The sequence below is a fragment of the Curtobacterium sp. VKM Ac-2922 genome, assembly GCF_022815645.1.
GTDB lineage: Bacteria > Actinomycetota > Actinomycetes > Actinomycetales > Microbacteriaceae > Curtobacterium.
On sequence record NZ_JALGRO010000006.1, the window covers coordinates 57,062 to 113,446 of the forward strand.

General features: G+C 71.6%; 54 protein-coding genes and 1 tRNA gene (2 of these 55 only partly in view). 23 read left to right on the forward strand and 32 right to left on the reverse strand.

The genetic code is table 11. From position 1 onward, the window contains the following. Nucleotides 1–407, forward strand: partial view of an NADP-dependent oxidoreductase gene (locus tag MT346_RS08600; protein ID WP_243562527.1) — the 3' portion only. Its footprint begins 523 nt before the window's first position; the window shows 407 of its 930 coding nt (coding positions 524–930); its start codon lies beyond the left edge, outside the window; it ends in the stop codon at nt 405–407. A 14-nt stretch (nt 408–421) separates the two neighbouring features. Here MT346_RS08600 and MT346_RS08605 read toward each other — a convergent pair. The 3 genes from MT346_RS08605 to serS all read right to left on the reverse strand — a co-directional run bounded on the left by MT346_RS08605 (nt 422) and on the right by serS (nt 2,806). After that, nucleotides 422–506 (reverse strand) — tRNA-Ser (locus tag MT346_RS08605). A gap of 183 nt (nt 507–689) precedes the next feature. Further along, a complete protein-coding gene (locus MT346_RS08610; protein ID WP_243562528.1) occupies nt 690–1,532 on the reverse strand; it encodes an HAD family hydrolase in 843 nt (280 codons plus the stop codon). Continuing rightward, nucleotides 1,529–2,806: a serine--tRNA ligase gene (gene serS, locus MT346_RS08615; protein WP_243562531.1), complete on the reverse strand. Its 1,278-nt coding sequence runs from the start codon at nt 2,804–2,806 to the stop codon at nt 1,529–1,531. The genes MT346_RS08610 and serS overlap by 4 nt, the downstream gene beginning before the upstream one ends. Nucleotides 2,807–2,944: 138 nt before the next feature. Here serS and MT346_RS08620 point away from each other — a divergent pair, with 138 nt between their 5' ends. Further along, nucleotides 2,945–4,030 (forward strand): diacylglycerol kinase family protein, encoded by a 1,086-nt coding sequence (locus MT346_RS08620; protein WP_243562534.1) that lies wholly within the window; start codon nt 2,945–2,947, stop codon nt 4,028–4,030. A gap of 192 nt (nt 4,031–4,222) precedes the next feature. On the opposite strand, the gene pheA is transcribed toward MT346_RS08620, so the two are convergent. The 4 genes from pheA to MT346_RS08640 are packed head-to-tail and all read right to left on the reverse strand — an operon-like array spanning nt 4,223 to nt 7,804. Further along, on the reverse strand, nt 4,223–5,176 hold the full coding sequence (pheA, locus tag MT346_RS08625) for a prephenate dehydratase (protein WP_243562536.1): 954 nt from the start codon (nt 5,174–5,176) through the stop codon (nt 4,223–4,225). Between the two features lie 10 nt (nt 5,177–5,186). Beyond that, the gene (locus MT346_RS08630; RefSeq protein ID WP_243562538.1) at nt 5,187–5,768 is read right to left on the reverse strand and encodes a MarR family winged helix-turn-helix transcriptional regulator; all 582 of its coding nucleotides are present in this window, start codon (nt 5,766–5,768) and stop codon (nt 5,187–5,189) included. A 9-nt stretch (nt 5,769–5,777) separates the two neighbouring features. Next, nucleotides 5,778–6,236, reverse strand: coding sequence for a hypothetical protein (locus MT346_RS08635; RefSeq protein ID WP_243562539.1), 459 nt, complete (start codon nt 6,234–6,236; stop codon nt 5,778–5,780). Continuing rightward, on the reverse strand, nt 6,233–7,804 hold the full coding sequence (locus tag MT346_RS08640; RefSeq protein ID WP_243562540.1) for a molybdopterin-dependent oxidoreductase: 1,572 nt from the start codon (nt 7,802–7,804) through the stop codon (nt 6,233–6,235). The genes MT346_RS08635 and MT346_RS08640 overlap by 4 nt, the downstream gene beginning before the upstream one ends. Between MT346_RS08640 and MT346_RS08645 the strand changes: the two genes are divergently transcribed. The 3 genes from MT346_RS08645 to MT346_RS08655 are packed head-to-tail and all read left to right on the forward strand — an operon-like array spanning nt 7,745 to nt 10,472. After that, on the forward strand, nt 7,745–9,154 hold the full coding sequence (locus tag MT346_RS08645) for a glycosyltransferase family 87 protein (protein ID WP_243562541.1): 1,410 nt from the start codon (nt 7,745–7,747) through the stop codon (nt 9,152–9,154). The genes MT346_RS08640 and MT346_RS08645 overlap by 60 nt on opposite strands. After that, complete coding sequence (gene moaA, locus MT346_RS08650) at nt 9,151–10,230, forward strand: GTP 3',8-cyclase MoaA (RefSeq protein WP_243562542.1); 1,080 nt, start codon at nt 9,151–9,153, stop codon at nt 10,228–10,230. The genes MT346_RS08645 and moaA overlap by 4 nt, the downstream gene beginning before the upstream one ends. After that, entirely contained in the window at nt 10,227–10,472 is a 246-nt protein-coding gene (locus MT346_RS08655) for a MoaD/ThiS family protein (protein WP_374202519.1), read from the forward strand. Before moaA ends, MT346_RS08655 begins: the two co-directional genes overlap by 4 nt. 114 nt (nt 10,473–10,586) lie before the next feature. On the opposite strand, the gene MT346_RS08660 is transcribed toward MT346_RS08655, so the two are convergent. From MT346_RS08660 to MT346_RS08680, 5 genes are all read right to left on the reverse strand, one after another. Then, nucleotides 10,587–11,606, reverse strand: a complete 1,020-nt coding sequence (locus MT346_RS08660; protein ID WP_243562544.1) for a sulfate/molybdate ABC transporter ATP-binding protein — start codon at nt 11,604–11,606, stop codon at nt 10,587–10,589. Continuing rightward, complete coding sequence (locus tag MT346_RS08665) at nt 11,603–12,394, reverse strand: ABC transporter permease (RefSeq protein ID WP_243562796.1); 792 nt, start codon at nt 12,392–12,394, stop codon at nt 11,603–11,605. Before MT346_RS08665 ends, MT346_RS08660 begins: the two co-directional genes overlap by 4 nt. Nucleotides 12,395–12,453: 59 nt before the next feature. After that, nucleotides 12,454–13,245, reverse strand: coding sequence for a molybdate ABC transporter substrate-binding protein (modA, locus tag MT346_RS08670; protein ID WP_243562546.1), 792 nt, complete (start codon nt 13,243–13,245; stop codon nt 12,454–12,456). Nucleotides 13,246–13,345: 100 nt separating this feature from the next. Further along, nucleotides 13,346–14,461, reverse strand: a complete 1,116-nt coding sequence (locus MT346_RS08675; RefSeq protein ID WP_243562548.1) for a HesA/MoeB/ThiF family protein — start codon at nt 14,459–14,461, stop codon at nt 13,346–13,348. After that, nucleotides 14,448–14,852: a molybdopterin-binding protein gene (locus MT346_RS08680; RefSeq protein ID WP_243562551.1), complete on the reverse strand. Its 405-nt coding sequence runs from the start codon at nt 14,850–14,852 to the stop codon at nt 14,448–14,450. Before MT346_RS08680 ends, MT346_RS08675 begins: the two co-directional genes overlap by 14 nt. A gap of 149 nt (nt 14,853–15,001) precedes the next feature. Between MT346_RS08680 and MT346_RS08685 the strand changes: the two genes are divergently transcribed. Together MT346_RS08685 and MT346_RS08690 are read left to right on the forward strand one after the other, a co-directional pair. Further along, a complete protein-coding gene (locus MT346_RS08685) occupies nt 15,002–16,660 on the forward strand; it encodes a glycosyltransferase family 39 protein (RefSeq protein WP_243562554.1) in 1,659 nt (552 codons plus the stop codon). A gap of 80 nt (nt 16,661–16,740) precedes the next feature. Further along, nucleotides 16,741–17,256, forward strand: a complete 516-nt coding sequence (locus MT346_RS08690; RefSeq protein ID WP_243562557.1) for a GNAT family N-acetyltransferase — start codon at nt 16,741–16,743, stop codon at nt 17,254–17,256. 4 nt (nt 17,257–17,260) lie between these two features. Here MT346_RS08690 and MT346_RS08695 read toward each other — a convergent pair whose 3' ends face one another. From MT346_RS08695 to MT346_RS08715, 5 genes are all read right to left on the reverse strand, one after another. Further along, nucleotides 17,261–18,193, reverse strand: coding sequence for a 4-(cytidine 5'-diphospho)-2-C-methyl-D-erythritol kinase (locus tag MT346_RS08695; protein WP_243562559.1), 933 nt, complete (start codon nt 18,191–18,193; stop codon nt 17,261–17,263). Between the two features lie 9 nt (nt 18,194–18,202). Then, nucleotides 18,203–19,510 carry an O-acetylhomoserine aminocarboxypropyltransferase/cysteine synthase family protein gene (locus MT346_RS08700; RefSeq protein WP_243562562.1) on the reverse strand — a complete coding sequence of 436 codons (1,308 nt, stop codon included), beginning with the start codon at nt 19,508–19,510 and terminating at the stop codon, nt 18,203–18,205. Continuing rightward, a complete protein-coding gene (locus MT346_RS08705; protein ID WP_243562564.1) occupies nt 19,510–20,547 on the reverse strand; it encodes an LLM class flavin-dependent oxidoreductase in 1,038 nt (345 codons plus the stop codon). Before MT346_RS08705 ends, MT346_RS08700 begins: the two co-directional genes overlap by 1 nt. An 82-nt stretch (nt 20,548–20,629) precedes the next feature. Next, the gene (locus tag MT346_RS08710; RefSeq protein ID WP_243562567.1) at nt 20,630–21,658 is read right to left on the reverse strand and encodes a RimK family alpha-L-glutamate ligase; all 1,029 of its coding nucleotides are present in this window, start codon (nt 21,656–21,658) and stop codon (nt 20,630–20,632) included. Nucleotides 21,659–21,710: 52 nt separating this feature from the next. Further along, nucleotides 21,711–22,553 carry a helix-turn-helix transcriptional regulator gene (locus tag MT346_RS08715; protein ID WP_243562570.1) on the reverse strand — a complete coding sequence of 281 codons (843 nt, stop codon included), beginning with the start codon at nt 22,551–22,553 and terminating at the stop codon, nt 21,711–21,713. Between the two features lie 101 nt (nt 22,554–22,654). Here MT346_RS08715 and MT346_RS08720 point away from each other — a divergent pair, with 101 nt between their 5' ends. Further along, nucleotides 22,655–23,392, forward strand: a complete 738-nt coding sequence (locus tag MT346_RS08720) for an SDR family oxidoreductase (protein WP_243562572.1) — start codon at nt 22,655–22,657, stop codon at nt 23,390–23,392. A 12-nt stretch (nt 23,393–23,404) separates the two neighbouring features. On the opposite strand, the gene MT346_RS08725 is transcribed toward MT346_RS08720, so the two are convergent. The 6 genes from MT346_RS08725 to rsmI all read right to left on the reverse strand — a co-directional run bounded on the left by MT346_RS08725 (nt 23,405) and on the right by rsmI (nt 28,787). Further along, nucleotides 23,405–23,905, reverse strand: a complete 501-nt coding sequence (locus MT346_RS08725) for a hypothetical protein (protein ID WP_243562575.1) — start codon at nt 23,903–23,905, stop codon at nt 23,405–23,407. Nucleotides 23,906–24,005: 100 nt separating this feature from the next. Then, nucleotides 24,006–24,215, reverse strand: coding sequence for a hypothetical protein (locus MT346_RS08730; RefSeq protein WP_243562577.1), 210 nt, complete (start codon nt 24,213–24,215; stop codon nt 24,006–24,008). 293 nt (nt 24,216–24,508) lie between these two features. Beyond that, on the reverse strand, nt 24,509–25,360 hold the full coding sequence (gene rsmA / locus MT346_RS08735; protein WP_243562579.1) for a 16S rRNA (adenine(1518)-N(6)/adenine(1519)-N(6))-dimethyltransferase RsmA: 852 nt from the start codon (nt 25,358–25,360) through the stop codon (nt 24,509–24,511). Continuing rightward, entirely contained in the window at nt 25,357–26,271 is a 915-nt protein-coding gene (locus MT346_RS08740; RefSeq protein WP_243562580.1) for a TatD family hydrolase, read from the reverse strand. Before MT346_RS08740 ends, rsmA begins: the two co-directional genes overlap by 4 nt. Then, nucleotides 26,268–27,845 carry a methionine--tRNA ligase gene (metG, locus tag MT346_RS08745; RefSeq protein WP_243562582.1) on the reverse strand — a complete coding sequence of 526 codons (1,578 nt, stop codon included), beginning with the start codon at nt 27,843–27,845 and terminating at the stop codon, nt 26,268–26,270. The genes MT346_RS08740 and metG overlap by 4 nt, the downstream gene beginning before the upstream one ends. Nucleotides 27,846–27,965: 120 nt before the next feature. Continuing rightward, nucleotides 27,966–28,787 (reverse strand): 16S rRNA (cytidine(1402)-2'-O)-methyltransferase, encoded by an 822-nt coding sequence (gene rsmI / locus MT346_RS08750; RefSeq protein ID WP_243562583.1) that lies wholly within the window; start codon nt 28,785–28,787, stop codon nt 27,966–27,968. A 53-nt stretch (nt 28,788–28,840) separates the two neighbouring features. On the opposite strand from rsmI, the gene MT346_RS08755 reads away from it, so the two are divergent. Beyond that, nucleotides 28,841–30,472 (forward strand): dolichyl-phosphate-mannose--protein mannosyltransferase, encoded by a 1,632-nt coding sequence (locus tag MT346_RS08755; RefSeq protein WP_243562585.1) that lies wholly within the window; start codon nt 28,841–28,843, stop codon nt 30,470–30,472. A 359-nt stretch (nt 30,473–30,831) separates the two neighbouring features. On the opposite strand, the gene MT346_RS08760 is transcribed toward MT346_RS08755, so the two are convergent. Further along, nucleotides 30,832–31,500 (reverse strand): TetR/AcrR family transcriptional regulator, encoded by a 669-nt coding sequence (locus tag MT346_RS08760; RefSeq protein ID WP_243562586.1) that lies wholly within the window; start codon nt 31,498–31,500, stop codon nt 30,832–30,834. 163 nt (nt 31,501–31,663) lie between these two features. Between MT346_RS08760 and MT346_RS08765 the strand changes: the two genes are divergently transcribed. The 6 genes from MT346_RS08765 to hrpA all read left to right on the forward strand — a co-directional run bounded on the left by MT346_RS08765 (nt 31,664) and on the right by hrpA (nt 41,887). Beyond that, nucleotides 31,664–33,208 carry an MFS transporter gene (locus MT346_RS08765; protein ID WP_243562588.1) on the forward strand — a complete coding sequence of 515 codons (1,545 nt, stop codon included), beginning with the start codon at nt 31,664–31,666 and terminating at the stop codon, nt 33,206–33,208. Between the two features lie 217 nt (nt 33,209–33,425). Beyond that, nucleotides 33,426–34,289 (forward strand): sulfurtransferase, encoded by an 864-nt coding sequence (locus tag MT346_RS08770; protein ID WP_243562590.1) that lies wholly within the window; start codon nt 33,426–33,428, stop codon nt 34,287–34,289. A gap of 208 nt (nt 34,290–34,497) precedes the next feature. Next, the gene (locus MT346_RS08775; RefSeq protein ID WP_243562591.1) at nt 34,498–35,562 is read left to right on the forward strand and encodes an NAD(P)-dependent oxidoreductase; all 1,065 of its coding nucleotides are present in this window, start codon (nt 34,498–34,500) and stop codon (nt 35,560–35,562) included. Between the two features lie 2 nt (nt 35,563–35,564). Further along, on the forward strand, nt 35,565–36,095 hold the full coding sequence (locus tag MT346_RS08780) for an AAA family ATPase (RefSeq protein WP_243562593.1): 531 nt from the start codon (nt 35,565–35,567) through the stop codon (nt 36,093–36,095). Between the two features lie 79 nt (nt 36,096–36,174). Further along, nucleotides 36,175–38,007, forward strand: a complete 1,833-nt coding sequence (locus MT346_RS08785; protein WP_243562595.1) for a thioredoxin domain-containing protein — start codon at nt 36,175–36,177, stop codon at nt 38,005–38,007. 25 nt (nt 38,008–38,032) lie between these two features. Continuing rightward, the gene (hrpA, locus tag MT346_RS08790) at nt 38,033–41,887 is read left to right on the forward strand and encodes an ATP-dependent RNA helicase HrpA (protein ID WP_243562597.1); all 3,855 of its coding nucleotides are present in this window, start codon (nt 38,033–38,035) and stop codon (nt 41,885–41,887) included. A gap of 67 nt (nt 41,888–41,954) precedes the next feature. Here hrpA and MT346_RS08795 read toward each other — a convergent pair whose 3' ends face one another. Next, complete coding sequence (locus MT346_RS08795; RefSeq protein ID WP_243562600.1) at nt 41,955–42,626, reverse strand: DUF2461 domain-containing protein; 672 nt, start codon at nt 42,624–42,626, stop codon at nt 41,955–41,957. Nucleotides 42,627–42,669: 43 nt separating this feature from the next. On the opposite strand from MT346_RS08795, the gene MT346_RS08800 reads away from it, so the two are divergent. The 4 genes from MT346_RS08800 to MT346_RS08815 all read left to right on the forward strand — a co-directional run bounded on the left by MT346_RS08800 (nt 42,670) and on the right by MT346_RS08815 (nt 46,273). Next, nucleotides 42,670–43,038 carry a VOC family protein gene (locus MT346_RS08800; protein ID WP_243562602.1) on the forward strand — a complete coding sequence of 123 codons (369 nt, stop codon included), beginning with the start codon at nt 42,670–42,672 and terminating at the stop codon, nt 43,036–43,038. Between the two features lie 103 nt (nt 43,039–43,141). Next, entirely contained in the window at nt 43,142–44,845 is a 1,704-nt protein-coding gene (locus MT346_RS08805; protein ID WP_243562604.1) for a long-chain fatty acid--CoA ligase, read from the forward strand. After that, entirely contained in the window at nt 44,842–45,327 is a 486-nt protein-coding gene (locus MT346_RS08810) for a nucleoside deaminase (RefSeq protein ID WP_243562606.1), read from the forward strand. Before MT346_RS08805 ends, MT346_RS08810 begins: the two co-directional genes overlap by 4 nt. Nucleotide 45,328: 1 nt before the next feature. Beyond that, nucleotides 45,329–46,273 (forward strand): alpha/beta fold hydrolase, encoded by a 945-nt coding sequence (locus MT346_RS08815; RefSeq protein ID WP_243562607.1) that lies wholly within the window; start codon nt 45,329–45,331, stop codon nt 46,271–46,273. A gap of 36 nt (nt 46,274–46,309) precedes the next feature. Here the strand turns inward: MT346_RS08815 and MT346_RS08820 are convergent, their stop codons facing one another. Beyond that, complete coding sequence (locus MT346_RS08820; protein ID WP_243562609.1) at nt 46,310–47,188, reverse strand: NAD(P)H-binding protein; 879 nt, start codon at nt 47,186–47,188, stop codon at nt 46,310–46,312. 56 nt (nt 47,189–47,244) lie between these two features. Between MT346_RS08820 and MT346_RS08825 the strand changes: the two genes are divergently transcribed. Beyond that, complete coding sequence (locus MT346_RS08825; RefSeq protein ID WP_243562611.1) at nt 47,245–47,751, forward strand: MarR family winged helix-turn-helix transcriptional regulator; 507 nt, start codon at nt 47,245–47,247, stop codon at nt 47,749–47,751. On the opposite strand, the gene MT346_RS08830 is transcribed toward MT346_RS08825, so the two are convergent. Then, nucleotides 47,748–48,278 carry an AAA family ATPase gene (locus MT346_RS08830; RefSeq protein ID WP_243562613.1) on the reverse strand — a complete coding sequence of 177 codons (531 nt, stop codon included), beginning with the start codon at nt 48,276–48,278 and terminating at the stop codon, nt 47,748–47,750. The two genes, MT346_RS08825 and MT346_RS08830, sit on opposite strands and share 4 nt — an antisense overlap. 40 nt (nt 48,279–48,318) lie before the next feature. Between MT346_RS08830 and MT346_RS08835 the strand changes: the two genes are divergently transcribed. Next, nucleotides 48,319–48,981, forward strand: coding sequence for a CatA-like O-acetyltransferase (locus tag MT346_RS08835; RefSeq protein ID WP_243562614.1), 663 nt, complete (start codon nt 48,319–48,321; stop codon nt 48,979–48,981). Nucleotides 48,982–49,137: 156 nt separating this feature from the next. On the opposite strand, the gene MT346_RS08840 is transcribed toward MT346_RS08835, so the two are convergent. The 3 genes from MT346_RS08840 to MT346_RS08850 are packed head-to-tail and all read right to left on the reverse strand — an operon-like array spanning nt 49,138 to nt 52,716. Continuing rightward, on the reverse strand, nt 49,138–50,769 hold the full coding sequence (locus tag MT346_RS08840) for an extracellular solute-binding protein (RefSeq protein WP_243562616.1): 1,632 nt from the start codon (nt 50,767–50,769) through the stop codon (nt 49,138–49,140). 4 nt (nt 50,770–50,773) lie between these two features. Beyond that, nucleotides 50,774–51,721 carry a carbohydrate ABC transporter permease gene (locus tag MT346_RS08845; RefSeq protein WP_243562617.1) on the reverse strand — a complete coding sequence of 316 codons (948 nt, stop codon included), beginning with the start codon at nt 51,719–51,721 and terminating at the stop codon, nt 50,774–50,776. Continuing rightward, on the reverse strand, nt 51,718–52,716 hold the full coding sequence (locus MT346_RS08850; protein WP_243562618.1) for a sugar ABC transporter permease: 999 nt from the start codon (nt 52,714–52,716) through the stop codon (nt 51,718–51,720). The genes MT346_RS08845 and MT346_RS08850 overlap by 4 nt, the downstream gene beginning before the upstream one ends. Before the next feature lie 142 nt (nt 52,717–52,858). On the opposite strand from MT346_RS08850, the gene MT346_RS08855 reads away from it, so the two are divergent. Both MT346_RS08855 and MT346_RS08860 read left to right on the forward strand, forming a co-directional pair. Then, nucleotides 52,859–53,587 (forward strand): class I SAM-dependent methyltransferase, encoded by a 729-nt coding sequence (locus MT346_RS08855; protein WP_243562619.1) that lies wholly within the window; start codon nt 52,859–52,861, stop codon nt 53,585–53,587. Between the two features lie 29 nt (nt 53,588–53,616). Next, nucleotides 53,617–54,642 (forward strand): LacI family DNA-binding transcriptional regulator, encoded by a 1,026-nt coding sequence (locus tag MT346_RS08860; RefSeq protein ID WP_243562620.1) that lies wholly within the window; start codon nt 53,617–53,619, stop codon nt 54,640–54,642. Between the two features lie 225 nt (nt 54,643–54,867). Here MT346_RS08860 and MT346_RS08865 read toward each other — a convergent pair whose 3' ends face one another. Both MT346_RS08865 and MT346_RS08870 read right to left on the reverse strand, forming a co-directional pair. Beyond that, on the reverse strand, nt 54,868–55,551 hold the full coding sequence (locus tag MT346_RS08865; RefSeq protein WP_243562621.1) for a triacylglycerol lipase: 684 nt from the start codon (nt 55,549–55,551) through the stop codon (nt 54,868–54,870). Nucleotides 55,552–55,616: 65 nt separating this feature from the next. Next, nucleotides 55,617–56,385, reverse strand: partial view of an alpha/beta fold hydrolase gene (locus MT346_RS08870; protein WP_243562623.1) — the 3' portion only. 5 nt of this gene lie beyond the right edge of the window; only the last 769 of its 774 coding nucleotides appear in the window; its start codon lies off the right edge, out of view; its stop codon occupies nt 55,617–55,619.

Consider the following 56,385-nt stretch of genomic DNA (forward strand, 5'->3'; position numbering starts at 1 on the left):
GCCCGCGCAGCGCCGACGCGGTCCGTGCCGCGGGTGCTCACCAGGTGATCGACCACACCACGACCGACCCGCTCGGCGCTCTGGACGGGCAGGTCGACGTGCTGCTGAACCTGGCGCCGATCGACCCGGCGCAGTTCGCTGCGGACGTGGCTGCGGTGCGCGACGGCGGCATCGTCGTCAGCACCACCGCATCCATGGCCACCCCTGGCGACGACGCGCGCGGCGTCCGGGCGGCGACGGTGTTCGTCCAGCCGAACCGGGGACGCCAGACCGAACTGGTGTCACTCGTCGACGCCGGCGAACTGACCGTCGAGGTCACCCGCCGGATCCCGCTCGCCGAGCTGCCGGAACTGCACGCAGAAGCCGACGCCGGCGGGGTCACCGGGAAGGTGATCGTCCTGCCGTGACGTGGGACTGACGGCGGAGGGTGTGGGATTCGAACCCACGAGACATCACTGCCCACCTGTTTTCAAGACAGGCTCCATCGGCCACTCGGACAACCCTCCACGACGCGACCACGTGGCGAGACGTGACCGCGTCCCGGAAAGTGTACCGGGCCTCCCGTCCGCATCGCTCGTCCGGCGAGTGGTGCGAGCTTGGCCGGCCCGTGCAGCGCAACGAGCGCGCACGGAACGATCAACCTCGCACGGAGCGCCAGCATTGGGCGCGAGCGACCACCGGACCCCGGTCTACCGGGGGAGCGTGTCCAGGGCGGCCGCCAGGCCGTCGTCCGCCACCCCGCCGGTGATCTCGCGCGCGGCCTCGACCACGTCGGACGGCGCCTGCCCCATCGCGACACCACGGCCGGACGTCGACGCCCACCGCAGCATGTCGATGTCGTTGCGGCCGTCTCCGGCGGCGAACACCCGGCTGCGCGGGATGTCGAACCACTCGCGCACACGCTCCATGGCGGTGGCCTTGGTCACACCCTCGGGAGCGATGTCGAGCCACGCGGTCCAGCCGACGTTGTACGACACCTTGTGGAGGCCCATGCGGTCGACGATCTGCAGGAACTCCTCGAGCCCGTGCTCCGGCGAGATCACCACGACACGGGTGGCCTGCACGCCGAGCAGCTGCTCGAAGGGCACGTGCGCGCCGTGCTTGGTCATGGCATCGTCGGGGAACTCGCCGCTCAGCAGGTACTGCCCGTCGGGCGACTCCACGCCGTAGGCCCCGTTCGCCAGGGCGCCGCGGATGGTCTGCAGCACGTCGGTCGGGTCGAAGGTCTCGACGTGGACGCGGACGTAGCCGTTGATGGCGTTCGGCGCGGTCGAGCGTCGCAGGGTGACGGCACCGTTGGCGCAGACCAGGTACTCGGGCTGCACGCCCAGGCGCTCGAGCACGGGAACGGTCATCCCCTCGCTGCGACCGGTGGACAGCATGACCTGGTGTCCGGCGGCCGTCGCGGCCTGGATGGCGTCGACGGTGGCCTGCGTGACGACGCCGTCCTCACGCATGACGGTGCCGTCGATGTCGAGGGCGACGAGCCAGCGCTTCACCTTGGTGGCGGCGGTGCCGTGGGCGTCGTTCATCGGGGTTCGATCACCTCGACGCCGCCCAGGAACGGGCGCAGCACCTCGGGCACCACGACCGAGCCGTCGGCCTGCTGGTGCGTCTCGAGGATCGCGACGAGCCAGCGAGTGGTGGCGAGGGTGCCGTTGAGCGTGGCGACCGGAGCCGTCTTGCCCGAGTCGGTGCGGTAGCGGATGTCCAGGCGGCGGGCCTGGAACGTCGTGCAGTTCGACGTCGAGGTGAGCTCGCGGAAGGTGCCCTGCGTGGGGACCCAGGCCTCGAGGTCGTACTTGCGCGCCGCGCTCGTGCCGAGGTCGCCCGCGGCGGTCTCGATCACGCGGTAGTGCAGCCCGAGGTCCTGCAGCATCGACTCCTGGTACGCCATGAGCTTCTGGTGCTCGGCATCGGCCTGGTCCGGGTGGACGTACGAGAACATCTCGAGCTTGTTGAACTGGTGCACGCGCAGGATGCCGCGGTTGTCCTTGCCCGCCGAGCCGGCCTCGCGCCGGTAGCAGGTCGACCAGCCGGCGTAGCGGAGGGCCTGGTCGCCGTCGTCCGAGGACGGGAACGCCAGGATCTCGTCGGCGTGGTACCCGGCCAGGGCGACCTCGCTGGTGCCGGTCAGGTACAGGTCGTCGGCTTCGAGCCGGTAGACCTCGGCAGCGTGTTCGCCGAGGAACCCGGTGCCCGCCATCGTCTCCGGGCGCACGAGCGTGGGCGTGATGAGCGGCGTGAACCCGTGCTGCACGGCGCGGTCGAGGCCGAGCGACATGAGCGCGATCTCGAGCCGGGCACCGAGGCCCTTGAGGAAGTAGAACCGCGATCCGGACACCTTGACGCCGCGTGGGATGTCGATGATGTCGAGCAGCTCGCCCAGGTCGGCGTGGTCGCGCGGCTCGAAGTCGAACGACGGCTTGGTGCCGACGGTCTTGAGCGTGACGAAGTCGTCCTCGCCGCCGGCGGGGACACCGGGCAGGACGGTGTTCGGGATCGAGCGGACGACCTGGTTGAAGGTGTCCTCGGCGGCGGTGACCGCGGCCTGGGCCTCCTTGACCTTGGCGGCGAGCGCCTGGGCCTGCTGCACGAGCGCGGCCTTCTCGTCCTTGGGGGCCTTTGCGACGGTCTTGCCGAACGCGTTCTGCTCGGCGCGGAGCGCCTCGAACGACGAGATCGCGCCGCGGCGGGCAGCGTCCGCGTCGACCGCCCGGTCGACGACCTCGACGGAGGCGCCGCGCGCAGCCTGTGAGGCCTTGATGACATCGGGATCGTCGCGCAGCAGCTGGGGGTCAATCACCGACCCATCCTAGCCAGAGCCAGGTGACCAGCAGATGGACGGGAGGCCCGGTGCGGGCCCGCCACGATCCTCCCGTCCGACGGCGGCCGGGCCGCGACCCGGTGCGCGCTCCCCAGCCGCCGTCGGTACGGTCGATGCATGTCATCGCCCTCGGAGACCGCGCCCGCGCAGCCGGACGCCCTCGCCTCAGAGCACCGCACCGCCGCCGTCGTCTACAACCCCGTCAAGGTGCACCTGCCGACCCTGCAGCGCACGGTGGAGCAGTACCAGCGCGAGGCCGGGTGGAACGAGACGCTGTGGTTCGAGACCTCGGAGGAGGACCCGGGGGGCGGGATGGCCCGCGAGGCGATCGCGGCGGGTGTCGACGTCGTCGCGGCAGCCGGTGGTGACGGCACGGTCCGCGCCGTCGCCGAGGTCGTCTGGAAGTCCGACGCCGCACTCGCCCTGCTGCCGAGCGGCACCGGCAACCTGCTGGCCCGCAACATCCCGGCGCCGATCGACGACCTGAGCGCGAGCGTCCACACGATCTTCCGCGGTGAGGACCGCGCGATCGACATCGGCACGGTCGGCGTCGAGCGTGAGGACGGATCGCGGGAGCAGTTCGGCTTCCTGGTGATGGCCGGCCTGGGGCTGGACGCGCGGATGCTCGCGAACACGAAGCCCGAGCTGAAGAAGAAGGTGGGCTGGCTGGCCTACGTCGACTCGCTGATCCGGTCGTTGCGCGACGCCGACGCGTTCGAGTTCCGCTACCGCCTGGACGGCGAGGGCAACCGCTCGGTGCGCGCGCACTCGCTGATCGTCGGCAACTGCGGCACGCTGCAGGCCGGCGCGACGCTGCTGCCCGACGCCGAGATCGACGACGGCGTGTTCGACGTGGTCGTGATGCGTCCGCGGGGGTTCTTCGGGTGGGTGCGGATCGCCGCGCGCATGCTGTGGGAGAACGCGATCCTGCGGTCGGTCCGGCGCTCGGCGCTGGGCCACACCGCGATCGGCAAGCGCATCACCACCCGTGCGCGTGAGGAACGCCCGCTGCGCTACCTGCGCGGCGAGGAGTTCACGGCGCGACTCGAGGCGCCGGACGAGTTCGAGATCGACGGCGACCCGGTCGGCAAGATCACGGCGTTCAAGGCGCAGATCCACGGCGGGGCGCTGCGCGTGCGGGTCGCCGGGCCGCGCGACCAGACCCGGTCCACGCGACAGGTGCGGGCGCACCACCGCATTTGACGGCGGGCAGGGGCGCTGGCGCTGGCGCACGGTGCGAGGTTCGCGACCGGTGCGAGGTTGATCGGCCGGTGCCGCGCAACAAGCTCGCACGGCGCCGCCGAACTCGCACCAGCGTGCAACCTCGCACCGTGCTGAGCGAGCACACCCTCGCACGCCGGCAGCAACCTCGCACCGTGCTGAGCGGGGCTGGGCTCAGGCCCCGGGTTCGCCCGCCACGATCGCCCGCAGCCAGTCGCGCGCCTCGACGAACGCCTCGTCCGAGTAGCGCAGCGGCACCTCGGACTCCTGCCGATCGGCCCGTGGGTAGGACCCCAGGAACGTCACGCGCGGGCTGAACCGGCGCAGGCCGAGCAGCGCGTCCGCGACCCGCTCGTCGAGCACGTGCCCGTCCAGGTCGATGACGAACCGGTACCGCCCGAGCTCGTCGCCGATCGGCCGCGAGGACAGCAGCCCCATGTTGATGCCCCGGGTGGCGAACTGCTCGAGCATGTCCACCAGGGCACCCGGGTGGTCGGCCGGCAGCTCGACGATGACGCTCGTCTTGTCGCTGCCGGTGCGCGTCGGGATCGCCAGGGTCTTCGAGACGAGCACGAACCGGGTGACGGCACTGGCGTTGTCGCCGATCGAGTCGGCCAGCACGGCCAGCTCGTAGTGGTCGGTGATGCCGGGGGGTGCGACGGCAGCGTCGGCGGTCGGGTGCTCGTCGAGCAGTGCTGCCGCGGCGGCGACGTTGGAGGACGCGGGGATGTGCCCGTGGCCGCGGACGTTGGCCTCGAGCCAGTGGTGCGTCTGGGCGTAGGCGACCGGATGGGCGTTGACGGTGCGGACGTCGGCGAGCGCGGTGCCGGGCCGGGCGACGAGCACGAAGTCGACCGGGACCAGGTACTCCCCCACGATGCGCACCCCGGGGATCCGGGCGAGGGCGTCCTGCGTGGCGCTGACCCCACCGTCGACGCTGTTCTCGATCGCGATGACGGCGCCGACGGAACGGCCGGAGACCACGTCGTCCAGGGCCTCGCCGACGTTGTTGACGCTCCGCCAGGGCTTGCCCACGGCGGCGTCGACGAGCTTGAGGGCCGCCTCGGTGAAGGTGCCCGCGGGTCCGAGGTAGCTGTAGGTCTCGCTCGGGGCGTCGGGCTGGCTCATGCGGCTGAGCCTATTGCAGCGGCGCGACCTGCCCGGGCTGCACCGGCAGGGGTGGCGCCTGCCCGGTGAGGCGTTCCTCGCAGATCGCCACGTCGTCGTCGTCGCGCGGGTACGTCAGCGCGGCGAAGCGTCCCTCGGGGTCGAGCCGTTCGAGCAGCGACCGGGTGATGCCGTCGAGGGCCTCGACCTGCTCGTCGGTCAGCGCGTCGATGACGAACTGCCGGGCGGTGCGGACGTGGTCGGGAGCTGCGTCGACGATGAGCGCGAACCCGGCGTCGGTGAGCCGGACGTCGGTGGCGCGACGGTCGTCCGACGACGGGCATCGTGTCACGAGTCCGCGCTTCTGCAGCCGCGAGACCACGTGCGACAGCCGCGGCAACGAGGCGTTCGTCGCCGAGGCCAGTGCCGACATCCGGAGCGTCCGCCCGTCGGTCTCGGACAGCATCGCGATGACCATGTAGTCGAAGTGCGTCAGGTCGGCGTCCCGCTGCAGCTGCTGGTCGAGTGCGGCCGGCAGCAGTTCCATGACGGCGACGAGCTTCATCCAGGCGCGCAGCTGCCCACGTGTCAGCCAGGGCACCTCGTCGGTCATGGCTCCATCCTACGAAGTGGTTGTCGTTTCAACCACCCTGGGCGCGGGTCGGCGACGTGCGGTCACCCACCCGACGACGAGCACCACGACGACCACGACGAGCAGCGCGCCCTCGACCACCAGCAGGCGTGTCGTGTAGTCGAACGGCACGACGGTCGGGTTCTTCGCACCGTGCGCCTTCGCCGCGATCTCCGGCAGCACCACGAGCGCGAGCACGCTGCCGAGCACGACCGCGGCCTGCACCACGACCAGCACCCACGTGCGCAGCGCGCGTCCGGCGCGGCGGAGTCCGAGGCCGACCAGCACCACGAACGGCGACAGGATCGCGTCGTGCAGGATGACCGCACCGATCAGCCAGGTCACGAGCCCACCGATCCGGTTCGGTCGGACGGTCTCGACCATCGTGTACGCGCCGAAGGCCAGCACCAGCACACCGAGCACGACCAGGGTGATCCGCGCGGCCCTCATGACCGGACCTCGATCCGTTCGATCCACTTGGTCTGCAGCACGCCGGGTCGGCCCGGGGCGATGATGCGCGCCGGGAACCCGTGGTCCAGGTCGAGCGTCCCGCCGTTGAGTTCGAGCGCGATCAGGGTGGTCGGGTCCGAGGTGTACTCGGGGCCCATGTCCATGATCCGGTAGCCGCCGTGGCGTTCGAGACTGGTCACTCGCACCGCCGACTCGGGGTCGGCCTGCACGGCCCGCACCAGGTCGCGCATCCGCACACCCTTCCAGGTCGCCATCTGACTCCAGCCCTCGACGCACGAGATCGGCAGCTCGACCGTGGTCATCCCGAGCGCGACGAGCTCGGCGCGCGAGAAGGTCCGCGTCACCGCCGGGCCCACCACCGTCAGGGTCCAGTCGGCGGCCGTCGCGGTGGCGAGCACACCGGCAGCACGTGCCGTGCGGTTCACCGGCAGCGCGTTCGGGCCGAGGTGGCGCTTGCGGGGCGCGAAGACGTTGAACGGCTCGCCGAGCTTCGACGACTGCCCGACCGTCAGCACGACGACGCCGGCCGTCGCGGCTGCGACACCCGCGAAGAACCCGCGTCGCGCGACGCGCTCCCGCCGGCCCGCGGGCGCGGGCGCGGGCGCGGGCGCGCCGAGACTCGGCCCTGCGGACGGATTGCGTGCTGATCCGGCCGCATCATGTCCGCCGGGCCGAGACTCGGCGACGGCGACGGCGTCCGGACCGGCATCGGCACCGGACTGCGGACGGGAGGCCCGGGGCGGCTCCGCCCCGTCGGTCACGCTGGCGGCGGGGGCGCCGTCCGCCCAGCGCATCACCCGACCCGTGATCCCCCGCGGGTAGGTGGCGGAGGCGCTGCGGGCCTCCCCCACGTACTCGGGCAGCTCGCTGCCCACCGAGCCGTCGTACACGAACCGGCCGTCCGCGTCGTAGGCGTCGCGCGCCCGCCAGTACCGGGCGATGATCCGCAGCTTGGCGGCGATGTGGATGGCGAGCGAGCCGATCAGCACGTACGACAGCGCGTAGTGCACCTGCCGGAACGGGAACGGCCACGGGTACCACTGGTACGTGTTCACCAGGCCGGTGCCGACCTGCACGATCGCGGACGACACGAACAGTGCGATCGACGCGCGTTCCAACAGGTGCAGCACCCCGCGGACGGGCGGGTCCTGCGCCAGGGCCGGCATCACGGTGTTGAGCTTGGCGACCAGCAGCGGGATGATCGCGATGCCGGCGGTGATGTGCAGCCCCTGCGTGAACTGGTACAGCTGCGTCGGCCGGGTGGGGAACCGCATCCACGGCAGTGGGTCCTGCAGGAAGTGGCTGTAGACGCCGGTGCCGAAGCAGATCAGGAACGCGATCCCGAGCAGCCGACCGAGCACCACGGCGGTCCGGGCGTTGCGGTTCGGCGAGGCCATCGCGGACCGGGCGTCGTGCAGCGAGCGGCGGACGATCGTCGGTAGCCTCGACGCACCATGCGACTGCGACTCGGCCATCCCCTGTCCACCGTGATCGCCGTCGTCGGCGTGCTGGCCCTGGCGGGCGTCATCGCCGTCGGCATCACGCATCTGGGGTTCCTCCGGTCCGGTCATCGACTGTCATTCGTCGCGTGGACCCTGATCGCTTGGGCGGTGTTCGTCGTCGCGGTCCTGGCACTGCGGTTCGTCCCGGCACGACTGGTGACCATCATCGTCCTCGGTGGCGCGGTCGTGGTGGGACTCGCCGCACTGGTCGGTCCGCCCAACACCAGCACGGACTCGGCGCGGTACGCCTGGGACGGCATCGTGCAGCACGCCGGGACCTCGCCGTACCTGCACACGCCGCAGTCCGAGGCCCTGGCGCACCTGCGTCCGGACTGGTTGTTCCCGGACAAGGTGAACGGCACGTGCGACAACCTGAAGCCGCGGTTGCACGGACTCGGCGACGGAGCCGACGGGCACTGCGTGGCGATCAACCGCGTCGACGTCCCCACCATCTACCCGCCGTTCGCCGAGATGTGGTTCGCCCTGGTGCGGTCGGCCGTCCCGGTGACGGCGCAGTACATGCCGTTCCAGGTCGCCGGACTGATCGTCTCGCTCGGCGTCACGGTCGGGCTGCTCGTCGTGCTGCGCCGCACGGGTCGCCCGGCATGGTGGGCAGCACTGTGGGCCTGGTCGCCGCTCGTCGCGTCCGAGGCGGTGACGAACTCGCACGTCGACGTCCTGGGCGCAGCACTCGCCACCGCGGGCGCCGTGCTCGTGGCGTTCGGCCGGCCGATCTGGGGCGGCATCGCGCTCGGCGCCGCGACCGCCACCAAGCTCATCCCGGCGATCGTCTACCCGCCGCTGCTCGGGCGGTGGCGGCACTGGTGGGCGATCCCCGTCGGCATCGCCGTGTTCGCACTGCTGTACGTGCCCTACGTCATCACCACCGGGCCGAAGGTGCTCGGCTACCTGCCCGGGTACCTGAGCGAAGAGGGGTACGAGGACGGGTCCCGCTTCGCCCTGGTCTCCCTCGTGACGAAGGGCGACGCCGCGACGGTGCTCGTGGCGTCGGCCGTCCTGGTCGCCGCAGTCGTCGCGTGGCGGCTGTCCGACCCGAGCCGGCCGTGGTCGGGCGAGGTGCTGATGATCGGCGTGACCTTCCTGGCCGTGACACCCCGCTACCCCTGGTACGCGCTCCTGCTCATCCCGTTCGTGGCCCTGTCCGGGCGCTGGGAGTGGTCGTCGATCGGCCTGGCCATCACCGTGCGCGGGCTCTGGGTCAACGCCGACGCCTACCGGTGGTGGCTGCTCGGGGCGGTCCTGCTGATCGTGGTCGTCACCGTGATCCGCACCGACCGGGCCGACTGGCTGCGCTGGCGCGACCGGCTCGTCCCGTCCCGCATGCGCCACGGGCGACCGACGCCCACGCCCGGCGACGTATCATCGCAGCCATGACCGCCGTCGCACTCCCGGCCACCGGGCTGCTCCGTCGGGTCCGGACCGAGACCGCCGTACCACCCCGACCGGCGGGTGACCCCGGGCTGGTCGACCGCTTCGGTCGTCGCGCGGTCGACCTGCGGGTCTCGCTGACCGAACGCTGCAACCTGCGCTGCACGTACTGCATGCCGGCCGAGGGGCTGCCGGTCATCCCGACCGACGCGCTCATGACCGCGGCCGAGATCGAACGGCTGGTCCGACTCGGCGCCGAGCACCTGGGGGTCCGCAAGGTCCGGTTCACGGGCGGTGAGCCGCTGCTGCGTGCCGACCTGGTCGACATCGTCACCCGGTGCGCGGCACTCGGCGTCGAGCTGTCGCTGACCACGAACGCGATCGGGCTGGCGGCGCGCGCGCAGGCACTCCGCGACGCCGGACTCGAACGGGTGAACGTGTCGCTCGACACCGTCGACCCCGACGTCTTCGCCACGGTCACCCGCCGCCCCTTCCTGGCCCGCGTGCTCGAGGGCGTCGCCGCCGCCGACGCCGCCGGACTCGGCGTGAAGGTCAACGCCGTGCTGCTGCGCGGGGTGAACGACCACCTGGCCGTCGACCTGCTGACCTGGTGCCTCGAGCGCGGCCACGAGCTGCGCTTCATCGAGCAGATGCCGCTCGACCCGGGGCACGCGTGGGACGGCACGTCGATGGTGACCGCCGCCGAGACCCGCGCCATGCTCGGCGAGCGCTACGTGCTGACCCCGGACCAGGCCCCACGCGACGGCGCCCCGGCCGAGCGCTTCCGGGTGGCGCCGCGGGAGACGGGCGAGGACCTCGGCACCGTGGGCGTGATCGCCAGCGTGACCGAGTCGTTCTGTGCGGACTGCACCCGCACCCGCCTGACCGCCGAGGGCCACGTGCGCAGCTGCCTGTTCTCCGACCAGGAGTCCGACCTGCTCGGGCTCATGCGCGACGGCGCCTCGGACGAGCAGGTGCTCGACCGCTGGCGTCTGGCGATGTGGGCCAAGCCGCGTGACCACGGTGACGACGCCGACGGCATGGTGCACCCGACGCGTGGCATGAGCGCGATCGGCGGGTGACGATGACCACGATGCGGTTCTTCGCCGCCGCCCGCGCGGCCGTGGGGGTCGACGAGACCACGGTCGACGCCGAGACGCTCGACCAGGCACTGCGCGGGGTCGACGCCGTGGACGCCGCCCGGTGGCTGGTGCTGCAGGAGCGGTGCTCGTACCTGGTCGACGGGCTCAGCACCCGTGACCGGTCGACGACCCTCGACGGCGTCGGGCTGGTCGACGTGATGCCGCCCTTCGCCGGCGGCTGATCCCGCACGGTGCGAGGGTGCGCACCGTGCGAGGTTGTCGCGTGGTGCGAGGTTGATCGGTTCGTGCGCGGAAAGTACCTCGCACGGCGCGGACAACCGCGCACCAGGTCAGCGTCAGCGCGCGGAGACGTCGAGCTCGGCGGGGTCGACGGCGACGTGCACGGTGTCGCCACGCGTCAGGGCCAGACGGGTGGCGGTGGCGATCGTCACGTCGGCGACCAGGTCGTCCGTCCGCACCCGGACCAGGCCGTCGCGCGGCTCGAGACCGCGCACCGTGCGCTCGGGCCCGGCGCCGTCCCGCGTCACGACGGCGGCCGTCGGGTGGTACGCGGCCTGGACGGCACGGCCAGGAGGCCCGGTGTGCGTCGCCGACACCAGCTCGCCCCCGCCGGGCAGCGCGATGCCACGGCTGGTGGCGGTCCCGACGACCAGGACCAGTCCCGAGAACGCGGCGCCGAAGGCGCTGGTCGGTCGTCCGAGCACCCGGTCGGTCGGCCCCTGCTCGACGACGCGGCCGTGCTCGATCACGACGACGCGGGACGCCAGCGCGACGACCTCGATCGGGTCGTGCGTGACGAGGATGCTCGGGCGTCCCACCACTGCGGCACGGAGGGCAGCGCGCACGTCGTCGCGGGCCTCGACGTCGAGTGCCGAGGTCGGTTCGTCGAGCAGCAGCACCGCGGGGTCGGCGGCCAGTGCCCGGGCGATCGCGACCCGCTGGGCCTGGCCGCCGGACAGCGTCGCCGGAGCGCGGTCGGCCAGGGCGAGTGCGTCGACGGCCGACAGCGCCGTGTCGGAGCGGAGCCGGGCCTCCCGTCCGCCCAGGCCGGCCGCACGCGGACCGTACCCGACGTTGCCGGCGACGGAGCGGTCCGGGAACAGCTCGGGACGCTGCGTGACCAGGCCGACCCGGCGCCGGTGGGACGGCACGGCGCGGCGCCCGTCGTCGACGGATCGGCCGGCGACCTGGATGCCGCCGGCGTCGATCCGCAGGAGTCCGGCGATCGCCTCGACGACGGTGGACTTGCCGGCGCCGTTCGGTCCGACCAGCGCGACGCACTCGTCGGCACCGACCACCAGCTCGACGTCCACGTCACGGTCGCGCAGGACGACGTGGGCGCGCAGCGCGGTCATGCCGACGCCGTCCGCGCGCCGCGGATCGAGGTCGCGCCGATCACGACGACCGCCACGACGACGAGCACCAGTGCCAGCGCCACCGCGGTGTCCGGGTCGATCTCCCGCTGCAGGTAGATCTCGAGCGGCAGGGTCCGCGTGACACCCTGCAGGCTGCCGGCGAACGTCAGGGTCGCGCCGAACTCGCCGAGTGCCCGCGCGAAGCACAGCACGACGCCCGAGGCGATGCCGGGCAGTGCCCGCGGGATCGTCACCGTGAACAGCACCCGGGTGGGACTCGCGCCGAGGGTCGCCGCGACCCGCTCGAGCCGGTCACCACCGACGCGCAGGGAGCCCTCGACGGCGGACACCAGGAACGGCATCGCGACGAAGGTCTGTGCCATCACGACCGCCACGGTGGTGAACGCGATGCGGATGCCGTGGTCGGCCAGGAACCCGCCGACCGGTCCGATGCGCCCGAACGCCGCCAGCAGGGCCAGCCCGCCGACCACCGGAGGCAGCACCAGCGGCAGCAGGACCAGGGCCCGGGCCACGCCGACCCAGCGGGAGCGGACCCGCGAGAACAGCACGGCGAGGGGCAGGCCGAGCACCAGCGCGATGCCCGTGGCGGCCGCCGCCGTGCCGAGGCTCAGGCCGAGTGCGGTGAGCGAGGCGGGGGCGGTGACCAGCGCGACGAACGACGACCAGTCGACGCGGCCGACCATCGCCAGGACCGGCACGACGACGAAGAGTCCTCCGACCACGGCCGGCACCGGCAACCACCACGGGGTCGGGGTCCGGCCGTGCAGCCGGGTCCGGCCGTCCGCCCGGGTCTGGCTGTGCGCCCGGGCCTGGCTGTGCGCCCGGGTCACGGCTTGCCGAAGCCCGCTTCCCGCAGGACCCGCTCACCCGCGCTCGACCGGACGTAGGCGCTGAACGACGCGGCCAGCGCGGCGTGCCCGGAGCCCTTGACGACGCCGATCGGGTACGTGTTGACGGCCTTCGCCGCGGCGTCGAAGTCGACCCCGTCGACCTTGCCGTCGGCGCCCTTGACGTCGGTGACGTAGACCAGCCCGGCGTCGGCCTGTCCCGACTCGACCTTGCCGAGCACGTCGGTGACCGACTGTTCCTCGCTGACCGGTGCAAGCGTCACGCCACTGGCCTGCTCCACCGTCTGGGTCGCCGCTCCGCACGGCACGGGCGCGGCGCAGGTCACGACCTGCAGCCCGGACGCGGTCAGGTCCTGCAGGTCGTGGATGCCCTTCGGGTTGCCGGGGGCGACGGCGATCTGCAGCGTGTTCGTCGCGAATGCGGGCGTGCCACCGGTGATGAGCCCGGCGTCGGTGAGCTTGGTCATGTTCTTCTGGTCGGCGCTGGCGAACACGTCGGCCGGGGCGCCGTTCTGGATCTGGGTGACCAGGTCGCTCGAGCCCGCGAACGAGAACGTCACGGTGGTGCCGGGGTGGGACGCCTGGTAGTCGTTGCCGAGCGTGGTGAACGTCTGCTGCAGGGACGCCGCGGCGAACACGGTGATCGAGCCCGTGGGGGTCGCGCTGGCGCTCGGCGTGGTGCTCGCGGTGGATCCGCCCTGGGCGCTGCACCCGGTCAGGAGGACGGCGGCGGCGAGTGCCCCCGAGACGATCGCCGTGGTCCTGCGCATGTCTGATCCCATCCGTGACGCACCTGCGACGTCTCATGACGATCCTAAGCGCATCTGCGAGCTCGGTTCGCGCTGCAGTCCGCGCGTCACGGCCTGCCGTTCAGACGACCGGGCGGCCCTCGCGCAGCCAGGCCTGCATGCCACCGTCGAGCACCACCGCGGGACGGTCCGCCGTCGACGCCCACGCGACGGCGCGCGGTCCCCGTGCGCAGACGACCACGACCGGTGTGTCGCGGTCGTGCGCGTCGGTCGCGAGCTCGTCCGGGGTCACGGCACCGGCGATGGCCCCCTCGGCGCGCTCCTCGGGCGTGCGGACGTCGACCACGACCACGTCGTCCGCCGGGTCCGCGAGCCGGGCGGCGAGCGCCGCGGGGGCGATGCGGTCGGGTTCGGCCGCCGGGGCGTCCGGCCGATGCGAGTCCGGTCCGCGTCGCACCGGGCTCTCGGTCCAGCGCCACCGTCGGGCGTCGACTGTGAGCACCCGGCCGACCAGCGGGTCACCCAGGCCGGCGACGATCGCGGTCACCTGCGCCGCCATCACCGACCCGACCGCGCCGCACAGGGCCGGCAGGACGCCGTCGATCGCACACGAGCCCTCGTCCGGGTGCACCTCGGGGTGCAGGTCGTGGAAGTCGATCGGGGCGCCGGTCAGCACGCCCGCGTCGTCGAAGACCGACACCTGGCCGTCGTAGCCGAGCACGGTGCCCCAGACGAAGGGCACACCGGCGGCGGCGCAGGCGTCCGACACGGCGCGGGTGACGACGACCGAGTCCGCGGCGTCGACCACGACGTCGTGGTCGACGACCAGCTGCGGGGCGAACCGGCCGACCAGTGCGACGACGTCGGCCTCCGGGTCCACCGCGCGGGCGTGCTCCGCGGCGACCTGGGCCTTGGGGCGTCCGACGTCGGCCGTGGTGAAGAGCGTCTGCCGCGCCAGGTTCGAGGGGTCGACGGTGTCGGGGTCGACGATCGTCAACCGGGCGATGCCACTGCCCGCCAGGTACGACATGACCGGGGCACCGAGCCCGCCGGCGCCGACGACCAGGACCCGTGCGGCGGCCAGGCGGGTCAGCGTGCGGTCCCCACCGGCGTCGAGAGCGGCGGTGCGGGAGCCGAGCCGCCGTCGGGCGGGGGTGAGACCGGGCGAGGCGGCGGGCGTCGCGGGCGGTGTCGGTGCGGACGTCACCGCGGGTGTCACGGCGTCATTCGTCGTCACGGGGTGCCTCCACCGTGACCATCGTGGCCTTGACCGACGCCGTCGCGACGGAACCGACCTCGAGCCCCAGGTCACGGACCGCCTCGGCGCTCATCAGGGACACCACGCGGTGCGGCCCGCACTGCAGTTCCACCTGCGCCATCACGGTGTCGACGACGACCTCGGTGACGATGCCGACGAAGCGGTTCCGCGCCGAGCTCCGACCCGCGGCGGGATCCGGCAACGCGGCGCTCTGGGCCTTGGCGTGGACGGCCAGTTCGCGCCCGTCGACGACCGCGCGTCCGGCGCCGTCCGAAAAGCGTGTGAAGGTCCCCGCATCCACGAGCCGGCGGACGGTGTCGTCACTGACCCCCAGGTAGCGGGCAGCGTCACGGATGCGCAAGCGGGTCATGCCCGGATGCTAGCCGGTGTGCGGGCCAGGGCGGACGTGGACCCGACCCGCCCGTTCCTGTGAGCACTCCGAATCCCACGGTGCAGTTCCCAGTCGATCGCCCCACTGTGCGGGGTCGCCGCCCAGCAGGCGCCGATACCGTCGGATCCGTGAGCACTCCCCGGACCGGCACCATCAGCGTCCCTCGGTCGCTGTCCGCACCCACGGTGCGCAGTCGCCTCCGAGGGGGCTCCCGCGCGGTCGGCGTGGCCGTCGTGCGCACCCCGGAGCTCACCATCGGCGCGCTCGCGGTCGTCGCGACCGCGGCGTTCTCGTGGGTTCCGTCGGTCTGGTACGACGAAGCCGCCACCGTCACCAGTGCCACGCGGAGCTGGCCGCAGCTGTGGGCGGAACTGCACTCCGTCGACGCCGTGCACGGTCTGTACTACGCGCTCATGCACGCCTGGTTCTGGCTGGTCGGGTACACCCCCTTCACGCTGCGCTTCCCGAGCGCTCTGGCGATCGGCGTCGCGGCCGGGCTGGTCGTCGCCCTCGGTCGCCGGCTGGGTGGTCGGCGGCTCGGGATCGTCGCCGGGCTCGTCTTCCTCGCGCTGCCCCGCGTGCAGTGGGCCGGCGGAGAAGGGCGACCCTACGCCACCATCACCGCGCTGTCGGTCTGCCTGACCCTGGTCGGTCTGACGGCCGTCCGCCGCACACGCTCGGGACGACGACCGGTCCTGTGGTGGTCGGCGTACGGCGTGCTGGCGCTGGTGTCGGTGACGTTCAACATCTACCTCTCGCTCGCCGTGGTCGCGCACGCGGTCGCCCTGCTCTGGGTCGCCCTGGCCGAACGCCGACGGACCCGGGCACAGACCATGCAGGTCCGGAGCGGCCTGCCCACGCAACCGCTGGTGACGCGGCGGACATCGGTCCGCTGGCTGATCGCCGCCGGCGCCGCGGCACTCATCGCCTCGCCCTTCGTGCTCGAGGTCGCCTCGCAGTCGAAGCAGGTCGGCTGGATCGCCGGCATCACGGACCGCACCAAGGACCAGGTCTTCGCCACCGCGTGGTTCGGCGGCATGGACTGGTACGCCGCCGTTGCGTGGGCCCTGCTGATCGTCGGCGTCGTCACCGCCGGCGTGCAGGCCCACCGCCGCAGCGCCTCCGTGCGGGCCCTGGTCCGCATGCAGGCCGTGCGCGTCGCCCTGCCGCTCGTGATCGTCCCGACGGCCGCACTCGTCGGAGCGACCGCACTCGGCGAACACCTGTACTCGCCGAAGTACGCCAGCCTGAGCCTGCCGTTCGTGGCGCTGCTGATGGCGCTGGCGATCACGCTCATCCGGCCCAAGGCCTGGCTCGTCGGTGCGCTGGCCGCCGTCCTGCTGCTGTCCGTCCCGAACGCCTACGACGTCAAGACCCCGCTGTCCAAGCAGGATTCCACCTGGGCGAACGCCGCGTCGATCGTCGCCGCCGCCCGGGACGCCCGACCGGACGCCGACGAAGGCGTCATCTACGGCAGCGTGTACCGGCACCCCGGCGCGACCGCGGACATCATCCGGGTCTCGTACCCGTGGGCGTTCACCGGCATGACCGACCTGGGTGTGCGCAAGGACGGCGCGCAGTCCGGCGTGCTGTGGAACCAGACCGGTGACCTCGCCACGACCGTTCCCGCTCGCCTGGGCGACATCGACACGGTCTGGTTCGTCGGTGGGACCTCGCGCAACATCGAACCGCAGGCGGCGTCGGTGCTGTCGCAGCACGGATTCGTCGCCGAGCACCACTGGAAGACCGGCGAAGTGCTGCTGACCGAGTACGTCCGCGCACGCTGACCAGCCGCCGACGTCGCTGACCTGCGCTCGACGCCGCTGACCTGCGTGGTCCCGATGCCGCACTGTGCCATGCTGCGACCATGCAGCACGACGTCCGCCTGATCGCACCGGCCGATGCCGCACCGCTCGCCGCCCTGCTCGTCCGGAACCGCGCCTGGCTGGCTCCGTGGGACCCCGCCCGTCCGGAGTCCTACTTCACCGAGGGCGGTCAGCGCGCGGAGATCGACTCGTGCCTGCGACGTCGGGGCCGCGGAGTCATGCTGCCCCTCGTGATCACCACGGACGACGTCGTGGTGGGACGGCTGAACGTCAACTCGATCGTCCGCGGTGCCTTCGAGTCCGGCACCCTGGGCTACTGGGTCGCCGAGGACGCGGCCGGGCACGGGGCTGCGACCGCCGCCGTCGGACTGGCGGTCCGCATGGCGTTCGACGGGCTCGGACTGCACCGGCTCGAGGCGGGCACACTGCCCCACAACGTGCGGTCACAGCGCGTGCTCGAGAAGAGCGGCTTCGAGCGGTACGGCTACGCGCCGCAGTACCTGCGCATCGCCGGGGCCTGGCAGGACCACGTGCTGTTCCAGCGGCTGGCCGACTGACGCGTCAGTGCACCACGCGCGCGCCGTGCACGGGCCCGGTGGCACGCACGGCGACGAAGCCCGCGGCGCTCAGCGCGACCTGGACCTCGAGCGCGCTGTCCCGGTCGGCGACCAGGAACGCGACGGTCGGCCCGCTGCCCGACACCAGACCGGCCAGTGCGCCGGACTTCTCCCCCAGTTCGAGCGTCCGCGCCAGTTCGGGCTGCAGCCGCATGGCCGGCGCCTGCAGGTCGTTGTGCAGGCAGTCCGCCAACAGCTCGGGGTCGCCGGCACGCAGGGCCTGCAGCACGTTGGACTCGACCACGGGCATGGACGGCGCCGGGGTGATGTCCGCCCGGTAGCGGTCGCGGTGGGCGTCGAGCGCGCGGTAGACCTCCGGTGTCGACAGCCCGTCGTCGCTCAGCGCGAGCACCCAGCGGAACTCGCCCTTGGCCAGCGCCGGGCTGAGCTCGTCGCCGCGACCCGTCCCGACCGCGGTGCCGCCGGCGAAGGCGAAGGGCACGTCGGCCCCGAGCCGCGCGGCGATGCGCAGCAGTTCGTCACGGCCGAGCGCGGTGCCCCAGAGCGTGTCCACCGCCAGCAGCGTGGCCGCGGCATCCGCAGAGCCACCGCCCATGCCGCCGGCGACGGGCACGCGCTTCTCGATCGTGAGCCGCACCCCGCCGGTGTACCCGGCGGCTTCGGCGACCATCCGGGCCGCGCGGATCGCCAGGTTCGTGCCGTCGACGGGCACGGATGCGGTGTCGATCGACCCCGTGAACGTCACGGAGAAGTCGTCGGCGGGTTCGGCGACCACGTCCTCGAACAGCGAGACCGCCTGGTACGCGGTCGCGACGTCGTGGTAGCCGTCGTCCTGCAGTGCGCCGACGGACAGGAACACGTTGATCTTGCCGGGAGCGCGCGTCCGCACGCGAGTCGGTGCGGCCAGCGAGGTCATGACCCCAACCTATCCCGCGCGCGCTGCGGCGAAGCCACGCTCCAGGTCGGCGAGGACGTCGTCCGGGTGTTCCAGGCCGATCGACAGCCGGATCAGCCCGTCGCCGACACCGGACGCCGCGCGCTCCGAGGGCGTCATCTGCACGTGCGTGGTCGACGCGGGGTGCACGACGAGCGACCGCACGTCGCCGATGTTCGAGACGTGGTCGAACAGCTCGAGCGCATCGACGAACCGACGCCCCGCTGCAGCCCCACCGGCCAGGTCGAACGCCAACACCGCCGAGGGCCCCCGGGGCACGTAGCGCTGCTGCAGGTGGTGCCACGGCGAGGACGGCAGCCCCGCGTAGTGCACGTGCTCGACCTGGTCGTGGCCGTCGAGCCACGTGGCGACGGTCGCCGCGTTCGACACGTGCCGGTCCATCCGGAGCGACAGGGTCTGGATGCCCTGCAGCACCAGGAAGGCGTTGAACGGGGCGATCGCGGGTCCGAGGTCCGCCGACAGCTTGGACCGGGTGCGCTGGATGAACGCCCGCCGGCCGAACTTCGCCGCGAAGTCGGTGCTCGCGAACCCGGAGTGCTCGGTCGACGTCAGCTGCGGGTACTTGTCCGGGTACGCCGCCCAGTCGAAGTTGCCGCTGTCGACGATGAGCCCGGCGATGGCGCTGCCGTGTCCGGCCAGGTACTTGGTCGCCGAGTGCACCACGATGTCCGCACCGTGCTCGATCGGACGCACCAGGTACGGCGTGGCGATCGTGTTGTCGACGATCAGCGGGACCCCGGCGTCGTGCGCAACGCCAGCGACCCCGGCGAAGTCGAGCACGTCGCCGCGCGGGTTCGGGATCGACTCCCCGAAGAACGCCCGCGTCTCCGGACGCACCGCCGCGGCCCACTCGGCCAGGTCGGTCGGGTCCTGCACGAACGTGAAGGCGATGCCGAGGTCGCGCAGCGTCGATGCGAACAGCGTGTACGTCGCGCCGTACAGCGACGCGCTCGACACGACGTGGTCGCCGGCGCGCGCCACACCGAGCACCGCGAGCGAGGTCGCCGCCTGCCCCGAGGCCAGCGCCAGCGCGCCCACCCCGCCCTCCAGGTCCGCGATCCGCCGCTCCAGCGCCGCCGCCGAGGGGTTGTTCACGCGTGAGTACGTGTGCCCGGGCGCGTCGAGCATGAACCGGTCGGCCGCGTCCTCGGCCGACGGGTACACGTACGCCGCCGTCTGCGCGATCGGCGGCACGTTCGCACCCCACCCTGGATCGGCCCGGAAGCCGGCGCGGATCTGCCGGGTCTCGAAGTGCCAGCCGTCCTCGACCGAGGCCATCAGGCGGTGACCACCGACGAGCGCACCAGCGGGATGACCTGCTCGCCGAAGCGCTCCATCTCCTCGAGCTGCGGCGAGAACTGCAGCAGCAGGGTGTCCACGCCGACCGCTTCGTACTCGCGGATCCGCGCGGCGACCTGCTCGGGCGTCCCGACGAACTGCGGCCGCAGCCCCCGGTTCGACACCGAGTAGTCCTCGAGCGAGGGCACGTGCTCGAGCTGTGACTTGGAGATGAAGTCCTGGTAGGACTCGTAGGCGTTGCCGTGCTGCACGTCCGTGATGCGCGCGAGCTCGGCCTGCGCCTCGCCCTCGGTCTCGCGCACGATCGCGTAGGCCGCCATGCCGAACGCCTCGAACGGCGGCAGCCCGGCCTCGTCGCGACGTCGGCGCATGTCGGCGATCTTGGTGCGCAGCTCGTCCACCGTGCCGCCGTGGGTCACGTAGGCGTCGGCGTAGTGCGTGATGCTCGCCTTGCCCGCTTCGCTCTCGCCACCGGCGTAGATGCGCGGCGTCACGAGCGGCTTCGGCTCGAGGTGCGCGTTCTGCACCTCGTAGTACTCGCCCGAGAACGAGTACGGCGTCTCGCGCCACAGGCCCTTCATGACCTCGACGAACTCGGCGGTGCGCTTGTAGCGGTCGTCGTGCTCGGAGAAGATGCCGCCGTACTGCCGCGCTTCTTCCGCCCACCAGGCGCTCACGACGTTGAAGGTGAACCGGCCGCCCGAGATGTCGTCGATCGTCGCCGCCTGCTTCGCGGTCACCGCCGGCAGGTGGTACCCCGGCCGCATCGCCGCCATGATCTCGAGCCGGTCGGTCGTCGCCGCGATGGCCGCCGCGAGCGCCCAGGCCTCCAGGCTCGGCGCAGCCACGCCCTTGATGTCGTTGAGGTTCAGCTCGGGCACGAGCGTCAGGTCGAAGCCGATGCGCTCGGCGCGCTGCGCCAGGCGCTTGACGTAGTCGAAGGTGACCGGCATGTGCTCGTCGTCGACGTTGCGCAGCCAGCCGCCGAACAGCGGGGTCCAGTATCCGAATCGCACAGGGTTCCTCAGGTGGTGACTGTCGGACGGGAGGCTCGGTGCCGGTGGCGACCCGGGCCTCCCGTCCGGTGGGTGGTCGGGTTCAGGCCGTGGCGACGGATGCGGCGGTCGTCGCGTACTCGTCGGCCAGCAGGCCGCCCAGGTACCGGGCGATGGAGCGCGGGCCGGAGGCCGGCGCGGTCTCCTCGACCGCCGGGTTGTAGTTCGTGTTGGTGTTGATGTCGTAGACCACCGTGCGGCCGTCCGTGGTCTCCATGAACTCCACGCCCGCGATCGTGATGCGCTGGTCGGCCAGGAACGTCCGCAGCTGCTGGACGAGCGGATGCTCGGCCGTGACCTCGGTCCGGACGCTGAACGCGGGCGGGGCGCCGGCGGTCTCGGTGCCGGGGACGTCGCACACGGCGCCGGCGATGACCTGAGGCCCGTTCTCTCCGGATGGCACTGCGCACGCGTCGGCCGGGCAGAGCTCGAAGCTGCCCGCGCTGGTGTCGACCCGGACGGCGTAGACGAACTCGCCGCCGACGAACTCGACACGCGTGATGAAGGGCTCACGCGCGGTCAGGTACTCCTGCAGCAGGGTGATGCCGTCGACGGGCTCCTCGAACTCCGGGGAGTCGACGTAGGCGTCGAACTCGGCGAGCGAGTCGAAGCGGCGGACGCCCAGGCCCTTGCCGCCCTGGTTGTGCTTCGTGATGAACGGCACGTCCTGGCCGTCCGTGAAGGTGGCGGCGGCGTCCTTCAGGGTGCTCGTGCCGAACACCGCGGTGGTGCGGGGGACGTCGAACCCGGCGTTGCGCAGCAGGCCGTGCTGCGCGACCTTCGACACCTCGAGCTCGAGCACGTGGCTGCCTCCGACCACCTGGCGGCCGGCGCGTTCGAGCCAACCCAGCACGGCGCGGGTGTACTCCTTGCTGTGCTCGTGCCCGCGGGTGTGGCTGCTGGCCGACATGCGGCTCCAGTAGACACCGGGTTCCGGCTCGGCACCCAGGTCGATCTGTCCCTCGGTGAGCAGGATCTCCTGCACCGGGACGCCCTCGGCTTCGAAGGCGGCGGCGAGCGGCGGGAACCACTCGGGGTTCTCGTGGATGACGTACACGCGCGGGGAGGTCACCGGTCCACCCTAGGCACGGTGCCCGTGGGGCTGCCAGGTGTGTGACGCGGTGCTACTCGCTGAACACCTGCCGGCCGACGACGCCCAGCAGGTCGAGCTTCTGGGCGTCCTCGCTGCCCGCCGGCGCCGTGAAGAGCAGCAGGGCCTGCGCGAGGTTCGACGTCTGCAGCACCTGGCACTCCACGGTGATGCGCCCGAGCTCCGGGTGGACGAAGGTCTTGCGGTCCTCCCACCGGCTGCCCACCTCGTGCAGTGCCCAGAGCTGCCGGAACGCCGGACTGTGCGTCTCGAGGTCGGCGACGAGCGCCGACGCCCGTCGGTCCCCCGGACCCGCTGCCCCGACAGCCGCCCGGAGCGCCGCCACCTGGGCGCGCGCGAGCCGCTCGTGCTGCTCCGGCGCGTACCGGGCCGTCTCGGCGTCGGTCATGAACCAGCGCCACGGCTGGTAGCGCTCGTTGCCCGTCAGACCCACGGTGCTGCCGAGCAGGGCCGCGCCCAACGGGTTCTCGACCAGGGTCTCGCCGAGGTCGCTCACGACGATCGCGGGGGTGTCCTGCAGCCGGTCGAGCACGCGGAGGATCGCCGGGTCGACGTGGTCGCTCCGGTGCACGCGCACGGGGGCGTTGTGCCCGGCCAGGCGGAACAGGTGGTCGCGCTCGTCGAGGGTGCACCGGAGCGCCCGGGCCACGGCTGCGATCATCTGCTCGGACGGCTGTGGCCCGCGCTGCTGCTCCAGCCGCGTGTAGTAGTCGGCGGACATGCCCGCCAGTGCCGCGACCTCTTCGCGCCGCAGCCCAGGAGTGCGGCGGCGGGCACCGGGGCCGAGGCCGACGTCCTCGGGCCGCAGGAGCTCGCGGCGACGGCGGAGGAAGTCGGCGAGGGCAGGGCGGTCCATGGTCCCAGTCTGCGCGGGACGGTGCCGTGCAGCCAGGGATCGTCGGTCCCCCGATGACCGGGCTCTGGTTCGGGTCTCGGGTGTGCCGGATCGTCGATGCCATGGACATCACGAACTCGACCGTCTTCATCTCCGGCGCGACCTCGGGCATCGGCCTGGGACTCGCGCTCCGCCTGCAGCAGGCCGGCAGCACCGTCGTCATCGGCGGACGCCGGCAGACGTTGCTGGACTCCCTGGCCACCGAGCACGGCTTCGCCACCGTGCAGATCGACGTCGACGACCCGGCATCGATCACCGCAGCCGCCGCGACCGTCACCGCGGCGCACCCGTCCCTCGACACCCTCGTCACGATGTCGGGGATCATGCGGCAGGAAGACCTGCGGTCGTCGGCGCACCTGCCCGACGCCGAGGCCACGGTGACGACGAACTTCCTGGGCACCGTCCGGCTCGTCGATGCCTTCCTGCCGCACCTGCTCGAGCAGCCGGCGTCCACGGTGATGACGGTGTCGTCCGGGTTGGCCTTCACGCCGTTGACCCCGACGCCGACCTACAGCGCGATGAAGGCCGCCGTGCACTCGTACACGCTGTCGCTCCGGCAGCAGCTCACCGGCTCTCCCGTGTCGGTGCTCGAGCTCGTGCCGCCGGCCGTCGCCACCGACATCCAGGGCGAGGGGGTGGACTTCGGCGGGATGCCCCTGCAGGCGTACCTGGACGAGGTGACGGCGCTGTTGCAGGCCGGAGCGTCGCCGGAGGTCCTGGTGCAGAACGTGCTGCCGCTGCGGTGGTCGGAGCGGGACGGGACGCAGCAGCAGCTGATCGAGCGGCTGGCGGGGCACTGACGACGTGGTGCTTCACGTCCTCCGCCACGCGGGCGGACGGCGCGACCGACTCGCGCTGACCAGTCGTCGTGGGGTGTAGACGCGGAGCAGTGTCTCGTCGACCATCGCAAAGCGATCGTCCACCGTCGCGATGCCATCGGCGCCGGACGCGACGACCAGACCTGCCTGCACGGCGTGTGCCGCCGACAGGCCGTGACGCTCCATGAAGTACCGGACGTCCTCCAGCAGGTTCGGGGCGTCGACGTGCACGGTGTCCGCGCGCATCACGACCGCGTGCCAACGTCGCAGCAGGGCACCCGCCAGGTCACGCACGACCGGGACGGTGAAGCGCACGACCGCGTCCGTCGGCCGCGGCCGGACCTGCACTTCGAGCGCGGCGAGGTCGAATGCTGCTTGGTGGAGCTCGAGTTCGAACAGGTCGTTGTAGAACAGGGTGCGGCGCGCGCGGATGAGTCGTTCCAGGAACTCCGAGCACGCATCGTGGTCGGTGTCGGACTGCTCGAGCGCACTCACCACGAATCCTGTCTCGAGCACCACACCAGCCGGGAGCGCCGCGCAGTCCTCTGTGGGAACGACGCCGAGGTCGTCGGGGGTCCCGGTTCGCCGGACCACCTCACCGGTACCAGACGGGCCGAGGGCCTGACTGCGGTGGAACCGTGAACGTCGAACGGGCCAGGATCTCGCGCACCTGGTCGGCGCGGGCGTCCGGACTGCCGACGGGACGATGACGTGCGGCCTCGATCTGCTCCGCACTCAACAAGCGGATCGGGACCGCGTCGGAGTGGTGGTACCGCTCGTCGCGCTTGGGGCGGATCGTGCTCATGGGTGCTCCTGTCCTCGGTCGTTGCACGGTAGGTCTGGCGTGTCCAGCAGCGCAAGAAATCCGTGTGCAACATCCGAACGCGCGCCGAGCGTGATCGATCCGTGGACGGCCCGAACCGAATCGCGGTGCGGGGTCGGCCGCGTGGTGCCCGGTTGTTACCCGGCACCGGGCGGTCGACCTCGCACGGGGCGGGAACCGCGCACGGGGCGCGAACCGCGCACGGGGCGGGAACCGCGCACGGTGCGCGAACCGCGCACGGGGCGGGAGCGGCGCGCGGAGCGCGGCGCGCTGCGCTACTCGGCGGCGGCGAGCACCGTTCGGCCCAGGCGGACGAAGTCGTCCGCGCTGAGTTCCTCGCCGCGGGCCGTGGGCGCGATGCCCGACGCCTCGAGCACCTGGGATGCGTGCGCGCTGCCCCCGAGCACGCCGGAGAGCGCCTGACGGAGCATCTTCCGGCGCTGCTGGAACGCCGCGTCGACGAGCGCGAAGACCTGTGCCCGCAGGACCTCGTCACCCGGCGGGTCGTGTCGGACGAACCCGACCAGCACGCTGTCGACGTTCGGCACCGGCCAGAAGACCTGGCGGCTGACCTGCCCGGCGATGCGCCACGCGCCGTACCAGGCGGCCTTGACGCTCGGCGAGCCGTACACCTTGCTGCCCGGGTCGGCGGCCAGGCGGTACCCGACCTCGGCCTGCACCATGACGAGCGACCGCTCGATCGACGGGAACGTCGCCAGCAGGTGCAGCAGCACCGGGACCGAGATGTTGTACGGCAGGTTCGCGACCAGGTGCGTCGGCGCCGTCGGCAGGTCGTCCGCGCCGACCTGCAGGGCGTCCTGGTGCACGACGGTCAACTGCGCCGCCGGCTGCATCGTGGCCACCGTCGCCGGCAACTGCGCCGCCAGACGGGCATCGATCTCGACTGCTGTGACGGCAGCGCCGGTCTCGGTGAGCCCGAGCGTCAGGGACCCCAGGCCCGGCCCGACCTCGAGCACACGAGAGTCGGCCGTCACGCCACCGGCTGCCACGATGCGCCGGACGGTGTTGGCGTCGTGCACGAAGTTCTGCCCGAGCTTCTTGGTGGGCGTGACGTCGAGCTGGGACGCCAGGGAGCGGATCTCCGCAGGACCGAGCAGCGCGCTCACTGTTCGACCGTGACCGGTTCGGCGTCCCACGCGCCGTAGACCAGCTCGGTGTTCGACGCGATCTGCGCCGCGAGCATGGAGGCGTCGGTGCCGATGGTCTCAGCCATCGACCGAAGCGTGAGCGGGATCAGGTAGGGCGCGTTCGGCCGACCGCGGTACGGCGTCGGCGTGAGGTACGGCGCGTCGGTCTCGACCATGATCAGGTGCCGTGGCGCGGTGATCAGGGCATCGCGCAGGGACCGGGCGTTCTTGAACGTCACGGTGCCGGCGAACGACATGTACCAGCCGCGCTCGGCGCAGAGCCGCGCCAGGTCACGGCCGCCGGAGAAGCAGTGGAACACCGTCTTCTCGGGGGCACCGACACGGTCGAGCACCTGCACCACGGCATCGTGGGCATCACGGTCGTGGATGGTCAGCGCCAGGTCGTACTGCTTGGCGATGCGGATGTGCTCTTCGAACGACCGGATCTGGGCGTCACGGCCGTCCTCGGCGGTGCGGAAGAAGTCGAGCCCGGTCTCGCCGACGGCCCGGACCCGGGGCAGCGCCGCGAGCGCTTCGATTCCCGCCAGGTGCTCGTCGAGCAGCCCGGCGGCCTCGAGCGCCGGCGCCTCGTTCGGGTGCAGGGCCACGGCGGCGAGCACGCGTGGTTCGCGTCCGGCGATCGACGCGGACCACTGGGACGTGGCCAGGTCGGTGCCGACCTGCACGACCCCGCGCACACCGACGCTCGACGCACGGTCGAGGTGCTCACGCCAGTCGAGCGCACCGTCGGGACCGCCGTCGGCGATCTCCATGTGGGTGTGGTTGTCGTAGACGGGCACGACGAGGGCCTGGGGCAGCGGTGGGTAGCTGCGGTCGCGCTCGGACCCGTCGGCGCCGTCGCCCCGGGAGCGCAGGTGCGCGTCGGTCACGCTGCGCCCTGCTCCGCCTGCTCGATGCGCGGGAACAGCCCGGACTCGAGCTGCGTCACACGCTCGGCCCCCTGCCACTCCCAGGCACGGTCGACGCGCTGCTCGGCAATCGACCCGCCCGCTCCGATGGCCGCCCAGAGCTTCGCGGTGGCCTTCGGCATGACCGGCGAGACCAGCACCGCGACCGTTCCCAGCCCCCGGAGTGCCGTCGTCAGGACCGTGCCGAGCCGCTCGCGCTGAACGTCGTCCTTGGCGAGGGCCCAGGGCTGCTGCTCGGTGATGTACCCGTTGAGGGCGTCGACGAGCTCCCACGTGGTGACGATGGCGTCCTGCGGTGCGAACGCGGCGATGGCGGCATCGGCGCGCTCGGTGACGCTGCGCGCCAGGTCGTCGATCGCCTGGTCGGAGTCGGACAGGGCACCGCGGTCGGGCACCGCGCCACCGAAGTACTTGTCGATCATCGTCAGCAGTCGGGACGCCAGGTTGCCGAAGCCGTTGGCGAGCTCGGCCTGGTAGCGCGCCGAGATGTCCTCCCAGCTGAAGTTGCCGTCCTGCCCGAAGGTGATGGCCCGCAGGAAGTAGTAGCGGAACGCGTCGGACCCGAACGTGTCGGTGATCTCGGACGGGGCGATGCCCGTGAGCTTCGACTTGGACATCTTCTCGCCACCGACCAGCAGCCAGCCGTGGCCGAACACCCGCTCGGGCACGGGCAGCCCCGCCGCCATCAGCATGGCGGGCCAGATCACCGCGTGGAACCGGGCGATGTCCTTGCCGACGATGTGCACGCTGGGCCACAGGCGCTGGAAGGCCTCGTCGTCGTCGGTGCCGTAGCCCAGCGCCGTGACGTAGTTGAGCAGCGCGTCGAACCACACGTACAGCACGTGGTCGTGGTCCCAGGGGATCGTGATGCCCCAGTCGAAGCTCGAGCGCGAGATCGACAGGTCGCGCAGGCCCTGCTTGACGAACGAGATGATCTCGTTGCGCACGCTGTCCGGCTGGATGAACTGCGGGTTCGACTCGTACAGGTCGAGCAGGCGCTGCTCGAAGTCGGACATCCGGAAGAAGTAGTTGCGCTCGGACAGGACCTCGACCGGGATCGAGTGGATCGCACAGACCTGCTGGCCCTCGTACGGACCGGTGCCCGCGACCAGGTCGCTCGGCTGCTTGTACTCTTCGCAGCCGACGCAGTAGAAGCCCTCGAACTCGCCGGCGTAGATGTAGCCGTCGTCGTACAGCTTCTGCAGGAAGGCCGTCACGCCGCGCTCGTGGCGTTCGTCGGTGGTGCGGATGAAGTCGTCGTTGGCGACGTCGACCGTGTCGAGCAGCGGCTTCCACGCGTCCGTGACGAGCCGGTCGGCCCACTCCTGCGGGGAGACGTCGTTCGCGGATGCCGTGCGCAGGATCTTCTGGCCGTGCTCGTCGGTGCCGGTCAGCAGCCATGTGTCGTCACCGCGCTGCCGGTGCCAGCGCGCGAGGACGTCCGCGGCGACCTCGGTGTAGGCGTGCCCGATGTGGGGCACGTCGTTCACGTAGAAGATCGGCGTGGTGATGCTGAACGAGGACCCGTCGGACATGCGGACCATCCTACGGGCGCGGCGTCCCTCGATGACGCGCCCTGCGGTGGCCTGTGGAGAACCCGGACAGGAGGCCCGTGGCGGGCCGGCACCGGGCCTCCCGTCCGATGCGCGGTCGACTCAGCGCGCGGCGAGCGCGCCCTCGTACAGGTCCCGCTTGGACAGCCCGGTCGCGTCGGCGACCGCGGCCGAGGCCTCTTTCATGCGGGTCCCGGCGGCGACGCGCTCGAGCACCAGGCGGACGCCGTCCTCGAGCGAGACCTCGTCGAGGGACCCCGAGGCGCCCGCGACGACGATGCAGATCTCACCCCTGACCCCCTCGGCAGCCCACGCGGCGAGCTCGTCCAGCGGCCCGCGGCGCACCTCTTCGTAGAGCTTCGTGAGCTCGCGGCACACCGCTGCGCGTCGCGAGGACCCGAACCCGGCGGCCATGTCGGTCAGCGTGTCCGCCAGGCGGTGCGGCGACTCGAAGAACACCATCGTCCGCTGCTCCCCCGCGAGCGCCTCGAACACCCGGCGCCGCTCGCCGGCCTTGCGGGTCGGGAACCCCTCGAAGGTGAAGCGGTCGGTCGGCAGGCCCGACACGGCGAGCGCCATGAGCACGGCCGAGGGGCCGGGCAGCGCGGTGACCGTCACTCCGGCGGCAGCGGCGGCCTCGACCAGGGGGAAGCCCGGGTCGCTGATCGCCGGCATGCCCGCGTCGGTCAGGACCACGACGTCCTCGTCGCGCGCCATCTCGACGACCTCGGCAGCGCGCGCCCGCTCGTTGTGCTCGTGCAGGGCGATGAGCCGCGGGCGGTTCTCGATCCCCAGCGCGCGCATCAGGTGGATGGCGGTCCTGGTGTCCTCCGCCGCCACGACGGTCGCGTTGGACAGGGTCTCGACGAGTCGGCGCGACGCGTCGCCGAGGTTGCCGATGGGGGTTGCTGCGAGGACGATCACGTCCCCATTGTGGTCGCAGCCAGTCCTTGCGTGACATCCGTAGGATGCTCGGGATGACCACGGACCTCGCCGAGACGCTCGACAGCGCGCCCGCTGTGCCCCGCGGGTCCCGGCTCGACGACTGGTGGGCACGGGTGCTGTCGGTGCCGTGGCGCTTCGCCGCCTGGCGGTGGGGCGGACCGATCGCCGTCACCGTCCTCGGTGCCCTGCTGCGGCTGATCGACCTGGGCCGCCCGCACGCGCTGGTGTTCGACGAGACCTACTACGTCAAGGACGGCTGGTCCATCGTCCACCTGGGCTACGAGGGCACCTGGCCGGCGAATCCGACCGATCAGACGAGCCCCACGACCGACCAGCGCTTCACATCGGGTCAGACCGACATCTTCACGAGCGCGGCCGAGTTCATCGCGCACCCCCCGCTCGGCAAGTACCTGATCGGCCTCGGGATGCTGCTGTTCGGGCCCGACAACGCCTTCGGCTGGCGCTTCGCGGTCGCGGTGCTCGGGATCGCGACGGTGTTCCTGGTCGCCGTGATCGCCCGGTCGCTGTTCCGGTCGACGCTCATCGGCACGCTCGCGGGCGGGTTCATGGCGATCGACGGGCAGGCGATCGTGATGTCCCGCGTCACGCTGCTGGACGGCATCGTCACGTTCTTCGTGCTGCTCGGGTTCGGCGCGCTGCTGCTCGACCGGCGGTGGACGTCACGTCGGCTGGACGCGTGGGTCGCAGCTCGTGCGGCAGCCGGGCGGGCGACACTGTGGGGACCGGTGCTGTGGTGGCGGCCCTGGCTGGTCGCGATGGGGCTCGCGATGGGCCTGGCGACCAGCACGAAGTGGTCCGGCATGTACTTCCTGGCGTTCTTCGCCGTGTACTCCGTCCTGAGCGACATGATGCTGCGCAAGCGGGCCGGCATCGAGTTCTGGTCGTCGAGCGCGTTCCTGCAGCAAGCTCCCGTGACGTTCCTGCTCACCGTGCCGGTCGCCGCGATCACGTACGTGGCCTCGTGGACCGGCTGGTTCGTGTCGAAGGACGGCTGGGACCGTGACTGGATCGCCTCGGGCGGGCAGCGCTGGACCGGGGTGCTGGCCTGGGTGCCGGACAGCCTGCAGAACTGGTGGCACTACCAGTCCGAGATCTACGGCTTCAACATCGGTCTGCACACGCCGCACTCGTACCAGGCGAACCCGCTGCTGTGGCTGTTCATGCAGCGGCCGACGTCGATGTACTACGTCGGCACGAACGCCGGGCAGGACGGCTGCGCGGTCGACCGCTGCGGTGCGGCGATCACCGGCATCGCGAACCCGTTCATCTGGTACCCGGCCGTGGCCGCCGTGGTCGCGTTGCTGGTGCTCTTCGTCACCCGACGCAAGTGGGAGTACGGCTTCGTCGTGATGGGCGTGGCCGCGGGGTACCTGCCGTGGCTGCTGTACGTCAACCGGACGGTCTTCCAGTTCTACACGATCGCCTTCGAGCCCTTCATGGTGATGGCCCTGGCGGTCGCCGTCGGGTTGCTGCTCGGCTCGCGCGAGGATCCGCGGCCCCGTCGCACGCGGGCGATCGTCTGGATCGGGGCGTACCTGGTCGTGGTCGTGCTGGCCTCGGCGTACTGGTACCCGATGTGGTCGGCGATGCAGGTGCCGTGGGACTTCATCCGGTCGCACTACTGGCTGCCGAGCTGGTTGTAGCGCGAGCTCGCTCGGTTCCGCCGAGTGGTCACGACACCCCGCTCAGTTCCGCCGACTGGTCACGAACTGTCGGTCCGAGGCCGTCGTGACGACGGTTCGTGACCGATGGACGGACGTGAGCGGTGCGTCGTGACCGGTCGCTCGGTTCCCCCGAGTGGTCACGACACCCCGCTCAGTTCCGCCGACTGGTCACGAACTGTCGGTCCAAGGCCGTCGTGACGACGGTTCGTGACCGATGGACGGACGTGAGCGGTGCGTCGTGACCGGTCGTCGGCCCCGTCGGTCGCGTCGGCCCCGTCGGTCGCGTCGGACTGGAGGCTCGGTGCCGGTCCGATGCGCATGGCACGGTCCAGAGCGGGTCAGGACTGGCTGTGCAGGGCCAGTTCGAGCGACTCGCGGTCGAGCGGCGCACCCGCCATGGCGACAGGGCCGGTCGGGTCGGCCGGGGGAAGGACCCCGTCGATGACGACCTGGGCGTAGCGGCGCCACGCGTCCGGGTCCTGCGCTCGAGTGGCGTCGGCGACGGCGCCGATCATCGTCGTGAGCATCGGGAGATCGCGGTAGTCGAAGCCGTTGCGGACCACGCCGGCATCGCGCGCTCGCCCGATGATCGTGCTGACCTGACGCTCGAGCCGGTCACGCTCGTGCACGATCGACGGGCGGGCCTTGCCGGCGCGGATGATGGCGTCCGCCAGTGCACGGTCACGCGCGCGGAACTCGAACACGCCCATCAGGTACAGGCGGAGGGCCTCGCGCGGGTCGATCTCTTCGGCGGCGCGGGCCGCAGCCGCGTTCATCGCGTCGAACTTGGTGGCCAGCAGCGCCTCGATCAGCGAGTCCTTGTCGGCGAACCGGCGGTAGACCGTGCCGACGCCGACGCCTGCTTCGTGCGCGATGTCGTTGAGGGTGACCGACAGGCCTCGCTCGGCGAAGCACTTGCGTGCCGTCTGCAGGATCAGTTCACGGTTCCGCGCGGCATCGGCGCGGAGCGGCCGATCGAGGTCCGCGTGCTGCTCGGTGGTGCTCACGGTGACGAACCTAATTGAACTTTCTGGGAACAAGCGGATGCACCTGCTCCGTTTGGGTCTACAGTGGACGCAAGCGGATGCACGGCATCCGCTTCTCCATCTCCTCGGAACGCCCGACGGCGCGTGTTCCTCCCTCCACTCGATCGAACACCAGGAGGCTGCCGTGACGGCAGAACAGACTTCACCCGCCCGCAGCACCAGTGCTGTCGGCGGCCCCGCGCCCGCCCCGGCCGGCCGCAAGGAACACCGATGGATCGCTCTGGCGGTGATCGCGCTCGCGCAGCTGATGGTCGTGCTCGACGCCACCATCGTCAACATCGCCCTGCCGTCGGCGCAAGCGGACCTCGGGTTCGGCACCGACCAGCGCCAGTGGATCGTCACGGCGTACTCACTGGCCTTCGGGTCGCTCCTGTTGCTCGGCGGACGTCTCGGCGACCTGTTCGGGCGCAAGAACACCTTCATCATCGGGCTCGTCGGCTTCGCCATCGCGTCCGTGCTCGGCGGTCTGGCGGACAGCTTCGGCCTGCTCGTTGCCGCCCGCGCACTGCAGGGCGCCTTCGGTGCGCTCCTGGCGCCGTCCGCGCTCGGCATGCTGACGACGACGTTCCGTGACCCGAAGGAACGCGGCCGTGCGTTCGGCATCTTCGGTTCGATCGCCGGCTCGGGCGCCGCCATCGGCCTGCTGCTCGGCGGTGTCCTGACCGAGTACGCGTCGTGGCGCTGGTGCCTCTACGTCAACGTCGTCTTCGCGATCCTCGGCGTGATCGGCGCGCTCGTCTTCATGGCGAAGCCGCCGAAGGTCGATCGTCCGCGCATCGACGTCGCCGGCGTGCTGACGATCACCGCCGGTCTGGTCGGCGTCGTCTACGGGTTCTCGAACGCCGAGACCAACGGCTGGGACGACCCGTGGACCATCGGCATGCTCGCTGCCGGGGTCGTGCTCATCGCGGCCTTCATCGTGATCGAGACCCGTGTCGCCCACCCGCTGCTCCCCCTGCGTGTGGTGCTCGACCGTGACCGCGGCGGGTCGTTCATCGCGATCGGCCTGGTAGCGATCGGCATGTTCGGCATCTTCCTGTTCCTGACCTACTACCTCGAGCAGACGCTCGGGTTCTCGGCGCTGCAGACCGGCCTGGCGTTCCTGCCGATGCCGCTGTCGATCATGGTTTCGGCGACGCAGATCGGTGGGCGCCTGCTGACCCGCGTCGGTCCGAAGATCCTGATCTTCGCCGGCGGTCTGGTGGCTGCGACCGGGCTCCTGCTGCTGCTCCGCACCGACCTCGACAGCACGTACGCGGGTACCGTCCTGCCGGCGCTGATCGTCATCGGGCTCGGCATGGGCACGATCTTCTCGTCGGCGATGAACACCGCAACGACCGGTGTGGCTCGTGCGGATGCCGGAGTGGCGTCCGCGACCGTGAACACCATGCAGCAGATCGGCGGCTCGATCGGCACAGCTCTGTTGTCGACGATCTTCGCCGACGTCGTCAAGAACAGCCTGTCCGGGCTGACTGCGGCACCGACCAAGCTGCAGCAGGCACAGGCCACGCTGGACGGCTACCACGCGGCGTTCGCGATCTCGGCCGGCGTCCTGGTGATCGTGGCGATCGCCAGCGGGCTGCTGATCAACCGGCAGTCGGTCCGCCTCGAGAAGCTCGAGCACCTGGCGGCCAACGCCACGGGCAGCATCCCCGCCGCAGCACACTGACGCTCGCCCGCCGCGCGGACTCCCACGCGTCGGGCGCGAAGCGCGTCGGACTCCGAACGACGGGGTCGCTGTCGAACGACAGCGACCCCGTCGTTCTGCGTCGTCCAGCACCCCACAGCCGAACGTCCTTCGGTCCAGCACCCGCTCTCCCACACTGGATTGCGCACTGTTGCGGTTCCCGTGCCTGCCGTCAGGGGTGCGCATTATGGTCAGGGTCATGTCCCCCGTCCTGACCTCGCCGCTCGTGTCGACGCAGTGGCTCGCCGACCACCTGGGTGCGGACGAGCTCGTCGTGCTCGACGCGTCCGTGCACACCTCGGGGACCGGTCGTGGCACGACGTGGCGGACGGCGCACGACACGTACGAGCAGTCCGGGCACGTTCCCAGTGCGCGCTACGCCGACCTGGTGCGGGACTTCTCGACGCCCGATGCCAGCGTGCCGTTCACCCGCCCGGACGCCGAACAGTTCGAGCACGCTGTCCGAGCGCTCGGCATCACCAACACCTCGACCGTCGTGGTCTACGACGACAGCGTCGGCGAGTGGGCAGCGCGACTGTGGTGGATCTTCCGGGCGTTCGGCTTCGACGACGTCGCCGTGCTGGACGGCGGGTTCGTCAAGTGGCGCGACGAGGGCCGCCCCGTCCGGATCGGCGCACTGCGGACCTCCGCGGCACGGCTTCCCGACGCCGACGTGTTCCTGGCCGGCGAAGAGCGACCGCTCTGGGCCGATCGTGCCCGCGTCGAGCGTGCCGTGGACGGCACACAGCCGGCAGCGCTCGTGCTGGCCGTCGACGACTCCACCCTCGGCACGTCGCACCCGCCGGTCGTCCCCGGATCGACGCCGATCACGCTGCACCGCGTCGTCGACCAGGACTCCAACGCGCTCCGCCGTCCGGCAGCGCTCCGCGATGTCTTCGCGCCGGTGCTCGGGTCGGACGAGATCGTCACGTACTGCGGGGTGGGCAGCGCGGCGTGCGTCGATGCGCTGGCGTTGACCGTGCTCGGCCACGACCGCGTGCAGGTGTACGACGGCTCGCTCGCGGACTGGTGGCGCTGGGACTTCGAGCCCCTCGCGTCCTGACGCCCGTGGCTGCGGCTCCGGCCGCACGAGCACGCCCACACGACCACGGTCGTGCCCGCACGGACACCGTCGCGCCCACACGACCACGGTCGCGCCCGCACGCCCACAAGCCCACACGCCCACACGCCCACACGCCCACACGCCCACACGACCACGGTCGTGCCCTCGTCGGCCGTCGGAGACGCCCGCCGGCACTAGCGTTGGCGCCATGAGCACCAAGCGCGCGGTCGTCCTGGGCGGAACGGGCGGTGTCGGCTCGGCCGTCGTGCGGGAACTGCTCGAGCACTCCGGTCGGGGCGGCGACGACTGGCAGGTCGATGTCCTCGCGCGGCGCGGTGGCGACGTCGCCGACACGCTCGTCGGGGCCGGCGCGACGTTCACGCCCGGCGACCGACGCGACGCGCAGGTCCTCCGCGACCTGCTGCGTCCGGGTGCGGACCTGCTCGTGGACACCGTGGGCGCGACCCGTGACGACGCCGCCCAGCTGCTGCCCTACCTCGGCGACGTCGGCTCGACGGTGTTCCTGTCGTCGAAGGCGGTCTACGTGGACGAGCAGGGCCGTCACGCCAATGCACTCGACAAGCCGGTCTTCCCCGGTGCCGTGACCGAGATCCAGCCGACCGTCACACCGGCCGACGGCGACCCGACCAGCCGCGACGGCTACGCGGCCGCCAAGGTCGCCGCCGAACAGCTGCTGCTGGACCACGGCGCCCCGGTCACGGTCCTTCGCCCGTCGAAGGTGTACGGCGTCGGCATCGGGCGTCCCCGGGAGTGGTTCGTGGTGCGCCGCGCGCTCGACGGCCGCGAGCGGGTCCTGCTCGCCGACCAGGGTCGCGGCGTCGACCACACCACGGCTGCCAGTGGGATCGGGAGCCTGGTCCGCCTGGTCGCCGGCGCGCCCGACCGCCGGATCCTCAACGTCGCGGACGCATCGGCGCCGTCCGTCCTCGAGATCGTGCGGACCGTCGCCGGCCACCTGGACCACCGGTTCGACGAGGTGCTGCTCGACGCCGAGGCGCCGGTGTTCGTCGGGCTGACGCCGTGGTCATCGCCGACACCGTTCGTGCTCGACACCTCGGCTGCGCAGGCCCTCGGCTGGGAGCCGCCCCGGTACCAGGACGCGGTCGGGCCAGAGCTCGACTGGCTGGTCGACACCGCGCACCGCACCCCGGCCGACGGCGACGTCCCGTGGGCGACCGACCCGTTCTGGGACCGCATGTTCGACTACGGCCCCGAGGACGCCGCACTCGTCATGCTGTCCCTCGGCTCGTGAGCATGCCCCGCTCCGAGGTGCTGTTCATCGGCGGCCGGTCGGGTGTCGGCAAGTCGACCGCGGCCGAGGCCCTGCACGACCTGCTGTCGGCGCACGACGTCCGGCACGCGGTCATCGAGGGCGACACGCTCGACCTGGCGTATCCGGCGCCGCACCGCGAACACCCCGAGGCGCGGCTCGCCGAACGCAACCTCGCCACGATCTGGGCGAACTACCGGGCGCTCGGGTTCCATCGGCTGGTGTTCACGAACACGGTGTCGGTGCTCGAGACCGAACGGCTCGCCGCAGCGATGGGCGATGACCCACTGGTGGTCGCCGCGCTGCTGCGCGCCGGCGACGACCAGACCGCGTCACGGCTGACCCGCCGTGCGGGCGGCGTGCTGCCGGCAGCGCAACTCGCCCACAGCACGCGGACCGCCGGGAGGCTCGACACGGCCACCCCGGACCGGGTCACCCGCATCGACACGGACACCATGACCCCGGCCGACGTCGCACGTCGGCTCGCGACGCTGACCGGGTGGCTTCCCGACTGAGCGCTGTGGACAGCCGCGAGTCGTCCACAGTCAGGGACTGCAGTCCTCCTGCCCAGGCCGGACGGGGCACGCTGGAGCCATGAACGACAACCGGCTCGGCACCGCCGTCAGCCCCTACCTGCGCCTGCACGCCGACAACCCGGTGGACTGGCGTGAGTGGGGTCCCGACGCCTTCGCAGAAGCACGCGAGCGTGATGTGCCCGTCCTCGTGTCGATCGGGTACGCCACCTGCCACTGGTGCCACGTGATGGCGCGCGAGAGCTTCTCCGACCCCGAGATCGCCGAACTGCTGCGGCAGGACTTCGTCGCCGTCAAGGTCGATCGCGAGGAACGGCCCGACGTCGACGCCAGCACGATGGCCGCGGCCGCCGCCTTCACCGAGCAGCTCGGGTGGCCACTGACGGCGTTCATGACGCCCCAGGCCCACGTCTTCTTCGCGGGCACGTACTCCCCGCCGACCCCGGTCGGGCAGCACCCGTCGTTCCGGCAGGTGCTCGGTGCCGTGCTCGACGCCTGGCGCGACCGGCGGGACGAAGTCGAGGCCAACGCGGCCGCGCTCGCGGCGGCGATACGGCAAGGCGCCGTCGACGCGAGCGACGGCGGAGTGGCCGGGCGTGACGGAGCCGCACCGGTCCTCCCGTCCGTCGACGCGATCCACCAGGTCGTGCGCGCCGTCGGACAGGGCGAGGACCCGGTGTACGGCGGGTTCGGCGGTGCCCCGAAGTTCCCGTCAGCGCCGCTGCTCGAGTTCCTGGCGGATGCCGGCGCCGACGGGGACCCCGCGGCGGCAGCCCTCTGCGGCCGGTCGCTCCGCGTCATCGCCGCATCCGAGCTGACAGACCCGGACGGTGGCGTGTTCCGGTACGCCACCCGTCGTGACTGGTCCGTGCCGCACTACGAGCGGATGCTCTACGACAACGCCGGACTGCTGGCGATCGCTCCCCCCGGCCAGGCCCGGGGCATCGCGGACTTCCTGCGCGACACCCTCCGCCGATCGGACGGCGCCTTCGTCGCGGCGCAGGACAGCGAGTCGACGATCGACGGCCGCCGAGTCGAGGGCGAGTGGTACCGCCGACCGGTGGCGGAACGGGTGCACCTGGATCCACCGCCCCTCGACGACCAGGTCCTGACCGGGTGGAACGGACTCGCGATCCGGGGGCTGGCGATCGCCGGTGCGCGCCACGGCGACGACGACATGATCGCCCTCGCCCGAGCCGCGGCCGATGCGGTCGTCGACGCACACCTGCGCGACGCGCACGTCGTCGTGCGGTCGAGCACCCCGCGCGGGGTGTCGTCGGCCCCGCCCACCATCGAGGACGTCGGCCTGTTCGCCGAGGGGCTGCTCGAGCTGGCACTCGTGACGGGCCAGGTCCGGTACGCCGTCACGGCTCGGGCTCTGGTGGACGACGGACTGTCGGGCTCGCTCCGGTCCGACCCGGTCCTGGCGACCGCCGGCACCGCGACGGGCGAGCAGCCGCAGACCGCGTTGCGGTCGGGGACCATCGCCCTGGCGAGCGCCGCGTGCACGATCGGCACGCTCACCGGTGACGACCAGTACCGGGCGGCCGCCGTCGAGCTCGTCGGTGACCGTGCTCGCGCGGGCATCGACCGACCGCTGGGGCATGCCGACGCGCTCGGCCTGGCGTTGGCGATGCAGCGACCGTCACGACAGGTCGTCGTCGTCGCGACCGATCCCGGGGCGCTCCGTGCCGCGGCGGTCGCGTCACGCCGCCCGGGCACCCTCGTCGTCGTGGTCACCCCGACCCAGGCCGCCGAGTGGGCCGCCGCCGGCTTCGAACTACTTGCGTCCCGCGACCAGCTCGACCCCGCCGCGTACGTCTGCCACGACCGCGTGTGCGCACTGCCCGCGCGCTCCGTGGACGACCTCACGCGCCAACTCGCGAGCGTCTGAGCGCGGACGGTATCCTGGAATGCTCATGTCTCCCACGCCTGCCGTCATCACCTACCCGCCCGAGCTGCCGGTCTCGCAGCGGCGCGACGACATCGCGGCGGCCATCCGCGACAACCAGGTCGTGATCGTTGCGGGCGCAACGGGCTCGGGCAAGACGACGCAGCTGCCGAAGATCTGCCTCGAGCTGGGCCGCGAGCACATCGGCCACACGCAGCCGCGGCGGATCGCCGCGCGGACGATCGCCGAGCGCGTGTCCGAGGAACTCGGCGGCGAACTGGGCGACCTGGTCGGCTACCAGGTCCGCTTCACCGACAAGGTCAGCGCGAACACCCGGGTCAAGCTGATGACCGACGGCATCCTGCTCAACGAGATCCACTTCGACCGCGATCTCACGCGGTACGACACGATCATCATCGACGAGGCGCACGAGCGGTCACTGACGATCGACTTCCTGCTCGGGTACCTCAAGCGGCTGCTGCCCCGTCGCCCCGACCTGAAGCTCATCATCACGAGTGCGACGATCGACCCGGAGTCCTTCTCGAAGCACTTCGGCGGCGCCCCGATCATCGAGGTCTCCGGACGCACCTACCCCGTCGAGATCCGGTACCGAGCGCTCGTCGCCGAAGAACCCGGTGACGAGGACGACGATGACGACGACACCGATTCCCGGACGGCGGACTCGGGCGGCAACCAGGACGACCGCGACACCCTGACCGGCATCACCGACGCGCTCGACGAACTCGCCCGCGAAGACCCGGGCGACGTCCTGGTGTTCCTGTCCGGCGAGAACGAGATCCGCGATGCCCAGGACGCCATCGAGGGCAAGGGGTACCAGGGCACCGAGGTCCTGCCGCTGTACGGACGGCTGTCCGCGGCCGACCAGCACCGGGTGTTCCAGCGATCGTCGACGCCCGGAGTGCGGCGTCGCGTGGTGCTCGCCACCAACGTCGCCGAGACCTCGCTGACCGTTCCGGGCATCAAGTACGTCATCGACACCGGCACCGCGCGCATCTCGCGCTACTCCCCGCGTGCCAAGGTGCAGCGACTGCCGATCGAGGCCATCTCGCAGGCCAGCGCGAACCAGCGCTCCGGCCGCGCGGGTCGCACCAGCGCAGGCATCGCGATCCGGCTGTACTCCGAGGACGACTTCGGGCGGCGCCCCGAGTACACCGATCCCGAGATCCTCCGGACCAACCTGGCTGCCGTCATCCTGCAGATGATCTCGCTCGGGTTCGGCGACATCGAGTCGTTCCCCTTCCTGCAGCCGCCGGACTCACGTGGCGTCAAGGACGGCCTCGACCTGCTGCGCGAACTGCGGGCGGTCGACCAGGACGGTGCGATCACGAAGTCCGGTCGGCAGCTGACGCGGCTACCCGTCGACCCACGGCTCGGCCGCATGGTGCTCGAAGCCGGGCGGCAAGGGGTCGGACGCGAAGTCCTGGCGATCGTCAGCGCTCTGAGCATCCAGGACCCGCGCGAGCGACCGCTCGAGAAGCGTGCGCAGGCGGACCAGCTCCACGCACGGTTCGCCGACCCGACCAGCGACTTCCTGACGCTGCTGGGTCTGTGGAACCACATCCAGGACAAGCAGTCCGAACTGTCGTCGAGCGCGTTCCGACGGCTCTGCAAGGCCGAGTTCCTGAACTACCTGCGCATCCGCGAGTGGCAGGACCTGTACCGGCAGCTGTCACGCGCCGCCAAGCAGGTCGGCATCCACGTCGCCACGGAGCGCAAGGACGATCCCGACGCCGTGCACCGATCGCTCCTTGCCGGGCTGCTCAGCCAGATCGGTCTGCGCGACCGCGAGAAGCGCGACTACCTCGGGTCGCGGAACACCCGGTTCGTCCTGTTCCCGGGCAGCGTCCTGGCGAAGAAGCAGCCCGACGCCGTGATGGCCGCCGAGCTCGTCGAGACGAGCCGCCTGTTCGCACGGACCGCGGCCCGGATCGACCCGCTCTGGACCGAGCAGCTGGCCGGCGACCTGCTCAAGCGCACCTACGGCGAGCCGCACTGGGAGAAGAAGCAGGGTGCCGTCGTCGCCTACGAACGGGTGACCCTGTTCGGCGTGCCGATCGTCCAGCGCCGACGGGTGCAGTACACCCGCATCGACCCCGTGCACGCGCGTGAGCTCTTCATCCGGCATGCCCTGATCCAGGGCGAGTGGGACTCGCAGCAGGCCTTCGACCGCGCGAACCGCACGCTCCGGCGCGAACTCGAACAGCTCGAGGAACGCACCCGACGCCGGGACATCCTGCTCGACGACGAGACCGTCTACGAGTTCTACGACGCCCGCGTGCCGGCCGAAGTCGCCACGACCCGCGACTTCGAGGGCTGGTGGCGCCGGACCCGACGCGAGCAACCCGATCTGCTGACGATGCAGCGCGAGGACCTGCTGGACGAGTCGGCTGCCTCGGCTGCCGAAGACGGTGCCGAGTACCCGACCGAGTGGCGCTCCGGCGACCAGCGGCTGGCGGTGCGGTACCGGTTCGAGCCCGGTGCCGAGGACGACGGCGTGAGCGTGCAGGTCCCGATCGCGCTGTTGCCGCGCATGCGCGAGGAAGGGTTCGACTGGCAGGTCCGCGGGCTCCGTCGTGACCTGGTGACGGCGCTCATCAAGGCGCTGCCGAAGCAGATCCGGAAGAACGTCGTGCCGGCTGCCGACTGGGCCGAGAAGATCGTCGACGAGCTGCCCGACGACGCCCCGACCGAACCCACCGAGAGCTTCCGGGCGACCCTGGCGAAGACCATCCAGCGCATGACCTACGTGCCGGTGACCGAAGCCGACTTCGACATGACGCGGGTCCCGGCCCACCTGCTGCCGACCTACGCCGTCGTCGACGAACGCGGACGCCGCGTCGAAACGGGCAAGGACCTGTCCGCGCTGCAGACCAAGCTCAAGGACCGCACCCAGCAGAGCGTCGCCGCGGCCACCCAGCGCGATGGACGCGGACGCGGAGCCGGGCGGGCCGCCGACGCCGAACCCGACAGGCGCATCGAGCGCTCCGGTCTCGTCGCGTGGCCGGACACCGATCTGCCGCAGGTCCTCGACACCCGTCAGGCGGGCGGCGTGATCCGCGCGTACCCGGCGCTCGTCGAAGAGGGCACCGGGCCGAAGGCGACCGTCGGCGTCCAGCTGCTGGCGACGCCCGGTGACCGCGCCGTCCGGATGCCCGCCGGGGTCCGACGCCTGGTGATGCTCGCGGTGCCGTCGCCCGTGTCGTACATCCAGTCACACCTGACCGCGCAGGAGAAACTGGCGCTCGCGGCCAGCCCGTACCCGTCGACGAACGCACTGTTCGACGACGTCCTGGCAGCCGTGGTCGACGCCGGCATCCGCGCGGTCCACCCCGACGGCGTCCTGTTCACGCGCGCCGAGTTCGAATCGGTCCGCGATGCCGTTTCCTCGTCGGTGGTGGACACGATGTTCGCCGCGGTGTCCGAGGTCGCCGCGGTGCTGACGGCGCTCCGGGGCGCCGATCGTGCGCTGAAGCAGGCGAACAGCATGGCGCTGCTGCCCGCACTCAACGACATGCGCCAGCAGCTCGACCGTCTGGTGTTCCCCGGGTTCGTCGCAGTGGCGGGGCTCGGACGGCTCCGGCGCATCCGCGTCTACCTGCAGGGCGTGGAAGCCCGCGTGACGAAGCTCCTGCAGAACCCCGGCCGCGACGCCACCTGGATGCGCGAGGTCGCCGCGGCGACCGGCCGCTTCGAGGATGCCGGGGGGACGTTCCCACCCGCCATGGGCTCGCACCCGGAACTCGTCCACGCACGGTGGATGCTCGAGGAGTTCCGCCTCAGCCTGTTCGCGCAGGAACTCGGGACCGCCGAGACGGTCTCGCTCCAGCGCATCACGAAGGCCCTGGCCGCCGCCGCGCGCTGACGAGACGGCGAGACGGCGAGACCAGGAACCAGGAACCAGGAACCAGAAACCAGAAACCAGCGGTGACTCAGGCCCGTTCGTCGATCGACCGCGCTCCCGGCACGGGCGGTGCCGGGTCGTCGCTGGCCTGGGGATCGTCCGCCCGTGCCCACTTCACCGTCCACCGCACCAGCGGCTGCACCCGCTCCCACGCCGCCACGATGTCGTCGAGCGGACTCGCCAGCGGCAGGTGGACCAGCGCCGCGTAGTGCTGCATCCGCAACAGCTCGATCCGCGGGTGGTCCACTGCGTACCCTCGCGGCGCGGTCTTCAGCGGCGGCCCGGCGATGTCGTACCCCGCATCGGTCAGCTCGTCGAGCGCATGCTGCAGCGCTGCCGCCGCGTGCGGTCGCTCGTCGATCACGGTCCGCGCGGCCGACAGCTGCGCCCGCGCGGGTTCGTACAACCCGCCCCCGACCTGCAGGCCGTCGGCACCGGCACTCAGGTAGACGCCACCGGCGGTGAGTCCGGTGTCCTCGCGGTACGGCCGCTTGTCCGGTGTGAACCGCAGGTCGCGGTGCTGCCGGAGCACCCGCCCGGGGCCGTACCGCCGCTCGGCCTCGCGCAACAGCGACTCCATCGGGTCGCGGACGTGCCGTTCCCAGTCGTCGCGGTGTTCCTCGAACCACGCGCTGTCGTTGTGCGCGGCGAGACCCCGGAAGAACGTCGCCAGCGCGGGCGAGAAGAACGCATCGGTCATGCAAGCAGTGAACCGCCGCCCGCTGAGGACTACCCTCACCGGCATGATCGGCACCCTCGACGTCATCGTCCTCGACTGCCCGGACACACGGGCACTCGCACGGTTCTACGCGGAGCTGCTCGGGGGTGAGATCGTCGGGTACGACGAGGACTGGGCCGAAGTGGTCCTGCCGATCGAGGGGCACCGCCCCCTCGTGGCGTTCCAGCAGGTCGACGACTACACGGCACCGGTCTGGCCCGGACAGGACACCCCGCAGCAGGTGCACCTGGACGTCAAGGTCGACGACCTCGATGCCGGCGAACAGGCCGTCCTGGCGATCGGGGCGACCGCGACAGGCTCGGGCACGGAGACGTTCCGCGTCTTCCTCGACCCCGCCGGGCACCCGTTCTGCCTGATCCACCCGAACGACTGACGCGCAGACGGGCAACACCCCGCCCCGCACAGGGGTCACCGATCCCACACCTGTCGGTCGTAGGGTGGTCGAGCACCACTCGTCATCGGAGACGGAGATCGGCATGAACGCCATCCAGCCCACCGCCAGCCCCCGTCGAACGCAGGCCACGGCCTCCGTCGCCGCGATCCTCGCCGAGTCGGCGGCCCGGTTCCCGGACGACGTCGCCCTGATCGTCGGCGACCAGCGCACCACCTACGCCGAGCTGTGGGCCGAGACGCTCGCCTACGCCGGAGCGCTGCGCGAACGGGGTGTCACCGAGGGCGCCCGGGTCGCGATGCTCCTGCCGAACGTCGCGGACTTCCCGCGCGTCTACTACGCCACGCTCGCCCTCGGGGCCGTGGCGGTGCCGGTGCACGCGCTGCTGAAGCGCCGCGAGATCGAGTACGTGCTCCGCGACAGCGACGCGACGCTGCTGGTCTGCGCAGCGCCACTGCTGGGCGAGGGAGCCGCGGGAGCAGCCCTGGCGGGAGTCGACGTCGTGACCGTGCTCGCGCCTCCAGGCGGAGCGACGGCGGGCGGAGCGACGGCGGGCGGAGCGCCGGCGGGCGGAGCGCCGACCGGCGACGCGACCGCAGACGGCGCAGCCGCGCCGGACCGACTGGAGGCCCTGGCCCAGTCCGCCACGCCGCTCGACCGGTACGTGCCCCGCGACCCGTTCGACACCGCGACCATCCTGTACACCAGCGGCACCACCGGCCAGCCGAAGGGCGCCGAGGGCTCGCACTTCGCGCTGCTCGAGCAGGTCAACACGAACCTGATGACCACGTTCGACATGCACCGCGGCGACGTGCTGCTGGGTGCGCTGCCGCTGTTCCACACGTTCGGGCAGACCTGCACGATGAACACCGGGTTCCGGGTGGGCGCGACGATCGTGATGCTGCCGAAGTTCGACGGTGACTCCGCCCTGACCGCGATGGTCGAGCACGAGTGCGAGATCTTCATGGGCGTGCCGACCATGTACATGGCGCTCCTCGACGCCGCGACGCGCACCGAGGCCCGGCCGAGCCTGCGCTACGCGATCTCAGGAGGCGCCTCGCTGCCGTTGGCGGTCCTGCAGAAGTTCCAGACCGTGTTCGACGCGCCCATCCACGAGGGGTACGGGCTGACCGAGACCTCGCCGGTCGCGTCGTTCAACCACGTCGGCACGCCCCCGCACCCCGGCACCATCGGGACGCCGGTGTGGGGCGTCGACATCGAGATCGCGGACCCGACCGTCGCGGACCGCATCGTGCTGATGCCCCACGGCGAGATCGGCGAGCTGGTGATCCGCGGGCACAACCTGATGAACGGGTACCTGGACCGGCCCGAGGACACGGCGGCCGCGATCGTCGACGGCTGGTTCCGGACGGGTGACCTCGGCACGAAGGACGACGAGGGCTACCTGACGATCGTCGACCGCACCAAGGACATGATCATCCGCAACGGCTACAACGTGTACCCGCGGCAGGTCGAAGAGGTCCTGGCGACCCACCCCGACGTCACGATGGCGGCCGTGTTCGGCGTGCCGCACGAGGTGCACGGCCAAGAGATCGAAGCGGCCGTCGTGCTGCGTGCCGGTGCCACCGCGACCCCCGAGGAGCTCGTCAAGCACGTGTCCGACGAGATCGCCGCGTACAAGTTCCCCCGTGTCGTGCACATCGTCGACGCGCTGCCCCTCGGCCCGAGCGGCAAGGTGCTGAAGCGCGCCCTGGTCGAGCAGTTCGCACCCGAGCCGGCGAGCCAGCCCGAGCCGGCGAGCGAGCCCGAACCGTCCGCCACCGCATGAGCACCCCCGACCTCGACACCCGCTTCGCCGAGCGGGTCGTCGCCCGCGCCGTGCAGAACGTCCGCGAGGGCGGCAAGCCCTTCGCGTGCCTGATCGTCCGCGACGGCAAGGTCCTGGTCGAGGCGGCGAACCAGGTGACGCAGTCCGGCGACCCGACCGCGCACGCCGAGATCACCGCGATCCGGCTGGCGGCCGAGATGGGCGTGAGCGACCTGACCGGGCTGGACGTCTACGTCACCGCGTACCCGTGCCCGATGTGCCTGGGCGCGCTGTACTACGCGCAGCCGGACCGGGTCGTGTTCGCCGCCAGTCGTGACCAGGAGTCCGAGCACTACGAGGACGGCAACCGCCTGATGACCCTCGACACGTTCTACGGCGAGTACACCAAGCCCGCGCACGAGCGGACGCTGACCGCCGAGCAGGTCACCGTCGAGGACGCGACCGCACCGTTCCGGCAGTGGTCGACACTGCACGCCTCCTGACGTGCCGTACCCCCGCATCGAGCCGTACCGGACGACGACGATCACCACCGACGACGGTGCCGCGCTGTACGTCGAGGAGTCGGGCACGCCGGACGGCACGCCGGCGCTGTGGTTGCACGGCGGCCCGGGCGGCTCGCTCGGGTCCGGCTGGTACCGCACCCACTTCGACCCGGAACGCTACCGGCTGATCGGGATCGACCAGCGTGCCAACGGTCGCAGCACCCCGACCGTGCTGGACCCACGGGCGCGGCTGGCGGACCACACGACCGGCCGGTTGATCGCCGACCTCGAACACGTGCGTCAGACGCTCAGGATCGACACCTGGGTGGTCGCGGGCATCTCCTGGGGCACGACCCTGGCGCTCGCCTACGCCCTCGAACACCGCGAGCGCGTCCGAGCACTCGCGCTGATGGCCGTGACGACGACGGGACGTGACGAGGTGGACTGGATCACCGAGGGCGTCGGTCGGCTGTTCCCCGAGGACTGGGACCGGTTCGAGCGGGCGTCCCACCGCCGCCCCGGTGAGCGCGTCGTCGAGGCGTACGCCCGCCGCCTCGCCGGTGACGACGCTGCGGACCGCGACGCTGCGGCAGCGGAGTGGGACCGGTGGGAGAGCGTGCACGTCTCGCTGGACGACCCGTCGATCCGCGGCCGCGGACACCTCGGCCAGGAGGCCCGGCTGGCGTTCGCCACGCTGGTCACCCGGTACTGGGCGAACGACGCGTTCCTGCCGGGCGACCGGGCGGTGCTGGCGCGGGCAGCGGAACTCGCCGCCGTTCCGGCGGCGCTCGTGCACGGTCGCCGTGACGTCAGCGGGCCGGCACGAACTCCGTGGCTGCTGCACCGGCGGTGGCCGGCGAGCACCCTGACGATCGTCGAGGACGAGGGCCACGGCGGAGCGCGGGAGAGCGCGGCACTGACCGCGGCCCTCGACGGGTTCGCCTGAGCCCGACACCGTCCGCCGCTGTCCGGTCGACCCGGCTCAGTCGTGCCCGAGCAGCACCGCGCGGCGGTCCCGCGCCCACGCCGACATCGGTCGAGCTGGTGTCCCGGTGATCCGCTCGACCTGGTCGGTCAGGACGTCCACCCCGTCCAGCCCCCGTCGGGCGACCCGGCCGAACTGCGCCCGCAGTCCCTCGGCCTGCCACGCGGGGACCCCGCTCAGCCGGAGCACACCGGCGAACACCCGGCTCGGCAGGTGCACGTACCGCACACGGCGTCCGAGCCCCACGGACAGTTCCCGTGCGACGCCCCGGCCGTCGAGGAGCGCCGGACCGGTCAGCACGGGCTCGGCGCCGTCGTGCTCGCCATGCTGCAGGACGGTCGCGGCCACGCGGGCGATGTCGGCGGTGTCGATCCAGCCGATGACCCCGCGGCCCATCGTCTGCGGGAAGAACCCCCGCCGCAGCGCCGGGCCCGAGGACTCCAGGTTCGTCATGAACCCCGAGGGGTGCAGGATCGTCCACGCCAGCCCGCTCGCCCGGACGACGGCGTCGATGCGCGCGATCGCACTCGCCCACGGCATCGGTGAGTGTTCGGCGGCATCACCCCCGGAGAGCTGCACGATCGCGCGGACCCCCGCGTCCTTCGCCGCGTGGACGGCGTTCGTACCGTGCGCTTCCTGCTGCTGCGTCGCCGCGGTGACGAGGAACAGCTGGTCGACGCCCGCGAACGCCCGCGCCAGTGCCGCACGGTCTCCCAGGTCGGCGATCCGCGCGTCGATGCCCCGCGCAGCCAGCTCCTCGGCCTGTGCCGGTCGGCGGACGATCGCGCGCACGGGCACTCCTGCGCCGTCCAGGATCGCGAGCGTCTTCCCGCCCACGTCTCCGGTCACGCCGGTGATGGCCACCACTCCGGTCATGGTTCCTCCTTGTATCAGTTTCCTGATACCAGAGCCTACGCCGGTACCATCGCTGCATGCACGACCCGTTCTCCCCGACGCGCGACGACGTCGACGCGATCGCCGCCTGGAGCGTCATCCGCGCCGCCCGGGTGCTCGCACGGCGGCTTGCAGACGTGCTCGCGCCGCTCGACCTGACCCCCGTGGAGTTCGGCGTGCTGGTCCAGCTCGCGACGACGGAGGACACCGCGGCCGACCCCGCCCCGGCCGGCCTGGCGCAGGCCGACCTGGCTCGCGCCGTCGGCGTCAGGCCACAGAGCGTGACCGCGCTCGTCGCCACGCTGGCGGATCGCGGGCTCATCGACCGTGGGGCCGAGCGCGGTCGGGGCCGTCGCTCGCGGGTCGTGCTCACCGACGACGGTCGGGCAGTGCTCGCGCAGGCGTACCCGGTCGTGCTGGCGAGCAACGCGTGGTTCGGGCCGGACACCGCGAGTTCGGCAGCCCTGGTGACGACGCTCCGTCCGATGCTCGACGGACCCGGCGGCCCGGACTCCCGCCCCGCACCGGCGGACGAGGTCCCCTAGCCAGCTGCTCCCTGCCGCCGCACCCACGCGACGACGGCGTCGAGCTCGGGTGCGTAGCCGTCCGTGGTGTCCACCTCGAGCACCGGGCAGCCGAGGTCCAGCGGCGACGACACCCGCGGCAGGTTCCGTCGGACCCGGTCGTTCAGCACGGCATCGTGCCCGCGCGCGACGAACCGGTCCATCGCCGCGACGCTGCGGCAATGCACGTTCAGCACGGCGCCGACGGGGTCCAGCGTCGACCGGACGTCGGCCTCGGACTGGTCGCGGTAGAGCGTGGCGTCGGCGATGACGCTGCACCTTGCGGCGGCGTACGCGGCGGCGATGTCCCAGAACAGCCGGACCCCGTGCGGCACGACCTCGTCACGCGAGAGCGTCCCGGACGCCATCAGCCCGGCGTACAGCTCGTCGCGGTTCACCCGCGGCCACCCGAGACGCTCCGCGAGGGCCGCAGCGAGCGTCGTCTTGCCGCTACCCGGAGCGCCACTCACCAGCACCACCGTCGGTGTCATCGCGCCAGGACCGGTCATGACACCACACTAGGCACGGCCTCACTGCCAGGATGGCCGCATGACCACCGAACCGGCACCGACGCCGATCGACCTCGACACCTGGGCACGCCGCGAGCACTTCGCGTACTACCGCGACCAGGTCCCCTGCCGCTACGAGCTCACCGTGCAGGTGGACGTCACCGACTTCATCGCCGAGGTCCGTCGCACCGGCCGCCGCACGTACGCGTCCCAGATCTGGGCGCTGTCCACGGCCGTCAACGCCCACCGCGAGTTCCGGATGACGCTGCTGCCCGACCGCTCCCCCGCCGCGTGGGACGTCGTGCACCCGGCCTTCACGGTGTTCAATCCCGAGCGTGAGACGTTCTGCGCGGTGTTCGTGCCGTACGACCCGGACTTCGACGCCTTCCACGACGCCGCGGTCGAGGAGATGACGATCCACCGCTCAGCGACGACGATGTTCCCCCAGCAGCCTCGCCCGGCGAACCTGTTCGACGTGTCGACGCTGCCGTGGGCGTCGTTCTCGGGGTTCTCGCTGCAGGTCCGCGAGGGCTGGGACCACCTGCTGCCGATCATCACGATGGGCGGACACCACGACGAAGGTGGGCGCACCCTGCTGCCGCTGTCCGTGCAGGTCCACCACGCGGCCGCCGACGGGTTCCACACCTCGCGCCTGCTGACCGAGGTCGGGCAACTGTTCGCCGAGCCGACCTGGCTCGCCTGAGCGGCGTTGGCCGATCCGGTCGACGATCCTCGGGGTCCGGGAACCGGATCGGCCACCGGCGCGATCGCGATCCTGGTCCGGGTGGTCCGGTCCACCACCGGACAGGAGGCGCGGGGCGGGCCCGCACCGGGCCTCCCGTCCGGCGGGCGGTCCGGTTCAGGAGCCGGCGCGCGCCGCGAGTGCCTGCTCGAACTCCCGACGCATCGCGTCGCCGCCGCGGCGGCGCCACTCACGCACCGTGTCCTTCCACGACGACACCGGTGCACGGCCGAGCAGCACGTCGTTGATCGCGTTCGTCGCGAACGTGCCGACCGCCGGTCCCTTGGTGGAGTTCGTCGGCGAGTACAGGCCGTACGTGGGGTTCGTGATCCCGTCGTCGAGCCACGATGCCAACGAGTCGTAGACGACCTCGGTCATGTCCGGGAACCCGGCGTAGAACAGCGGGAGCGGACACTCGGTGAAGTACTGCAGCGGGAACTCGCCGAGCGCGGTCTCGCTGTTGCCGGTCTTGGTCAGGACGGGTGCGCCGTCGCGGTACTCGAAGTCGCGGCCCTCGATGCCGAACTTGCGGTAGGTCCAGGCCTCGGTGCCGAATGGCGACGCGCACCAGTTCAGCACGTCGAGGACCATGCGGATGCGGTCCTCGTTGCCGGCGGCGAGCGCGGTGATCGCGTTGTTCGGATCGCCGAGCCAGGGCTTCGGCTTCGCGCCGGACGGCCCGACGAACGGCGCCTGGGTCATGGCGAACCCGCTGCCCGGCTCCGCCTGCTGCAGCAACCCCGGGATCGCGCTGTAGCTGTCCTGCAGCATCACGGCCGAGCCCTGCACGAACCAGACCTTGCCGTTGTAGGCGGTGACGCTGTCCGGGTGCACGAGTCCGTCTGCCAGCAGCTTCCGCGACAGTTCGAGCATGTCCTGGTACTGGTCGACCTCGTACATGTGGGTGAGCCGGCCGCCCTGCTCGTCCCACTGGTTGGGCACGCCGAGCATCGACGCCAGGATGTTCGTCGGCACCGAGCCGAGCGCCCAGCGGTTCCTGTTCTGGTCGGTGAGCGTGTGGCACAGCGCGGTGAACTCGTCGACGCTCGAGAACGACGGGTCGACGCCGAGCCGGTCGAACAGGTCCTGGCGCCGGTGCAGCACCCCGGTGGTCAGCGGCCCACGCGGGACGGGCACGCCGTAGATCCCGCCGGAGAACACGGTGCCCCGCCACGACGCGGTCGGCAGGTTCGCCAGGTACGGCCAGTCGCGGATGCCGCCGCCGGACAGGTACGTGGTCAGGTTCTGCGCCTTGGCCTCGAGGAACTGCGGCAGGTACGAGAACGTGCCGAACACGGTGAACACGTCGCCGAGGGTGTCCCCGGCGACCTGGGTGGCGAACTTGTTGCCCCAGTCGGCGTTCGGCGTGATGGTCAGGTCGAGGTCGACACCCATCCGCTGGTCGAGTCCCTGCCAGTACCGGTTGCTGCCCTTGGCCGGCGGAACCGGCGAGTTCGTCGGCACGCTGCCGTGCAGGGTCGACCCGTCACCGGGCACCTTCGCGGTGGGCACGAGGGTGCTCGGCAGCTTCCGGAACGCGCTCGGCATGAGCGCACTGGTCTTCGGCAGCACCGGCTCGGGCCCGCCGGTCCACGGCACGTAGTCGGGCAGCGTGACGGGTTTGTTGATGGCCCTGATGTCGGTGGAGCGGGTCACGGTGTCACACCCGGCCAGGAGGCCCGTGGCTGCGACACCGAGACCGGTCGCGATGAGCGCGCGGCGGCTCAGGCCGCTGTGGTGGTCGGTCACGGCGTCAGCCCTTCACCGCTCCGGTCAGGACACCCTTGGCGAAGTGCCGCTGCAGGAACGGGTAGACGATGAGGATGGGGACGATGGAGACCACGAGGATCGCCATCTGGATCGAGGCCTGCGGGGGCAGCGCATCGGAGCTGGTGCCGAGGTCGGCGCCACCGAGCTGCGCGTTGTTGATGACGTAGGTGCGGAGCACGAGCTGCAGCGGCCACTTCGCGGTGTCGTTGATGTACAGCAACGCGTTGAAGAACGCGTTCCAGTAGCCGACGGCGTAGAACAACCCGATCACGGCGAGGACGGCCTTCGACAGCGGCAGCACGATCCGCAGGAACACCCCGAAGTCGCCGGCACCGTCGATGCGGGCGGACTCGATGAGCTCCCGCGGGATCGCCATGAAGAACGACCGCATCACGATGACGTTGAACGCGCTGAGCGCCGTCGGCAGGATCAGCGCCCAGTACGAGTCGAGCAGCCCGAACTGCTTGACGACCAGGTAGTTCGGGATGAGTCCCGGCGCGAACAGCAGGCTGACGAGCACCAGGCTGAGCACGACCCCGTGCCCGTACGACCCCGGACGACTCAGGGCGTACGCGAGCATCGCGGTGACGAACAGGCTGATCAGCGTACCGACGACCGTGATCCCGATGCTGACCACGAGCGCCCGGGTGACGACGCCACCGGCGAAGATGCTCTCGTACGCACCGAAGTCCAGGCCCGTCGGCCACATCACGAACCCGCCGGCGCCGTTGACCTGGCTGGAGGGGGCGACGCTGGTGGACACGATGCCCAGGAACGGCAGCAGCACGACCAGGCAGATGACCAGCAGGACGAACCCGGTGAGCAGACGTCCGGGGAGGGGCGCTGCGTCGGGTCCGCCGCGCTTGTGCTTGTTCGGACGGCCGCCGGTCGTCCCGGTCTGCGGGACGGTGACGCTCTCGGTGGCGGTCATCGGGACTCCTTCTGGTAGACGCCGGCTTCGCCGAATACGTGCGCGACCTTGTTGGCGCCCAGGACGAGCAGCACGCCGACGACGCCCTTGACCAGGCCGACCGCTGCAGCGACACCCCACTGCCCACCGAGCACGCCGTTGTTGTAGACGTAGGTGTCGAGGACCTCGCTGGCGCCCCGACCGACCGAGGCCTGCTGCAGCAGGATCTGCTCGAACCCGACGGTGAGCGAGTCCCCCAGTCGCAGGATCAGCAGCAGGATGATGATGCCCCGCATGCCGGGCAGGGTGACGTGCCAGAGCTGCCGCCACCGGCTCGCCCCGTCGACCTTGGCCGCCTCGTACAGGCTCGTGTCGATCTGGCTCAGCACCGCCAGGAACAGGATCGTCGCCCACCCGGTGTCCTTCCAGATCACCTGACTGGTGAGCAGCGCGATGAATCCGTGCGGGTTGCCGAGGAAGTCGATCGCGGTGCCGCCCGACGCCCGGATCGCGTTGTTGACCAGCCCCGAGCCGCCCAGGATCTGCTGGAACACCGCCACGACGATCACCCACGACAGGAAGTGCGGCAGGTACAGGATCGACTGCACGACCTGCTTGATCCGCTCGGACAGCAGCGAGTTGAGCATCAGCGCCAGGATGATCGGCGCGGGGAACACGAACACGACCTGCACCAGGGTGATGACGAGCGTGTTCCGCAGTGCGCCGAGGAACTCCGGGTCACCGTTGAACACCACCGCGAAGTTCTCGAAGCCCACCCAGGGGCTGCGGCCGAGCGGTACGAACGGCAGGTACTCCTGGAAGGCGATCAGGTTGCCGAGCAGCGGCAGGTACTGGAACGCCAGCAGCAGCGCGACGCCGGGCAGCCCCATCCAGAGCAGGACACGGTCGCGGCGGATGCGGTCCCAGGTCGTCTTCCGGCGGGGAACGGTGGACGGCGGTGACGTCCCGTCGGTCCCCTTCGCGGCTGATCGCACGCGGTCGTCGAGCTTCGTCACTCCTGGCCTCCTCCGTTGGATTCCTGGTGCGACCCTGTCGTGCACGGCAACGGACTGGCAACTGTTGCCATCCATTTCCATCGTTGTAAGTCGTTGGAGGGTTCCAGTGACCGCTCACGGGAACCCGTGACAGCATCGGGGCATGACCTTCGAGCAGCACGCACACTCGTTCGGAGCAGCGGCCGACGCCTACGAGCGAGGCCGCCCCAGCTACCCCGACGCGGCCGCGCAGTGGCTCGCGCCAGACCCGGTCGCAACCGCCGTCGACGTCGGTGCCGGCACGGGCAAGTTCACCCGCACGCTGCTCCCCCGCGCAGCCGAGGTCCTCGCGGTCGAACCCGACCCGGCGATGCGCGCGCAGCTCACCGTCGCGCTGCCCGACGTGCGGGTGCTCGACGGGTCCGGCGAGTCGTTGCCGCTGCCCGACGCCAGCGCCGACCTGGTGACGTTCGCGCAGTCGTGGCACTGGGTCGACGCCGACGCCGGTGCCCTCGAGGTCGCGCGGGTCCTGCGGCCCGGCGGTGTGCTCGGGCTCGTGTGGAACATCCGCGACGAGTCCGTGCCGTGGGCGGCGGAGCTCGGCGAGCGCATCAAGCGTCCGGAGTCGCGGATCATGTCGTACGACGGGCCGATGGTCGGCGAGCCCTTCGCCCAGGACGAGTACCGGACGTTCCCGTGGGTACACGAACAGTCCCGGTCGGCGTTCCTCGACATGATCGCCTCGCGCAGCTACGTGATCGTGATGGAACCGGCCGACCGCCAGGCGCTGCTGCGCGACGTCGAGGACCTGCTCGACAGCTCCCCGGCAACGTCCGGCCCCACCGTGCGGGTGCCGTACGTCACACACGTGCACCGGTTCACCCGGCCCTGACCGGGACGGCGGAGCGCTACGGTGACTCCATGCGAGCGACCGTGCGGGACGTGGCAACCCTGGCCGGGGTCTCACCGAAGACCGTCTCGAACGTCATCAACGGCGGGGTCGTCGTCCGGCCGGACACCCGCGAGCGCGTCGAACAAGCGCTGGCGCAGCTCGACTACGTGCCGAACCTGTCCGCCCGCGGACTGCGCAACGGCCGCTCCGGCGTGATCGCGCTGACCCTGCCGGAGATGAGCAGTGCCTACTCCGCCGAGCTCGCCCGCTGGTTCGTCGAACTCGCCCGCGACCGGGACTGGGTCGTCCAGCTCGACCAGACCGCGAACGACCCCGAGCGTGAGCGACAGCTGGTCTCACGCGCTCGGGCACACCTGGTGGACGGACTGATCCTGAACCCGGTGTCCCTGAGCGCCAGCGTCCTGGCGTCGACCGCTGGTCTGCCGCCGACGGTCGTGATCGGCGAGGTCGAACCCGAGCAGGTCGACCAGGTACACGTCGACAGCGTGGCCGCGGCGCACGAGGTCACGACGTTCCTGCTCGACCGTGGACACCGTCGCATCGCCGCCGTGGGCGCGCCCGACCCGCGCTCGGACCGCCGGCTGCGGACGGCGACGAGCGAGCTCCGCATCAGCGGACACGAGGCCGCGCTGCGTCAGGCGGGTGTGCAGCCGGACCCCTTGCTGCGTGTGCCGCTGTCCGGGTGGTCGACCGCCGACGCTGCCGCCGACTTCGACGCCTGGCTGTCCGCACTCCGCGGTCCGCTGCCCGACGCCGTCTTCGCGTTCTCGGACTCGATCGCGTTCGGCGTGCTGCACGTGCTGGCTGCCCGCGGCATCCGCGTGCCCGACCAGGTCAGCGTGATCGGGTTCGACGACGTCGACGGCGCTGCGTTCGCGATCCCGGCGCTCACCACCGTGGCGTTCGACCGGCGGGCCTTCGCCGATGCCGCCCTCGACCTGCTGACCGCGCGGATCGCGGATCGCCACGCGGCCCCGTCCACGGTCGTGATCCCGCACCGCATCGTCGAGCGTGCGAGCGTCCGCGCGCGCTGAGGCCGCTGTCCCAGCACGGTGCGGGGTTCGCGACCTCGTCCGCCGCGCAGCACCGTGCGAGGTTCCTACCCCGTGCAGAGCTGGCCGCCCGGTGGGGGGGGGGGGGGGGGGGGGGGGGGGGGGCGGGGCCCCCCCCCCGCCCCCGGCCCCCCCCCCCCCCACGAGGGTGCAACCTCCCACCGTGCGCGGCCCCGCAGGGTGCGGCCCCGCACGGTGCTCGCGGGCTCAGCGTGGGTGCGCCGCCGCCAGCACCGCGGCGCGCGTCCGCGCATCGCCGAGGATCCGGAAGTGCCCGCCGAGCGGCAGCCGCACGTTCGTGGCCCCGACGAGCTCGCTGCCGCCGGGGATGAGCGTGTCGAACACGCCGTAGACCGAGGTGATCCGCGCGTTCACGTCGCGCTCCTGCGCCAGCGCCGACAGCACCGGGTCCGTCGCACGGAACACGCGCAGGTGCGCCACGGGAGCCAGCTCCGCGTACCGCGACCCCCCGAACGGCGTCGACACGGCGACCATCCGGTCGATGCGGCCGTCCGGGTCGAGCTCCGTCATGGCGTACTTGCCGATCAACCCGCCCTTGCTGTGCGTCACGAGCAGCACGTCGTGCAGGTCGAGCTCGTCGATGGACGCCATCACCTCGGCTGCCGACACCGGCACCGGTCGCAGGTTGTGTCGCAACGAGGCGAGGACGTGCACGGGGTGTCCCTCGTCGTGCAGGGCGTCCATCAGGGGTCGCATGAAGTGCCACGTCTCGTAGACACCCGGCACGACGACGACGGGCGCCCCGTCACCGGTCAGGTAGTCGTCGGGCGTGGTCGGCCCCAGGCTCCGGACCTGCCACACCGCCGCATAGACCCAGTCGAGCGCGGCCCACCAGGCGCGCCGCACCACCTCCACCCGGACTGGAGGCACGACTCCCCCCACACGCGCCGGCTCACCGCCCGCAGTGGTCGGGTCGCTCACCGGGTCGCCACCACTCACCGGGTCGCCTCGAGCGACCGGGCCTGGCGGAACTCGTCGACGAGTTCCGCGAACGGCCCAGGCTGGTGCTCCTGCACGTGGTGCCCGCCGTACAGCTCGACCAGGGTCCCGTCCCGCGCCGCACGGGTCAGGCGTCCCGCCCACGCGCTGCGGGAGATCGGGTCGCGGCTGCCTCGCACGACCAGGACGGGCACGCGCAGAGCCGCCACGGCGTCGAGCATCGGGTAGCGGAGCATCGGCGTGAGCTGGCGCACGTACTGCCGCAGGCTCCGGAAGTAGTCGGTCAGCAGCACGACGTTCATGCGGGCGTCCTCGACCAGTCCGTCACGACCGAGCGCTGCCGCCAGCCAGGGCAGCGACCGGTGCCGGTCGTCGACGACCGGTCCGACGAGCACGACGGACACCACGGCGTCAGGGTGGTGCAACGCGGCGGCGACCACGACCTGCGAGCCCATCGACTGCCCGACCAGGACGCACTCGTGCACGCCCCGGGACCGCACGGCCCACATGACGACGTCGGCGAGCTCGTGGACCTCGAGCCGACGTCCGACCGGCGGCAGTCCGCCGAACCCCGGCAGGTCGACGGCGATCGTGCGGTGGCTGCGGGACAGGACGCGCTGGGACCGGGCGAACGAGCGGTGGGACATCCCGATGCCGTGCACCAGCACGATCGTGGGAGCCAGGGCATCACGGCGACGGCCGGCGGGAGCCATCGTCCGGAGCCGCACGAGCACACCGTCGACCGAGACCGTCTCCACCAGCGCG

What these genes read in the sequence shown, in the direction of transcription:
- MT346_RS08660 (WP_243562544.1), bottom strand. Translation starts at nt 11,606, where the DNA reads ATGACCGCGCTGCGCGCCCACGTCGTCCTGCGCGACCGTGACGTGGAC.
- MT346_RS08805 (WP_243562604.1), top strand. Translation starts at nt 43,142, where the DNA reads ATGAACGCCATCCAGCCCACCGCCAGCCCCCGTCGAACGCAGGCCACG.
- MT346_RS08630 (WP_243562538.1), bottom strand. Translation starts at nt 5,768, where the DNA reads ATGACCGACGAGGTGCCCTGGCTGACACGTGGGCAGCTGCGCGCCTGG.
- MT346_RS08780 (WP_243562593.1), top strand. Translation starts at nt 35,565, where the DNA reads ATGCCCCGCTCCGAGGTGCTGTTCATCGGCGGCCGGTCGGGTGTCGGC.
- MT346_RS08800 (WP_243562602.1), top strand. Translation starts at nt 42,670, where the DNA reads ATGATCGGCACCCTCGACGTCATCGTCCTCGACTGCCCGGACACACGG.
- MT346_RS08810 (WP_243562606.1), top strand. Translation starts at nt 44,842, where the DNA reads ATGAGCACCCCCGACCTCGACACCCGCTTCGCCGAGCGGGTCGTCGCC.
- MT346_RS08830 (WP_243562613.1), bottom strand. Translation starts at nt 48,278, where the DNA reads ATGACCGGTCCTGGCGCGATGACACCGACGGTGGTGCTGGTGAGTGGC.
- metG (WP_243562582.1), bottom strand. Translation starts at nt 27,845, where the DNA reads ATGTCCGACGGGTCCTCGTTCAGCATCACCACGCCGATCTTCTACGTG.
- MT346_RS08755 (WP_243562585.1), top strand. Translation starts at nt 28,841, where the DNA reads ATGACCACGGACCTCGCCGAGACGCTCGACAGCGCGCCCGCTGTGCCC.
- moaA (WP_243562542.1), top strand. Translation starts at nt 9,151, where the DNA reads ATGACCGCCGTCGCACTCCCGGCCACCGGGCTGCTCCGTCGGGTCCGG.
- MT346_RS08730 (WP_243562577.1), bottom strand. Translation starts at nt 24,215, where the DNA reads ATGAGCACGATCCGCCCCAAGCGCGACGAGCGGTACCACCACTCCGAC.
- MT346_RS08610 (WP_243562528.1), bottom strand. Translation starts at nt 1,532, where the DNA reads ATGAACGACGCCCACGGCACCGCCGCCACCAAGGTGAAGCGCTGGCTC.
- MT346_RS08775 (WP_243562591.1), top strand. Translation starts at nt 34,498, where the DNA reads ATGAGCACCAAGCGCGCGGTCGTCCTGGGCGGAACGGGCGGTGTCGGC.
- MT346_RS08820 (WP_243562609.1), bottom strand. Translation starts at nt 47,188, where the DNA reads ATGACCGGAGTGGTGGCCATCACCGGCGTGACCGGAGACGTGGGCGGG.
- MT346_RS08620 (WP_243562534.1), top strand. Translation starts at nt 2,945, where the DNA reads ATGTCATCGCCCTCGGAGACCGCGCCCGCGCAGCCGGACGCCCTCGCC.
- MT346_RS08690 (WP_243562557.1), top strand. Translation starts at nt 16,741, where the DNA reads ATGCAGCACGACGTCCGCCTGATCGCACCGGCCGATGCCGCACCGCTC.
- MT346_RS08860 (WP_243562620.1), top strand. Translation starts at nt 53,617, where the DNA reads ATGCGAGCGACCGTGCGGGACGTGGCAACCCTGGCCGGGGTCTCACCG.
- MT346_RS08785 (WP_243562595.1), top strand. Translation starts at nt 36,175, where the DNA reads ATGAACGACAACCGGCTCGGCACCGCCGTCAGCCCCTACCTGCGCCTG.
- MT346_RS08835 (WP_243562614.1), top strand. Translation starts at nt 48,319, where the DNA reads ATGACCACCGAACCGGCACCGACGCCGATCGACCTCGACACCTGGGCA.
- MT346_RS08855 (WP_243562619.1), top strand. Translation starts at nt 52,859, where the DNA reads ATGACCTTCGAGCAGCACGCACACTCGTTCGGAGCAGCGGCCGACGCC.
- MT346_RS08795 (WP_243562600.1), bottom strand. Translation starts at nt 42,626, where the DNA reads ATGACCGATGCGTTCTTCTCGCCCGCGCTGGCGACGTTCTTCCGGGGT.
- MT346_RS08640 (WP_243562540.1), bottom strand. Translation starts at nt 7,804, where the DNA reads ATGCGTGATGCCGACGGCGATGACGCCCGCCAGGGCCAGCACGCCGAC.
- MT346_RS08695 (WP_243562559.1), bottom strand. Translation starts at nt 18,193, where the DNA reads ATGACCTCGCTGGCCGCACCGACTCGCGTGCGGACGCGCGCTCCCGGC.
- pheA (WP_243562536.1), bottom strand. Translation starts at nt 5,176, where the DNA reads ATGAGCCAGCCCGACGCCCCGAGCGAGACCTACAGCTACCTCGGACCC.
- MT346_RS08680 (WP_243562551.1), bottom strand. Translation starts at nt 14,852, where the DNA reads ATGACCCGCTTGCGCATCCGTGACGCTGCCCGCTACCTGGGGGTCAGT.
- MT346_RS08770 (WP_243562590.1), top strand. Translation starts at nt 33,426, where the DNA reads ATGTCCCCCGTCCTGACCTCGCCGCTCGTGTCGACGCAGTGGCTCGCC.
- MT346_RS08825 (WP_243562611.1), top strand. Translation starts at nt 47,245, where the DNA reads ATGCACGACCCGTTCTCCCCGACGCGCGACGACGTCGACGCGATCGCC.
- MT346_RS08635 (WP_243562539.1), bottom strand. Translation starts at nt 6,236, where the DNA reads ATGAGGGCCGCGCGGATCACCCTGGTCGTGCTCGGTGTGCTGGTGCTG.
- hrpA (WP_243562597.1), top strand. Translation starts at nt 38,033, where the DNA reads ATGTCTCCCACGCCTGCCGTCATCACCTACCCGCCCGAGCTGCCGGTC.
- MT346_RS08700 (WP_243562562.1), bottom strand. Translation starts at nt 19,510, where the DNA reads ATGGCCTCGGTCGAGGACGGCTGGCACTTCGAGACCCGGCAGATCCGC.
- MT346_RS08845 (WP_243562617.1), bottom strand. Translation starts at nt 51,721, where the DNA reads ATGACCGCCACCGAGAGCGTCACCGTCCCGCAGACCGGGACGACCGGC.
- MT346_RS08715 (WP_243562570.1), bottom strand. Translation starts at nt 22,553, where the DNA reads ATGGACCGCCCTGCCCTCGCCGACTTCCTCCGCCGTCGCCGCGAGCTC.
- modA (WP_243562546.1), bottom strand. Translation starts at nt 13,245, where the DNA reads ATGCGCAGGACCACGGCGATCGTCTCGGGGGCACTCGCCGCCGCCGTC.
- MT346_RS08720 (WP_243562572.1), top strand. Translation starts at nt 22,655, where the DNA reads ATGGACATCACGAACTCGACCGTCTTCATCTCCGGCGCGACCTCGGGC.